The sequence below is a fragment of the Falsiroseomonas frigidaquae genome, from assembly GCF_012163145.1.
In the GTDB taxonomy this organism is placed as follows: Bacteria; Pseudomonadota; Alphaproteobacteria; order Acetobacterales; family Acetobacteraceae; genus Falsiroseomonas; species Falsiroseomonas frigidaquae.
In genome coordinates this window covers 112,506-169,224 of the sequence record NZ_JAAVTX010000006.1, presented here as the reverse complement: position 1 = coordinate 169,224, position 56,719 = coordinate 112,506, and the positions used below count along the sequence as shown (strand labels likewise).

At 70.4% G+C, this 56,719-nt stretch carries 51 protein-coding genes (2 of these 51 only partly in view); 18 read left to right on the top strand and 33 right to left on the bottom strand.

All coding sequences use genetic code 11. The features are described from left to right. A protein-coding gene (gene msrP / locus HB662_RS20375) for a protein-methionine-sulfoxide reductase catalytic subunit MsrP (protein WP_168052184.1) crosses the window boundary here: on the top strand, positions 1-655 show its 3' portion. It extends 335 nt beyond the left edge of the window; only the last 655 of its 990 coding nucleotides appear in the window; its start codon lies off the left edge, out of view; its stop codon occupies positions 653-655. A gap of 77 nt (positions 656-732) precedes the next feature. After that, positions 733-909 carry a hypothetical protein gene (locus HB662_RS20370; protein ID WP_168052182.1) on the top strand — a complete coding sequence of 59 codons (177 nt, stop codon included), beginning with the start codon at positions 733-735 and terminating at the stop codon, positions 907-909. Positions 910-927: 18 nt separating this feature from the next. Here the strand turns inward: HB662_RS20370 and HB662_RS20365 are convergent, their stop codons facing one another. From HB662_RS20365 to recG, 7 genes are all read right to left on the bottom strand, one after another. Next, a complete protein-coding gene (locus tag HB662_RS20365) occupies positions 928-2,673 on the bottom strand; it encodes a hybrid sensor histidine kinase/response regulator (protein ID WP_168052180.1) in 1,746 nt (581 codons plus the stop codon). Between the two features lie 78 nt (positions 2,674-2,751). Continuing rightward, positions 2,752-3,213 carry an NUDIX hydrolase gene (locus tag HB662_RS20360; protein WP_408871656.1) on the bottom strand — a complete coding sequence of 154 codons (462 nt, stop codon included), beginning with the start codon at positions 3,211-3,213 and terminating at the stop codon, positions 2,752-2,754. Further along, on the bottom strand, positions 3,210-4,358 hold the full coding sequence (locus HB662_RS20355) for a DUF4340 domain-containing protein (protein ID WP_168052178.1): 1,149 nt from the start codon (positions 4,356-4,358) through the stop codon (positions 3,210-3,212). Before HB662_RS20355 ends, HB662_RS20360 begins: the two co-directional genes overlap by 4 nt. Beyond that, a complete protein-coding gene (locus HB662_RS20350; RefSeq protein ID WP_168052176.1) occupies positions 4,355-6,289 on the bottom strand; it encodes a GldG family protein in 1,935 nt (644 codons plus the stop codon). The genes HB662_RS20355 and HB662_RS20350 overlap by 4 nt, the downstream gene beginning before the upstream one ends. A gap of 5 nt (positions 6,290-6,294) precedes the next feature. Beyond that, on the bottom strand, positions 6,295-7,026 hold the full coding sequence (locus HB662_RS20345) for an ABC transporter permease subunit (protein ID WP_168052174.1): 732 nt from the start codon (positions 7,024-7,026) through the stop codon (positions 6,295-6,297). After that, on the bottom strand, positions 7,026-7,757 hold the full coding sequence (locus HB662_RS20340) for an ABC transporter ATP-binding protein (protein ID WP_168052172.1): 732 nt from the start codon (positions 7,755-7,757) through the stop codon (positions 7,026-7,028). The genes HB662_RS20345 and HB662_RS20340 overlap by 1 nt, the downstream gene beginning before the upstream one ends. Positions 7,758-7,837: 80 nt before the next feature. After that, positions 7,838-9,910 carry an ATP-dependent DNA helicase RecG gene (gene recG / locus HB662_RS20335; RefSeq protein ID WP_342449551.1) on the bottom strand — a complete coding sequence of 691 codons (2,073 nt, stop codon included), beginning with the start codon at positions 9,908-9,910 and terminating at the stop codon, positions 7,838-7,840. A 180-nt stretch (positions 9,911-10,090) separates the two neighbouring features. Here recG and HB662_RS29360 point away from each other — a divergent pair, with 180 nt between their 5' ends. Together HB662_RS29360 and mfd are read left to right on the top strand one after the other, a co-directional pair. After that, positions 10,091-10,348: a succinate dehydrogenase assembly factor 2 gene (locus HB662_RS29360; protein ID WP_280865276.1), complete on the top strand. Its 258-nt coding sequence runs from the start codon at positions 10,091-10,093 to the stop codon at positions 10,346-10,348. After that, positions 10,345-13,959 carry a transcription-repair coupling factor gene (gene mfd, locus HB662_RS20325; protein ID WP_168052168.1) on the top strand — a complete coding sequence of 1,205 codons (3,615 nt, stop codon included), beginning with the start codon at positions 10,345-10,347 and terminating at the stop codon, positions 13,957-13,959. The genes HB662_RS29360 and mfd overlap by 4 nt, the downstream gene beginning before the upstream one ends. A gap of 5 nt (positions 13,960-13,964) precedes the next feature. On the opposite strand, the gene HB662_RS20320 is transcribed toward mfd, so the two are convergent. From HB662_RS20320 to HB662_RS20290, 7 genes are all read right to left on the bottom strand, one after another. Then, entirely contained in the window at positions 13,965-14,624 is a 660-nt protein-coding gene (locus HB662_RS20320; protein WP_171970265.1) for a DsbA family protein, read from the bottom strand. Positions 14,625-14,656: 32 nt separating this feature from the next. After that, positions 14,657-15,046: a DUF4345 domain-containing protein gene (locus HB662_RS20315; RefSeq protein WP_342449550.1), complete on the bottom strand. Its 390-nt coding sequence runs from the start codon at positions 15,044-15,046 to the stop codon at positions 14,657-14,659. A gap of 26 nt (positions 15,047-15,072) precedes the next feature. Then, positions 15,073-15,243, bottom strand: a complete 171-nt coding sequence (locus HB662_RS20310; protein WP_168052166.1) for a hypothetical protein — start codon at positions 15,241-15,243, stop codon at positions 15,073-15,075. Positions 15,244-15,512: 269 nt separating this feature from the next. Further along, entirely contained in the window at positions 15,513-15,881 is a 369-nt protein-coding gene (locus HB662_RS20305; protein ID WP_168052164.1) for a hypothetical protein, read from the bottom strand. A gap of 94 nt (positions 15,882-15,975) precedes the next feature. Then, positions 15,976-17,055, bottom strand: coding sequence for an extracellular catalytic domain type 1 short-chain-length polyhydroxyalkanoate depolymerase (locus HB662_RS20300; RefSeq protein ID WP_245185782.1), 1,080 nt, complete (start codon positions 17,053-17,055; stop codon positions 15,976-15,978). 55 nt (positions 17,056-17,110) lie between these two features. Next, positions 17,111-17,527 (bottom strand): CopG family transcriptional regulator, encoded by a 417-nt coding sequence (locus HB662_RS20295; protein WP_168052162.1) that lies wholly within the window; start codon positions 17,525-17,527, stop codon positions 17,111-17,113. A 112-nt stretch (positions 17,528-17,639) separates the two neighbouring features. After that, on the bottom strand, positions 17,640-17,951 hold the full coding sequence (locus HB662_RS20290; RefSeq protein WP_168052160.1) for a phasin family protein: 312 nt from the start codon (positions 17,949-17,951) through the stop codon (positions 17,640-17,642). A gap of 150 nt (positions 17,952-18,101) precedes the next feature. Between HB662_RS20290 and HB662_RS20285 the strand changes: the two genes are divergently transcribed. Genes HB662_RS20285 through HB662_RS20270 form a run of 4 tightly spaced genes read left to right on the top strand, consistent with a single transcriptional unit; the run spans position 18,102 to position 23,671 of the window. Then, positions 18,102-19,481, top strand: coding sequence for a bifunctional enoyl-CoA hydratase/phosphate acetyltransferase (locus HB662_RS20285; RefSeq protein WP_168052158.1), 1,380 nt, complete (start codon positions 18,102-18,104; stop codon positions 19,479-19,481). Beyond that, a complete protein-coding gene (locus HB662_RS20280; protein ID WP_168052156.1) occupies positions 19,478-20,662 on the top strand; it encodes an acetate/propionate family kinase in 1,185 nt (394 codons plus the stop codon). The genes HB662_RS20285 and HB662_RS20280 overlap by 4 nt, the downstream gene beginning before the upstream one ends. 34 nt (positions 20,663-20,696) lie before the next feature. Then, complete coding sequence (locus HB662_RS20275; protein ID WP_168052154.1) at positions 20,697-22,319, top strand: ABC-F family ATP-binding cassette domain-containing protein; 1,623 nt, start codon at positions 20,697-20,699, stop codon at positions 22,317-22,319. After that, on the top strand, positions 22,316-23,671 hold the full coding sequence (locus HB662_RS20270; protein WP_168052152.1) for a hypothetical protein: 1,356 nt from the start codon (positions 22,316-22,318) through the stop codon (positions 23,669-23,671). Before HB662_RS20275 ends, HB662_RS20270 begins: the two co-directional genes overlap by 4 nt. 123 nt (positions 23,672-23,794) lie before the next feature. On the opposite strand, the gene HB662_RS20265 is transcribed toward HB662_RS20270, so the two are convergent. Beyond that, entirely contained in the window at positions 23,795-25,483 is a 1,689-nt protein-coding gene (locus HB662_RS20265; RefSeq protein ID WP_168052150.1) for a methyl-accepting chemotaxis protein, read from the bottom strand. Between the two features lie 159 nt (positions 25,484-25,642). Continuing rightward, positions 25,643-26,170 carry a hypothetical protein gene (locus HB662_RS20260; RefSeq protein ID WP_209443395.1) on the bottom strand — a complete coding sequence of 176 codons (528 nt, stop codon included), beginning with the start codon at positions 26,168-26,170 and terminating at the stop codon, positions 25,643-25,645. A gap of 328 nt (positions 26,171-26,498) precedes the next feature. Here HB662_RS20260 and HB662_RS20255 point away from each other — a divergent pair, with 328 nt between their 5' ends. Beyond that, complete coding sequence (locus HB662_RS20255) at positions 26,499-27,464, top strand: AraC family transcriptional regulator (protein ID WP_168052148.1); 966 nt, start codon at positions 26,499-26,501, stop codon at positions 27,462-27,464. 329 nt (positions 27,465-27,793) lie between these two features. Continuing rightward, positions 27,794-28,336, top strand: coding sequence for a fasciclin domain-containing protein (locus HB662_RS20250; RefSeq protein WP_168052146.1), 543 nt, complete (start codon positions 27,794-27,796; stop codon positions 28,334-28,336). Between the two features lie 45 nt (positions 28,337-28,381). On the opposite strand, the gene HB662_RS20245 is transcribed toward HB662_RS20250, so the two are convergent. The 11 genes from HB662_RS20245 to HB662_RS20200 form a co-directional block, all read right to left on the bottom strand. After that, the gene (locus HB662_RS20245) at positions 28,382-29,005 is read right to left on the bottom strand and encodes a response regulator (RefSeq protein WP_168052144.1); all 624 of its coding nucleotides are present in this window, start codon (positions 29,003-29,005) and stop codon (positions 28,382-28,384) included. Further along, complete coding sequence (locus HB662_RS20240; RefSeq protein ID WP_168052142.1) at positions 29,002-30,360, bottom strand: sensor histidine kinase; 1,359 nt, start codon at positions 30,358-30,360, stop codon at positions 29,002-29,004. The genes HB662_RS20245 and HB662_RS20240 overlap by 4 nt, the downstream gene beginning before the upstream one ends. Further along, on the bottom strand, positions 30,350-30,718 hold the full coding sequence (locus HB662_RS20235) for a response regulator (protein ID WP_168052140.1): 369 nt from the start codon (positions 30,716-30,718) through the stop codon (positions 30,350-30,352). Before HB662_RS20235 ends, HB662_RS20240 begins: the two co-directional genes overlap by 11 nt. Positions 30,719-30,721: 3 nt before the next feature. After that, on the bottom strand, positions 30,722-32,059 hold the full coding sequence (locus HB662_RS20230; RefSeq protein ID WP_168052138.1) for a sensor histidine kinase: 1,338 nt from the start codon (positions 32,057-32,059) through the stop codon (positions 30,722-30,724). Positions 32,060-32,273: 214 nt separating this feature from the next. After that, entirely contained in the window at positions 32,274-32,699 is a 426-nt protein-coding gene (locus HB662_RS20225) for an OsmC family peroxiredoxin (RefSeq protein ID WP_168052136.1), read from the bottom strand. Between the two features lie 171 nt (positions 32,700-32,870). Continuing rightward, positions 32,871-33,002 carry a hypothetical protein gene (locus HB662_RS29785; RefSeq protein ID WP_280865095.1) on the bottom strand — a complete coding sequence of 44 codons (132 nt, stop codon included), beginning with the start codon at positions 33,000-33,002 and terminating at the stop codon, positions 32,871-32,873. Further along, positions 32,999-35,857, bottom strand: a complete 2,859-nt coding sequence (locus HB662_RS20220; RefSeq protein ID WP_168052134.1) for an ATP-binding protein — start codon at positions 35,855-35,857, stop codon at positions 32,999-33,001. The genes HB662_RS29785 and HB662_RS20220 overlap by 4 nt, the downstream gene beginning before the upstream one ends. 277 nt (positions 35,858-36,134) lie before the next feature. Next, positions 36,135-36,998, bottom strand: coding sequence for an alpha/beta fold hydrolase (locus HB662_RS20215; RefSeq protein ID WP_171970264.1), 864 nt, complete (start codon positions 36,996-36,998; stop codon positions 36,135-36,137). A gap of 27 nt (positions 36,999-37,025) precedes the next feature. Further along, a complete protein-coding gene (locus HB662_RS20210; RefSeq protein WP_168052132.1) occupies positions 37,026-37,664 on the bottom strand; it encodes an isochorismatase family cysteine hydrolase in 639 nt (212 codons plus the stop codon). Positions 37,665-37,804: 140 nt separating this feature from the next. Next, the gene (locus HB662_RS20205; RefSeq protein ID WP_245185814.1) at positions 37,805-38,578 is read right to left on the bottom strand and encodes an alpha/beta fold hydrolase; all 774 of its coding nucleotides are present in this window, start codon (positions 38,576-38,578) and stop codon (positions 37,805-37,807) included. A 37-nt stretch (positions 38,579-38,615) separates the two neighbouring features. Then, a complete protein-coding gene (locus HB662_RS20200; protein WP_168052128.1) occupies positions 38,616-39,608 on the bottom strand; it encodes a Bug family tripartite tricarboxylate transporter substrate binding protein in 993 nt (330 codons plus the stop codon). 178 nt (positions 39,609-39,786) lie between these two features. On the opposite strand from HB662_RS20200, the gene HB662_RS20195 reads away from it, so the two are divergent. From HB662_RS20195 to HB662_RS20185, 3 genes are read left to right on the top strand one after another with little or no spacing between them, the layout of a single operon-like run. Continuing rightward, positions 39,787-40,983, top strand: a complete 1,197-nt coding sequence (locus HB662_RS20195) for an amidohydrolase (RefSeq protein ID WP_168052126.1) — start codon at positions 39,787-39,789, stop codon at positions 40,981-40,983. A gap of 30 nt (positions 40,984-41,013) precedes the next feature. Then, complete coding sequence (locus HB662_RS20190) at positions 41,014-42,006, top strand: D-2-hydroxyacid dehydrogenase (protein ID WP_168052124.1); 993 nt, start codon at positions 41,014-41,016, stop codon at positions 42,004-42,006. 56 nt (positions 42,007-42,062) lie between these two features. After that, complete coding sequence (locus tag HB662_RS20185; RefSeq protein WP_168052122.1) at positions 42,063-43,043, top strand: Bug family tripartite tricarboxylate transporter substrate binding protein; 981 nt, start codon at positions 42,063-42,065, stop codon at positions 43,041-43,043. 103 nt (positions 43,044-43,146) lie between these two features. Here HB662_RS20185 and HB662_RS20180 read toward each other — a convergent pair whose 3' ends face one another. Genes HB662_RS20180 through HB662_RS20170 form a run of 3 tightly spaced genes read right to left on the bottom strand, consistent with a single transcriptional unit; the run spans position 43,147 to position 45,192 of the window. Then, on the bottom strand, positions 43,147-43,719 hold the full coding sequence (locus HB662_RS20180) for a peroxidase-related enzyme (RefSeq protein WP_168052120.1): 573 nt from the start codon (positions 43,717-43,719) through the stop codon (positions 43,147-43,149). Beyond that, the gene (locus HB662_RS20175) at positions 43,716-44,180 is read right to left on the bottom strand and encodes a CMD domain-containing protein (protein WP_168052118.1); all 465 of its coding nucleotides are present in this window, start codon (positions 44,178-44,180) and stop codon (positions 43,716-43,718) included. Before HB662_RS20175 ends, HB662_RS20180 begins: the two co-directional genes overlap by 4 nt. 16 nt (positions 44,181-44,196) lie before the next feature. Beyond that, positions 44,197-45,192, bottom strand: coding sequence for a Bug family tripartite tricarboxylate transporter substrate binding protein (locus HB662_RS20170; protein ID WP_168052116.1), 996 nt, complete (start codon positions 45,190-45,192; stop codon positions 44,197-44,199). Between the two features lie 116 nt (positions 45,193-45,308). Between HB662_RS20170 and HB662_RS20165 the strand changes: the two genes are divergently transcribed. Both HB662_RS20165 and HB662_RS20160 read left to right on the top strand, forming a co-directional pair. Next, the gene (locus HB662_RS20165) at positions 45,309-46,304 is read left to right on the top strand and encodes a nitrile hydratase subunit alpha (RefSeq protein ID WP_168052114.1); all 996 of its coding nucleotides are present in this window, start codon (positions 45,309-45,311) and stop codon (positions 46,302-46,304) included. A gap of 80 nt (positions 46,305-46,384) precedes the next feature. Further along, on the top strand, positions 46,385-46,648 hold the full coding sequence (locus tag HB662_RS20160) for a hypothetical protein (protein WP_168052112.1): 264 nt from the start codon (positions 46,385-46,387) through the stop codon (positions 46,646-46,648). Here HB662_RS20160 and HB662_RS20155 read toward each other — a convergent pair whose 3' ends face one another. Together HB662_RS20155 and HB662_RS20150 are read right to left on the bottom strand one after the other, a co-directional pair. Next, on the bottom strand, positions 46,649-47,350 hold the full coding sequence (locus HB662_RS20155; protein ID WP_168052110.1) for an isochorismatase family protein: 702 nt from the start codon (positions 47,348-47,350) through the stop codon (positions 46,649-46,651). 124 nt (positions 47,351-47,474) lie between these two features. Continuing rightward, entirely contained in the window at positions 47,475-48,458 is a 984-nt protein-coding gene (locus HB662_RS20150; protein ID WP_168052108.1) for a class I SAM-dependent methyltransferase, read from the bottom strand. 284 nt (positions 48,459-48,742) lie between these two features. Here HB662_RS20150 and HB662_RS20145 point away from each other — a divergent pair, with 284 nt between their 5' ends. Beyond that, entirely contained in the window at positions 48,743-50,620 is a 1,878-nt protein-coding gene (locus HB662_RS20145; protein ID WP_168052106.1) for a glycosyltransferase family 2 protein, read from the top strand. Between the two features lie 7 nt (positions 50,621-50,627). Here the strand turns inward: HB662_RS20145 and HB662_RS20140 are convergent, their stop codons facing one another. Continuing rightward, positions 50,628-52,100: a glycosyltransferase family 4 protein gene (locus tag HB662_RS20140; RefSeq protein WP_168052104.1), complete on the bottom strand. Its 1,473-nt coding sequence runs from the start codon at positions 52,098-52,100 to the stop codon at positions 50,628-50,630. Positions 52,101-52,357: 257 nt separating this feature from the next. Here HB662_RS20140 and HB662_RS20135 point away from each other — a divergent pair, with 257 nt between their 5' ends. Further along, positions 52,358-56,521: a methyltransferase domain-containing protein gene (locus HB662_RS20135; RefSeq protein ID WP_168052102.1), complete on the top strand. Its 4,164-nt coding sequence runs from the start codon at positions 52,358-52,360 to the stop codon at positions 56,519-56,521. Continuing rightward, positions 56,518-56,719, top strand: the 5' portion of a protein-coding gene (locus HB662_RS20130) for a glycosyltransferase (protein ID WP_245185781.1). It continues 986 nt past the right edge of the window; 202 of the gene's 1,188 nt are visible here — the first part of the coding sequence; the start codon lies at positions 56,518-56,520; the stop codon falls past the right edge of the window. The genes HB662_RS20135 and HB662_RS20130 overlap by 4 nt, the downstream gene beginning before the upstream one ends.

The window sequence follows — 56,719 nt, the reverse complement described above, 5'->3', positions numbered from 1 at the left end:
CCGGCCCTGGACCATCAAGGTGGATGGCATGGTCGAGAACCCCGGCGAATTCGACGTGGACGACATCATCCGCCGCATCGGCATCGAGGAGCGGGTCTATCGCCTGCGTTGCGTCGAGGCCTGGGGCATGACCGTGCCGTGGTCCGGCTTCCAGCTTTCCAAGCTGCTCGACATCGTGAAGCCGCAGGGCTCGGCGAAGTTCGTGCGCTTCGAGACGGCGAGCAAGCCGGAGGTGATGACCGGCCTGCGGCAATCCTGGTACCCCTGGCCGCATATCGAGGGCTGCACCATCGAGGAAGCGGGCAACGAGCTGACCTTCATGCCGGTCGGCCTGTTCGGCAAACCGCTGCCGCCGCAGAATGGCGGGCCGTTCCGCGTGGTCTTCCCGTGGAAGTATGGCTTCAAATCGGGCAAGTCGATCGCCCGCATCACGCTGACGGACCAGCGGCCGGTCTCCTTCTGGGAAACCCTGCAGGCCAGCGAATACGGCTTCTGGGCCAATGTGAATCCGGAAGTGCCGCATCCGCGCTGGAGCCAGGCGACGGAACGGCTGATCGGCAGCAACGAACGGGTGCCGACCCGGATGTTCAACGGCTATGGCGAGTTTGTCGCCGGCCTCTACACCAACCTGCAGGGCGAGAGGCTCTACGCCTGAAAACGCTCGGCATCCTGCTGCTGGCGGGCGGCGCCGCGCTGGCCGCCTGGTTCGGCCCGTGGACGCCGCTGGGGGCGGTGATATTCGGCATCTGGCCCGAATTCCTCAACACCCTGCAGGCCGGCGTGCAGCGCCGCATCCTGCCGGAGCTGTGGGACTGGGCCTTCCTGCCGGTGCTGGAGGCGCCGGCTTGGCTGGTGCCCGTGGTGCTGGGCGGGCTGCTGCTGCTGGCGGGGCTGGCCCGCCGGCGCTGAGGGCTTGAGGCCGGGCGATCAGTCCAGCACCGGCAGCCACATCTGCGCGGTGGTGCCCTTGCCCGGTTCGCTGTTGATCCGCAGCACGCCACCTGCCCGCTCGCAGAAGCCACGCACGGTGGCCAGGCCCAGCCCGGTGCCCTCGCCGGCCGGCTTGGTGGTGAAGAAGGGCTCGCCTAGCCGCGCCAGCACATCCGGCGGAATGCCGGCCCCGCTGTCGGAGACCGCGACCACCAGGTAGCGGCCAGGGCGCGGCCTGCCAGCCTCCTGTGCCTCCGTCACCGTCTCCGCCCAGGTGGCGATGGACACCACGCCGCCACCGGGCATCGCGTCCCGCGCATTGGCGGCCAGGTTCACCACCGCGGCCTCGAATCCCGGCCGGTCGCCGCGGGTCGCCGGCAGTGCGGCGGGCAGGGCGGCCTTCACGCGCCAGCCGCTGCCCAAGGTGCGGTTCAGCAGCTCCGCCAATTCCCGCAGGGCGCCCAGCGCATCCAGCGGGCCGTCGGGGCTGGCATCGCCGCCACGCGCAAAGGCGAGCATCCCTGCCACCAGCTTGCCGCCACGCGCCGCCGCATCCGCCAGCAGCCGGGCGCAGCGGCGCACCTCCGCCGGGTCGTCGGCGCGCTGGTCCATCAGCCTTGTGCCGCTGTGCACCGCCTGGACCAGGTTCTTCACATCATGCGCCAGCCCGGCGGCGAGCAGGCCGATGGCGGCGGCGCGGCTGGCTCCGGCAAGCTTCGCCTCTGCCTCCATCCGCCGTTCCGCGGCGCGTCGTTCCTGCTTCGCCCCGCGCGCGGCGAAGGCGGTCAGCGCCAGCAGCAGCACCGCCGCGCCGAGGCCGCTGGCCAGTGGTGCCATCATGCGCTGCCGCCATTCCGCCAGCAGCGCCGCCTCGTTCATGCCGTAGAGCACGGCGACCGGCCATTCGCCGACCTGCCGCGCCACGTAATGCCGCCGCATGCCGTCCGCGCCGATGATCGACGGTGCCAATCCGGCGCCGCCGGCGCTGGCCAGGGCGGTTTGCAGCCTGGCCGCGGCCTCGGAATCCGGGCCGCCCTGTCCAGCGGGCAGTGGCGGGTGGCGGGCCAGGAAGGCGCCGTCGAGGCGAGTCAGGGCGACGACATCGGCCGTCGTCTCCACCACCGAGGCATAGAAGGCGACCAGCGGTTCCGGGCTGAAGCTGGCGACCAGCGTGCCAGGTTCACCCTGGGCACCGGGGCGAGGCGGGGCGCGGCGGGCGACGCCGAAGGCCCGCCAGCCCATCGGTCGCGCCTCCAGCACCTCGCCCACCGTCTGCGCCGCGCCGGCGTGCAAATCGCGAATATAGCCGCGGTCGGAAAGGTCGGTGGCGCGGGCCGGATATTCGTAGGAAGCCGCCGCCACCCGTCCCGCCTCATCCGCCACCACCACCGCGCGGACCAGCGGCTGGCCGGCCGCGACCAGTTCCGTCAGCAATCCGTGCAGGGTGGCGTCGCGGCGGATCTCCTCCCAGCTCAACCCGGCAATGGCACGGGACAGTGCGGCGAGGATGGCTTCCTGCGTGGCGAAGGCGCGCAGCGCATGCTGGCGCAACATTTCCGTATTGCGATCCAGGCGCACGCGCGCGTCGTCCCTGACATCACGCCAGGACATGAGTGCGGTGCCGCCGACGCCGAGCGCCGGCAGCAGGACCGCCGCCACCCACAGCAACGCGAAGCCCCGCGCGTGGCGTGGTCGGCGCGCGACGGGCGGCGCGACGTGGTCAGACGGTAGTGTGATCCGCATCCATCACCAAGCTGACATGATCCGCCAACGGCGCCACTGCACGATCGCGACAGTGGCAGCCGCATGGGACCGTGTGCTTCATGCCACCGCTCGCTGCCGGGCCAAGGCGATGACGCGCAGCGCCTCCGGCCACAGGCCGAAGGGCTCCAGCGCATCCAGCCCGGCCCAGGCGACCTCCGTCACGTCACCGCCCGGGCGAGCCGTGCCGGACAGCCAGGCGCCGGCGAAATCGATGATGGTGTAGTGGAAGCGCGGGCCACGCCCTTCCTCCCCGGGCGTGATCGCATCGACCACGGCGAGCAGCTGGAGCGGCCCGGCCTCGACGCCCGCTTCCTCCAGCAATTCGCGGCGGGCGCAGGCCTCCGCCGTCTCGCCCAGGCGCTGGCCGCCACCGGGCAGCGACCATTCGCCAAGCCGCGGCGCGCGGCCGCGGCGGATCAGCAGCACGTCATTCCCCCGCAGCAGCACAACGCCGATGCCGACCCAGGGACGGGTGGGGTATTCGCGCGGATTGAGCCCGGCGGTGGCCAGGCCCGTCACTGGGGTGTGGCGGGCGATTCGGGAGCTGCCCCGGTTGTGCCTGGGGTACCGGTCCCCGGAGTAGCGGTCGCAGGAGCACCGGTCCCCGGAGTAGCGGGCTCGGATGCAGTGGGCTGGGCTGCATCGGTTTGCGCCGGTGCGGTGGCTTCCTGCTTCCGCAGATCCTCCAGCCGCGGCACGAAGGCCTTCTCCTTCCACTGGCCGAGCTGATAGGCCCAGCCCTGCCAGCGCGCATTCAGCCGCGCGGCTTCCTCATCGCCTTCCGCCGCCAGCGTCGCCCACAGCGTCTCGCCATCCTTATGCGCGGTGACCGTGATGCGGAGGTTGTCGGTCAGTTCGAAGCGACCCTCGCCAATCCGCTCGCCGGGAATTTCGGCGGCCTTGCGGACATCGAGAAACGTCAGGAATTCGAAGCCGCGCGCCACCTCGTCCAGGCTGATCTCGTCCAGCTCCGGCGTGGTTGTGGGCTCCAGCACGGCCAGCGGGGCGTCGGTGTCGGCACCGCGGCGCAGGATCAGCGGCGCCTCGCCCTGGCGCATCACCGTGGCGCCACGCACCCGGTCGCGGGGGATATTGGCGAGGTCGCGGTCGATCCACAGATTCGGGTCCGCATCCAGCGGCAGCCGGCCCTCGGCGAGCCAGGCCTGGGTTTCCTCCGGGCGCCGGACATAGACGGATTCCGGCACATTGCCCTGCACCCGCACCCGGCGCCGGCCGACCACCAGCTCCGCGATCACGCCGCCCTGCGCGTCCAGCAGGCGGAGCAGGGAGGATGTGGCGGCGGGGCGGGAGGGATCGTCCAGGCCGAGGCGGTCGAGCATCTCCGGGTTGGCGGTACGCGGCTCCGTCAGGCGCAGCTCCGTCAGGCCCACCAGCAGCTCCCGCACCCGTTCCGGGCGGACCGGATAGTCCGCCTTCGCCGGCAGCACCCAGGTATCGGCGGCATTGCGGCGCACCAGCAGCGTGCCGTCATGGCGCTTCACCTCGATCGTCGCCGCATTCGCCAGCCGTGGCGCCAGGCCCGGGAAGGCGAGGTCGCTGGCGGAGGTGGGGGGCGGGCTGGCGCGATCCGGCGTCAGCAGGATGGCGCCACCGACGGCCGCCGCCGCGGCACCGCCGAGGGCGAGAAGGGTGCGGCGCCTCATGCGCGTGCCCCCGCGCGGCGACGGTTCCGCATGATGCCGAGGCCGATGGCGAACAGCGTCAGCAGCGCCGGCACCAGGGCGATGTTGACGAGGCGCAGCCAGGTCTCCAGCCGCTCGATGTCCCGCCGCAGTTCGAGCTGAACCTGGCGGAGCTGCCCGCGGGTGCGGACGATCTCGGCGCGCGCCGCGTCGATCTCAGCGCGCTGCTCGGGCGTGATGACGGCGTTCGCCGGTGCGCCCTGGCCCCCCCCTTGGCGGAGTTCCCGCAGGCGGCGCTCGGTGGCTTCCAGGCGTTCGGTCAGGCCGCGCTCCGTCTGGCGGAACTGCGCCTCCGCATCACGGCGGATATCCTCCACCAGGGCGAAGGGCCGCAGCGATTCACCGCGGGACCGCAGCGAGACCAGCGCCTCGCCACCCGCCATGCTGTCGGCGAGGTTGATCAGGAAGGCGCCGTTGTCGCTGATCGGCGTCGCCACCTGCTGGCCGAAGAAATCCTGGGTGCGGACCCAGAACCGGTCCTCCAGGATGTCAGCGTCGTTGCCGACGATCAGGTTGGCCGGACCCTCGGTGCTGGCACGGTGCGCGGGGAAGTCGGCCGGGCGCTCGGCGCCCTCGGGCGGCGGGGGCGCCGCCTCGAAGGCGGAGGTCAGCGCGCCGCGCACCCGTGCGACGATCACATGCGTGGCGTCATCCGGCTCGAAGGCGGCCAGCAGGCGGGCCGGGCTGGGGTCGGTGCGAACCGCGGTCGCATCGACCAGCATGGACCGCGCGCTGCTGGTGACCAGCGGGGTGAATTCCACGCTGGAACCCTCGCGCCGGCGCACCTCGCCGGCGGAGGCGACGGTGACCTGCTGCAGTTCGGCGGTGGCGACCTCCGTGCGGTTCAGCCCCTCGGTCGGCACGTTGTACCAGGCGACGTAGTCCACCGCCTGCACCCGGTCCCGTGGATCGGCCCGCACGCGCCAGGCGCCGCGCAGGTCCAGCACCACCTTGTCCGAAGGCGCCTCGACGCCCCAGGCATTCAGCAGCCGCGACAGGGAGGAGGAGGTATCGCTCGGCGGCCGCTGCCCGGGGGCGGGGCGGGAGGCCTGGCTTTCGCTGTGCGGGTCGGTCAGCGCGATCAGCCGGCCGCCGCGCATGACGAACTGGTCGATCGCGTACAGCGTGGCATCCGACAGGTTCTGCGCATGCGCGACCAGCAGCACCTGCACATCCGGCTCGATCACCTGCGCGTCGATGGCGACGTCGCGCACGGTGTAGAAGTTGCGGATCTGGTTCATCACCACATAGGGCTGACCCACCCCCGGCTGGCGCATCATCATCGCCCGCGGGTCGCCGTTCAGCGGCAGGGAGGAGATCACGCCGAGCACCGGGCGGGTCGGGTTCGACAGCTCCCACACCATGCGGGTCAGGTCGTATTCCAGGAAACGCTCGCGGTCCGGCTGGAAGAACGGGATGGTCCGCTCGTCATCCAGCAGGTTCACGCCGGCCAGGCCGAAATAGACCTGCTCGCCGGACTGATCCACCGGCACGCCCTGGATGCCGAGCGCCATGGCGCGGTCCTCGGTCTCGGAGAAGGGCTCCGGGTCGTAGAATTCCAGGCGGACCTTGCCATCGGAAACCGCCGCGTATTCCTCCAGCATGGCGCGCACGCGCTCGGCATAGGCGCCATAGAGCGGGATCGCGGCGCCGAGGCGGCGGGAATAGAACACCCGGAAGGTGATCGGGTCATCCAACCCCTGCAGCACCTGACGGGTACCGTCGGACAGCGTGTAGAGGCGGTTCTGCGTCAGGTCGATGCGGGCGCGGGACAGCAGCCGGTCGGCCAGCATGTTGACGCCGACCAGCAGCACGGCGGCCAGCGCAAGCGCCAGCAGGGCCGAAAGGCCGCGCTTGCCCTGGGGCTTTGCGGGACTGAGGGAAATGCTCATGAGGCTCAATCCGCCTTCCGCTGGTCGATCGCGATGGTGTTCGCGAACAGGAAGAAGGCCATGAAGGAGGCGAAGAACACGACGTCCCGCGCCGAGATCACGCCACGGGTGAAGCCGCCGAGGCGTTCCGTGATGCTGATGCCGCGGGCGATATCCGCCAGCTGCGGCACGCGCTGCGACAGGAACTCCGTCACCACCGGGCTGCCGGCGGCGGTCAGGAAGAAGCAGGCGGCGACCGCGAGCACGAAGGCGATGACCTGGTTCTTCGTCAGCGCGGAAATCGCCGCGCCAACCGCCAGGAAGGCGCCGGCCACCATCAGGCAGCCGAGATAGCCGGTCAGGATCACGCCGTTATCCGGATTGCCGAGCACATTCACCGTGATGACCAGCGGGAATGTCAGCGCCAGCGCGATGGCGCAGAAGGCCCAGGCGGCGAGGAACTTGCCGACCACGGCCTCCCACTGCGCCAGCGGCAGGGTGAGAAGAAGCTCAATGGTGCCCAGCCGGCGTTCCTCGGCCCAGAGCCGCATGGTCAGGGCCGGGACCAGGAACAGGAACAGCCAGGGCACGAAGGTGAAGAAGGGCTGCAAATCCGCCTGACCGCGGGCGAAGAAATTGCCCAGCGTGAAGGTCAGCGCGCCGGCCATCACCAGGAAGATGACGATGAAGACATAGGCCACGGGCGTGGCGAAGTAGCCCGCCAACTCGCGGCGAAAGACGGTGACCAGGCCGCCCATCACGCTGCCTCCACTTCGGGGAGGGTGAGGGCGCGGAAGACGGCGTCCATGGTCGGTCCCTTCGCGGCAAGTTCCGCCGGCGTCGCATCCGCCACCACGCGGCCGCGCGCGATGACCACGGCGCGGGTGCAGACGGCGGCGACTTCCTCGAGGATATGGGTCGAGATGACGATCGCCTTCTCCGGCGCCATGGCGCGGATCAGGTTGCGGACCTCGTGCTTCTGGTTCGGGTCGAGGCCATCGGTCGGTTCGTCCAGCACCAGCACGGCGGGGTCGTGCAGCAGCGCGGCGGCCAGGCCGACGCGGCGCTTGAAGCCCTTCGAAAGCGTCTCCACCGGCTGCAGGCGGACACCCTCGAGCTGGGTGAGGGCCATGGCGTGGGCCACGCGGTCATTCAGCGCCGAGCCATGGAAGCCGCGGGCACGTCCGCAGAATTGCAGGAAGCCGGTGACGGTCATCTCAGGATAGGTCGGCGCGCCCTCGGGCAGGAAGCCCAGATGGCGCTTCGCCGCCACTGGCCGGTCCACCACATCCTCGCCGCAGATGCGGGCGGTGCCGGAGGTGGGCGTCATGAAGCCCGCCAGCATCCGCATGGTGGTGGATTTGCCGGCGCCATTCGGGCCGAGGAAGCCCAGCACCTCGCCCTTGGCGACGGAGAAGGTCACGTCATCGACGGCCGTGAAACCCCCGAAGCGTTTTGTCAGGCGCTCGATCTCGATCAGCGCAGTCAAAGCCGGCACCCCCCGGAATACACAGCGCCGCGATTAAGGAGGCGGGGGGATGGATGCAACCCCCCACCCGCGCAGCCGGGTTACCCGGCGTCCAGCGTCGCCAGCGTCGTGTCATGCCCGAACAGCCCCAGCAGGCCGAGCGCCGCCTGCCCACGCGTCGTTTCCAACGGTGGATCACGATGCATCAGCAGGGCAGCGTCGCGGTGGGCGAGGTGGGTGAGCCGGGCGACCTCCTCCGCCTCCTCGCGCGGGTCCAGCAGCCGGGCGCCGGGCAGGCCCGATTGCCGGGCGCCGAGCGCCTGGCCGCCACCACGGGTGAACAGATCTTCCTCGGCGATCCGGAAGCCATCCTCCGTATCCCGCAGCACCAGCAGGCGGCGCTTCTCGGCTTCCCCAAGCGCCGGGGAATGTACCAGCAGGCAGGAGGACGGCTTGGCGCCGCGGCCGACGCGGCCGCGAAGCTGGTGCAGCGCGGCCAGCCCGAAGCGTTCCGCCTGCTCGATCAGCATGATGGTGGCGTCCGGCACGTCCACGCCGACCTCGATGACGGTGGTCGCCACCAGAAGCTGGGTGGTGCCGGTGGCGAAATCGGCCAGCGCGGCCTCCCGCACCGCCAGATCCTGTATGCCATGCGCCATGCCGACCTTGCCGGGGAAGCGGGCGGCGAGTTCGGCGAAGCGATCCTCGGCAGCCACCGAATCGTCCCGTTCGCCGCCGGAGATGGCGCGCACCACCCAATAGGCGCGCTCCCCGCGGGCGATCGCCTCGCCCAGGCGGTCGATGACCTCCGGCAGCCTCTCCTGGCTGACGATGCGGGTGGCGATGGGCTGGCGGCCGGCGGGTTTGCCCTCGAGCCTGCTGACGGCCATCTCGCCCCATTGCGTCAGCAGCAGGGTGCGCGGGATGGGGGTGGCGGTCATCACGAGCATGTCCGCGTCCCGGCCCTTCTGCGCCAGCATCAGACGCTGGCCGATGCCGAAGCGGTGCTGTTCGTCCACCACGGACAGGCCGAGGTTGCGGAACACCACCGCCTCCTGGAACAGGGCGTGGGTGCCGACCACCACCTGCACCATGCCATCCGCCAGGCCGCGCAGCACCCGCTTGCGGGCGGCGCCCTTCACGCTGCCGGTCAGCAATTCCACCTGCACCCCGGCCGGGATGCAGAGTTTTTCCAATGTCCGCAGATGCTGCCGGGCCAGAAGCTCGGTCGGCGCCATCAGGGCGGCCTGGGCGCCGGACTCCACCGCCTGGAGCATAGCCAGCACTGCCACCAGCGTCTTGCCGGACCCCACATCGCCCTGCACCAGCCGCAGCATGCGGCGGGGGCTGGCCATGTCCTTGGCGATCTCGGCCAGCGCCTGGGCCTGGCCGGCGGTGGGTTCATGGCCGAAGGCGGCCAGCGCCCTGGCCGCCAGTTCCCCGGTGCCGGGCAGGGCGCGCCCCGGCCGGTCCCGCTGCCGCTGCCGCACCAGGGCGACGGCGATCTGGTGCGCCAGCAGCTCGTCATAGGCCAGGCGGCGGCGGGGCAGGGCGGGGATCGGACCTGTGGGGCGTTGCAGGGCGCGGATCGCCGCGGCAAAGCTCGGCCAGCCTTCCTGTGCCACCAGGGACGCATCGGCCCACTCAGGAAGATCCGGCAGAAGGGCGAGCGCCTGGTCCATGGCGTTGGCGATGCGCCGGCCGGTCAGTCCGCGCACCATGGGCCAGACCGGCTCGACCAGCGGCAGCGCCGTTTCCTGCTCCGCCACGGTCGGGTTCATCATGGCGAAGCCGTTGGCGCCTTCCGTCTGCACGCGCCCGGCGAGGAAGCGGGTCTCGCCGGGCGGCAGCAGCTTCAAGATCCAGGGCAGGCGGCCATTCATGAAGCGCAGCACCAGCGGCTGCCCGCCCGACTCGGCCCGCACCTCGACATAGCTGCGCTGGCTGCGGCCGGACCGGGCGGCGCGGTGGGCGGTGGCGACCACTTCCAGCACGCAATCCTGGTCGAGCGGCGCCTCCGCCGGCGTCGCGGCGCGGCGGCGGATCACCACGCGTTCCGGCAGGTGCAGCAGCAGGTCCAGCACGCGCGGCCCGCCCGCGGCCTCGGCCAGCAGGGCGGCCAGCGTGCGGCCGATGCCGGGCAGCCCGTCAAGCGGCGCCAGCAGAGGCGTCACATATGCCGGCGCATTTTGGGGGCCGCTTGCTGACAGGATTCCCATGGGCCTCTATATGACGTGGCGGGTTAGTAGCCCGACATCCCCCAGAACGCCGAGACCCTCAAGCTGACCGACCTCGACCCGACGTCCCATCCCGCTCCGGAACTCGACCAGCCGCTCGATCCCCGGCGGCGCCGGCTGAATTTCCGCGCCTGGCACCGCGGCACCAAGGAGACCGACCTGATGGTCGGCGCCTTCGTCGCCCGCCACATCGCGGCCTTCACCGAGGCGGAGCTGGATGAGCTGGAGCAGATCCTGGAATTGCCGGATGTCGATCTGGCCGATTGGCTGATGCAGCGCCGCCCGATTCCGGCCGATGTCGCCAGCCCCCTGCTGTCCCGCATGCTGGTGGAGTGCAACGAATCCGGCGCCGGGCTGCCGCCGCACCTGCGATGAACATCCTCACGGTCCATGGCGCGCCGGAAGGTTTCGATGCGCTGCTGCTCGCCCGGCGGCGGGCCGAATCGACCGGGCCGGTGCTGCATGTCTGCCGCGACGATGCGCGAATGGCCCGGATGGCGGAGGCGCTGTCCTTCTTCGCCCCGCATGTCGAGGTGCTGCGCTTCCCGGCCTGGGACTGTCTGCCCTATGACCGCGTCTCGCCCAACCCCGAGATCGTTTCCGAACGCGTCGCCACGCTGACCCGCCTGGCGGAGCCCGCCCGGGCGCCGCGCATCCTGCTGACCACCATCAACGCCCTGGTGCAGAAGGTGCCGCCCCGCGCGGCCTTCCAGGGTGCAACCCTGGCGCTGAAGCGCGGCGGGCGGGTGAAGCCGGAGAAGCTGACCGAGTTCCTGGAAGCCAATGGCTACCACCGCACCGGCTCCGTCATGGAACACGGCGAATACGCGGTGCGCGGCGGCATCGTGGACCTGTTCCCTTCTGGCCAGGGCGAACCCGTCCGCCTGGATTTCTTCGGCGACGAGATCGACGACCTGCGCGCCTTCGACACCGCCACCCAGCGCAGCGGTGCCAAGGTCGATGGCCTGGTGCTGCGCCCGGTGGGGGAGGTGTTCCTCGACCCGGCCTCGATCAGCCGCTTCCGGTCCGGCTACCGCGAATTGTTCGGCGCCGCGGCGGGGGAGGACCCGCTCTATGTCAGTGTCTCCGCCGGCCGCCGCCATCCGGGCATGGAGCATTGGGCCGGGCTGTTCCATGAGCACATGGAAACCCTGGTCGATCATCTGGGGGAAGGGGTTTCGGTTTCTCTCGACCACCAGACGGAAGATGCGCTCGGCGCCCGGCTGGAAATGGTGGTGGACCATTATGAGGCGCGGCGCATGCCGACGCGGGAAGGGGAGGTGCCGTATCGCCCCGCCCCGCCGGATCGCCTGTACATCGATCATGATGGCTGGATCGATATGCTGGAAGACGCGCGCGTCTTTCGCTTCTCGCCCTTCGACCAGCCGGAACACGCGGCGGGCATCGATGCGGGCGGCCGGCTCGGCCGGATGTTCAACGATGTGCGCGCAGAGGGCCGCAACGTCTTCCAGGCCTATGGCGAACACGCCGCCGCGCTGGCGAAGCGCAACATGCGCCCGGTGCTGGCGGCCTGGACCCGCGGGTCCCGCGAGCGCCTGGGCAACCTGCTGCGGGAGAACAACGTTCCGGCCGAGCTGGTGGAGAATTTCCTCGACGTCCAGAAGCTGAAGCTCGGCACGGTGGCGCTCGCCATCGTCGGCATCGAGCGTGGCTTCGTCGCACCCTCGGACAAGCATGCGGATGGCCTGGCGCTGGTCTGCGAGCAGGACCTGCTGGGCGAGCGCATCGCCCGCCCGCCGCGCCGCCGCAAGCGCGCCGACCAGTTCATCGCGGATGCGACGGAAATCGCGCAGGGCGACCTGGTGGTGCACCAGGACCACGGCATCGGCCGCTATGACGGGCTGGAGACGATCCGCATCAGCGAGGCGCCGCATGAATGCCTGCGGCTGATCTATGACGGTGGCGACAAGCTGTTCCTGCCGGTCGAGAATATCGAGGTTCTTTCCCGATTTGGCTCGGACGCCGCCGGCGTCGCCCTGGACAAGCTGGGTGGCAGCACCTGGCAGGCACGCAAGGCCAAGGCGAAGAACCGCATCCAGGACATGGCGGCGGCGCTGATCCGTATCGCCGCCGAACGGCAGACCCGCGACGCCCCCGCCGCGATTCCGCCCGAAGGTGCCTGGGACGAGTTTTGTGCGAGATTCCCCTTCGCCGAGACCGAGGACCAGCAGCGCGCCATTGCCGATGTGCTGGAGGATCTGGCCGCCGGCCGGCCGATGGACCGCCTGATCTGCGGCGATGTCGGCTTCGGCAAGACGGAGGTCGCGCTGCGCGCCGCCTTCGCGGTGGCGATGTCCGGCACCCAGGTGGCGGTGGTGGTGCCGACCACGCTGCTGGCCCGCCAGCATTTCCGCGTCTTCTCCACCCGCTTCGAGGGCCTGCCGATCAAGGTCGCGCAACTCTCCCGCATGGTGAATGCGAAGGATGCGCAGGCGGTGCGGGATGGGGTGAAGGACGGCACCATCAACATCGTCGTCGGCACCCACGCGCTGCTGGCGAAGTCGATCGCGTTCGCCGATCTCGGCCTGGTGATCGTCGACGAGGAGCAGCATTTCGGCGTCGCCCACAAGGAACGGCTGAAGCAGTTCAAGGCCGATGTGCATGTGCTGACGCTGACCGCCACCCCGATCCCGCGCACCCTGCAACTGGCGCTGACCGGCGTGCGGGAGATGAGCGTGATCGCGACGCCGCCGGTGGACCGCCTTGCGGTGCGCACCTTCATCACCCCCTGGGACAGCGTGGTGATCCGCGAGGCGATCCTGCGCGAGCGGTTCCGCGGCGGCCAGGTGTTCTGTGTCTGCCCGCGGCTGGAAGACCTGCCCCGGCTGCGCGAGCGCCTGACCGAGATCGTGCCGGAAGCCCGTATCGCGGAGGCGCATGGCCGCCTGGCGCCGACCGAGCTGGAACGGGTGATGACCGAGTTCGGCGACCAGAAATACGACATCCTGCTGTCCACCAACATCGTGGAAAGCGGGTTGGACATGCCGGCGGTGAACACGCTGCTGATCCACCGCGCGGACATGTTCGGCCTGGCCGGGCTGTACCAGCTTCGCGGCCGGGTCGGGCGCGGCAAGCTGCGCGGCTACGCCTACCTCACCTGGCCGCAGACGCACCGGCTTTCCGCGGCGGCCGAGAAGCGGCTGGAGGTGATGCAGACGCTGGACAATCTCGGCGCCGGATTCACCCTGGCGAGCCACGACCTGGATATCCGCGGCGCCGGCAACCTGCTGGGCGACGAGCAATCCGGCCATATCCGGGAAGTCGGCATCGAGCTGTACCAGCAGATGCTGGAGGATGCGGTGCAGAACCTGAAGTCCGGCGCCCGCGAGGATGCGCGGGAGGATCGAGACTGGACGCCGCAGATCAACCTCGGCCTGCCGGTCATGCTGCCCGAGGCTTATGTGCGCGACCTGCCCGTGCGGCTCGGCCTGTATCGCCGCATCGGCAGCCTGCAGACCGAGGCCGAGATCGAGGCCATGGCCGCCGAACTCGCCGACCGTTTCGGCAAGCTGCCGGCGGAGGCGGAGACGCTGCTGCAGGTGGTCTGGCTGAAGGCGCTGTGCCGGCAGGTGGGGGTGGAGAAGCTGGATGTGGGGCCGAAGGGCATCGTGCTCGGCTTCCGCGGCAACCGCTTCCCCAACCCGCCCGGGCTGATCGAATGGGTCACCGGCCAGCACGGCGCGGCCAAGCTGCGGCCGGACCACAAGCTGGCCTGGGCGCAGGAGATGCCCTACGAGGCGCGCATCCGCGCCGCGCGGGAATTGCTGAGCGCATTGGCCGAGGTGGCGCAGGGCAGGGTGCCGAAGGCCAGCGCGCCGCCGCCACCGCCCCCCGCGCCGGCCAAGTCGCCCGCCAAGGCCGCGCCGGCCTTCAAGAAAACGGTGTTCCGCGCCGGCAATGTGCCGCCGACGCCGAAGGGGGCTTCGACGAAGCCGATTCCCTTCCCGGGGCGGTGGAAGCGGTAGGGCGTCTAGCCCTCCACCACCGCCACATCCAGCAGCCGCTCGATCACCTCCGGCTCCTGCGCCCCGGCGATCGCGTGGCGGCCCTGCACCACGAAGCAGGGCACGCCGTTGATGCCCAGGCGATGCGCGCGGAGGTTGTCCGCGTGTACCGCCTCCGCCTCCGCATTGCCGGACAGCAGGCGACGGGTTGCGCCGGGATCCATGCCGAGGCCGGCGGCGATGGCGACCAGCACGGACACGTCGCCGATATCCTGGCCCTCGCAGAAATAAGCCTGGAACAGCGCATCCACGGCATCGGCCGCCACGCCATGCCTTTCCGCCAGCCGCACCAAGCGATGCGCGTCGAGCGAAGGCGGGATGCGGCGGATGCGGTCGAACTGAAAGCCAAGCCCCTCGCCACGGCCAAGTTCCGCGATGGTGGCGTGCAGCCGCCGGGCGCGGTCCTCGCCTCCGAATTTCCGGATCACGTAATCCTGCCGCGGCACGCCGCCGGGCGCGATGTCCGGGTTCAGCAGGAACGGGCGCCAAGCGATGTCGGCCGCGATGTCCGGGCGCGCCCGCAGGGTGCGTCGCAACCGGCGCGTGCCGAGGAAGCACCAGGGGCAGACGAGGTCGAAGACAACCTCGATCTGCAAGCGGGAACGAGGTGGGGCGAGAATGTTCACGGGCGGATGATAGCACCCTCCGGCGCCACGAGTCAGGCGGCGGCTTGCGGTGCCATGTTGCGTTCCGCTTCGCGCGCGACGCGCCCCTGCCACAGGCAGAGCAGCGGCGTAACCACCAGTTCCATCCCCAGCGCCGCGGCCATCGGTCCGCCGGGCCAGCCCTGGCCGAACAGCGCCGCCAGCCTGGCCAGGCCGCCGAGCACGACGATGGCGGTGAGCAGCCGGAAGCGTGCAGTGCGCGCCGGCAGTGCCGGAATGGTGCTCCAGAAGCCCAGGCCAATGCCGAGCAGCAGGCCGGAGAGGTAGCGGAAATGGCTGTCCTGTGCCGCATCCCAGCCGCCTGTTGCGCCGGCCACCATGCCGGGCCCCAGCACGACGCCGGCCAGACCGGCGAAGACCGGCACGCAGCCGCCAAGCGCCACGGCAATCCGCAGCAGGGGAAGCGAGCCTACCAGCGCGGCAGGGGGTCGTAGGGCTGCACCTGGGACGCGGGCTCGAACGCCGCGCGCACGACGTCGCCGGCGCCCAGGCTGGCGGCCGCGATCAGCATGACCGCGCCGACCAGAAGGACGGATCGCAGCAGGCGCTTTCGTCGGTTCGCGGAGGGGGCTGGTTGCATGGCGCGGACCCTAAGCCCAGCCGTGCTGGCGCGTCTACTCGTGGTTACAACCTCGGATCGTTGTCAGTATCCGGACGTCTTGCGCTTTCGTTGAGCCGCGATCTCCGACGCCAGGCCGGTGCCGCGGGCCCGTTTGGCTGAAGATCTACACTTTGCCTCGCCTTTGGTGCGATCTCGGCATGAGTGGCCCTGAACGGGCATCCAGGGAGACGAGATTCAGCCGGGACTTGGCGCGCTTTTCAAGGCAAGTGACGCATCTTCCCACGGCATCACGCGGCGTTCACATATTCCGGAGCGGAGGCCTGGAAGGCGGTTATGGCGCGCGTCGCGGCATCCCGCGTCGCCACCAGCGCGGCCAGCATGGCGCCGGCCTGCTTCACCGCGGCAGGCTCGCTCGAATCGAGGTCGGACACCTGTTCCTCCGCATGCCCGACGCCCTCGCTGAGCTGCTCGCGCAGCTCATCCAGCCTCTCCCGGATTTCCATCCGGTCGGCTTCCGGTGCGGCGATCCATTCGGCCGCGATGGTCTCCACTTCCCGCGCCATGCGACCGGGCGCAGCACCCTTGCCGGCCAGGGCCAGCAGCCGGGTCAGCGCCGCGTCGACAGGGCGCACCTGCCTCGGCTTGCGAGCAGCCATGATCATCCACCTACCTGGGGACTCGCATCGTATCATATTCTGGTTTTGTTCCAAGAGCCGATGCGGGTCGCCGATGCGTTTGGTGGCCGGGCCCTTAGCCCTCCAGGCTGTGCTGCGCGAAGAAGCGCAGCATGGCGGCGGAGGCGTCGGGCCCGCGCGGATCCGTGTAGCTGCCGGCGGCATCGCCGCCCGACCAGGCATGGCCGCCGCCATGCACCAGCCATTGCTCGAGCAGCACCCGCCCGGCCGGATCTGCGTGGCAGATGCGGGTGAAGCCGTGGCCGCCCGGCACCGTGCCCTGCGTGGTGCTGGCGCGCAGGCCCTCGGTGCCCGCGCGGGCGATTACCCGGTCGCCATTCACCGGATGCACCGTGGTGTCCCGGTCCGCATGGAAGACGATGGTCGGCACCGCCTTGCCGCCCGGCGCCAGCACCGGCGAGCCGCCCCGCATGGCAGCGAAGGCGGAAGGCACGTCCCGCGCCGCGCCGCAGGCCAGGCCGGAATGCACGCCGACCGCGGCGAACAGGTCCGGATAGGCCTCGCCCATGATGGCCGCGGCTGCACCGCCGGCGGATAGCCCCGCCGCATGCACGCGCTGCGCATCCACGGCATGGTCGCCCATCACCTGGCGCACCATGCCGGCGATCAGCGCCGGCTCGCCCCGATCGCGCGCCTGGTCGCCGGGCTTGAACCAGTTCCAGCAGCGCTGGGCGTTCGCCGCCTGGGTCTGGCCCGGATAGAGCACCAGCCGCGGCGTTTCCTCGGCCAGCGCGTTCATGCGGGTACCGGCGGCGAAATCCTCCGGCGACTGGGTGCAGCCATGCAGCATGACCAGCAGCGGCACCGGGCCGGCGGGCAGGTTGGCCGGGATGTACAGGCGGAAATCACGTTCCCCGGCCGCGCCGCTGAAGCCGCCGGACAGGAATCGAGCGCCGGCGGGCAGGGGGGGCGTCGCAGGGCGAGGTCCGCGGGCGTGCATCCCGGGGAAGCGTGTGGCGCCATCCGGGTCCACATCGAAGATCCGGCCGCGCGGGGCGGGTCGGGGCTTCGGCATGGGGCCCGATTTGGGCATGGGGCCGGGTTGCGGCGGGGCCGCCGGGCGGAAGCTGCCCTGCAGCAGCGCGGCGGCTTCCTTCAGCCGCCCTTGGCGGGTCAGCTTCAGGGCCTCGGCCATGCCGGCAGGCATCATGCGGTGCATTGGTTGGGGATCTTCCAGGAATATTCGGGTGTCAGGCGGTGCGGTCGGCCAGCGCCGCGCGCACCGCGGGGCTCGCCTGCAACGCGCCAAGTACGGAGACGGAGCCAATCGTGGCGCGCGCCAGTTCGGGCGTGACATCGGCAGCGATGCTGGCGAGGCCGAGCACGCGGATATCCAGCATCCGGCCCTCCGCCTGCGCGGCTTCCAGATCCTGCCGGGAGATGTGGCGAAGGCCGAGGTCCAGGCTGCGCCGGCGCACGGATTGCCGTGCCGCCTCCGCGTGCCGTTCGACCTGGTTGCGGATGGCGGTGCGGATGAAGTCCGTGCGGTTCGAGTAGAAGCCGTCCTGCACCAGCAGGTCTATATGGCCCAGATCGACATAGCCGAGGTTGATGGTGATCTTCTCGCTGTCACCAGCGGGCCGCAGGGGCCGGGGGGAATCGCTCATGCCATCCGTTCACCATCCAGGTGGATGGTAGATGGCTGGCATCCACTCCCTCTTCAAGCGTAGCCCGGTCACGGGCGCGGCATCGCCGCCGCGCCCGGGGCGCCGTGTTAGGTCAGGCTGCCGGCGGCTGCGGCGTGGCGGGCTCCTGCAGGATCTTCCAGGACCGGCCGGCCTCGCTGGAATAGGCCTCCATGGCATTCTGCAGGAACGAGGCCTGCCGGCTCATCAGGTCGGTCGGGTTCTGGCAATCGGCGAGGCCCTGCAGGAAGCTCGCCTGGGCCTGCAGGCGCTGCGCCATGAAGCGCATCATCTCCCCATACAGCTTGACGGGCGTGTCCAGCTTCGCCTGATTCCAGTCGAGCGGGTTGAGAAGCGGGCTGGCCGAGTTGGGCTTCTCTGCGGTGGCGGCGTGGCGGTTCGACATGGTCGGTCCCCTTTGCTGCGGAAATCGCACCGGAGGGTTACCGCCCTGCTTTCGTCGCAAGCTTGATCTGCCGCAACGCGCCGCGCCGGATGGGCTGCTAGGCGAGCACAGGCGCGTGATCGCGCGGCCGGCGTCACCGCAGTGAGGACCATGGACCAGGACCTGCTTCGCAACCGCACCTTCGAGGAGATGCGGGCCGGCGACACCGCCAGCCTGGTCCGCATCGTCGGCCGGGACGATATCGAGCTGTTCGCCAGCGTCTCCGGCGATGTGAACCCGGCGCATCTCGATGCCGCCTTCGCCGCCACCGGGCGCTTCGGGCATGTGGTCGCGCATGGCATGTGGACGGCGGCGCTGATCTCGGCCGTGCTCGGCACCCGACTGCCGGGGCCCGGTACCATCTACCTCGACCAGTCGCTGCGCTTCCTCAAGCCGGTGGCACCGGGGGACACCATCACCGCAACGGTCACGGTGCGGGAGAAGCAGGCCGACCGCCGCACGGTGCGCCTGGCCACCGCATGCACCAACCAGAGGGGCGAGGAGGTCCTGGCAGGGGAGGCGCTGGTGCTGGCGCCGGATCGCAGCATCGCCTGGCCGCGCACCCGGCTGCCGGATATCGCGCTGCGCCGGCACGACCGCACCGACGCCTTCCTCCAGCGCGCCCGCAGCGGCCCGCCTTTGCGCGCCGCCATCGTGCATCCCTGTTCCACCGCCGCCATCCTTGCCGCCATCGAGGTGCGCGAGGAGGGGCTGCTCGACCCCATCCTGGTCGGGCCGGAAGCCAAGATCCGCGCGGCGGCGGCGGAGGCGCAGGTCTCCCTGCAGGGCTTCACCATCGAGCCGGTCCCGCACAGCCACGCCGCGGCGGCGCGTGCGGTGGAACTGGCGGCCAGCGGGCGCGTCGCGGTGCTCGCCAAGGGCAGCCTGCACAGCGACGAGCTGATCGGCGCCGTGGTGGCGCGGGATTCGGGCCTGCGGACGGAGCGGCGCATCAGCCATGTCTACGCGATGGACGTGCCGGCCTATGCCAAGCCGCTGCTCATCACCGATGCCGCCATCAACATCCTGCCGACGCTGACGCACAAGCGGGACATCTGCCAGAACGCCATCGACATGTTACGCAAGCTGGGCATGGCGGAGCCACTGGTTGCCGTGCTGGCGGCGGTGGAGACGGTGAACCCGGCGATGCCGTCTACCCTCGATGCCGCGGCACTGACGGTGATGGCGGCGCGTGGGCAGATCACCGGCGCCCGGGTGGATGGGCCGCTGGCCTTCGACAATGCAATCAGCCCGGATGCGGCGCGCAGCAAGGGCATTGTCTCCCCGGTCGCGGGCCAGGCGGATATACTGCTGGTGCCGGATCTGGAAGCGGGGAACATGCTGGCGAAGCAGCTCATCTACCTCGCGGGTGCCACGGCGGCGGGGCTGGTGCTGGGCGCGCGGGTGCCGATCATCCTCACCAGCCGGGCGGATTCACTGGCCTCCCGCATCGCCTCCGCCGCACTGGCGAAGCTGGTCGCCACGGCATGACCCAGCCGCTGCTGCTGACGCTGAATGCGGGGTCCTCCTCGGTCAAGATCGGCATCTTCACGGCGGGGGCGGCGCGGCTGGCCAGCGGCGTGATCGATTTCCGCAAGCCGCCGCTGCGGCTGCACCTGCATGAAGGCCCGGCGGAGTTGGATGTCGCCCTGCACGCGGCGCCGGAGGATGCGGCGGCGGTATTGGCGGAGACCTTTGACTGGCTGGCGCGGCATTTCCAGATCGATCGCCTAGTCGCCATCGGCCATCGCGTGGTGCATGGCGGCGCCGGTTTCGCCGGGCCGGTGCGGCTGGATGACGCGGCGATCGCGACGATCGCGGCCTTGACGCCGAATGCGCCGCTGCACCAGCCGCAGAGCCTGCGGCTGATCCGTGCCGTGGCCGCGCTGCGGCCCGATGTGGTGCAGATCGCATCCTTCGACACCGCCTTCCATCGTACGCAGTCCGACCTCGTCAGCCGCTTCGCCATTCCGCGCGCGCTGCATGATACGGGCATCCGGCGCTACGGCTTCCATGGCCTGTCCTACGCCTCCATCGCCGCCAGCATGGCGCGGGATGTGCCGGCGCTGGCGGCGGGGCGCGTGGTGGTGGCGCATCTGGGCAGCGGGGCCAGCCTGTGCGCGCTGGAGGGCGGGCATAGCCGGGACAGCAGCATGGGCTTCTCCACCCTGGACGGCATTCCCATGGCGACCCGCTGCGGCGCGCTGGACCCGGGCGTGCTGCTGCACCTGCTGGGGCCGGGCGAGCAGAGCCTCGGGCAGGTGGAGGATCTGCTGTACCACCGCAGCGGTCTGCTCGGTGTCTCGGGCATCAGCGCCGACAGCCGCGTGCTGCTGGACAGCGATGCGCCGGAGGCGCGCGAGGCGATCGCGCTGTTCACCTTCCGCATCGCCGGCGAGGTGGCGCGGCTGGCGGCGACGCTGGGCGGGCTGGATGCGCTGGTCTTCACCGCCGGCATCGGGGAGAACCAGCCGCGCATCCGCGCCGCCGTCTGCGAGCGCCTGGCCTGGCTGGGCCTGGCGCTGGACCCGGCCGCGAACGAGGCCAATGCGCCGCGGATCAGCACGTCGGCCAGCCGCATCGCCGCGCTGGTGATCCGCACGGATGAGGAAAGGGTGGTGGCGGAGGAGGCGCTGGCAGTGCTCGCCGCAGGGGGTGTGGGCGTGTCATAAGCCCCGCGAAACCGCACCAAGCCCACAGCATCCCATGATTCGTCTAGACAGCATCAGCAAGCAGAACGGCCTCCAGCTTCTGTTCATCGAGGCCTCGGCCGCGCTCCAGCGCGGCGAGAAGATCGGCCTGGTCGGCCCGAACGGGGCCGGCAAGACTACCCTGTTCCGCATGATCACCGGCCAGGAACCGCCCGATGAGGGGCTGGTGCTGGTCGATCGCGGCGTCTCCATCGGCTTCTTCAGCCAGGATGTCGGCGAGATGGCCGGCCGCAGCGCGGTGGCGGAGGTGATGGACGGCGCCGGCGATGTCAGCACCGTCGCCGCCGAGCTCCGCGAGCTGGAGGCCGCCATGGCGGACCCCGACAAGGCCGATGAGCTGGATGCCATCATCGAGCGCTTCGGCGAGGTGCAGGCCCGCTTCGACGACCTCGGCGGCTACGCCCTGGATGGCAAGGCGCGGGAGGTGCTCGCCGGCCTGTCCTTCACGCCGGAGATGATGGATGGCGATGTCGGCGCGCTGTCCGGCGGCTGGAAGATGCGCGTGGCACTTGCCCGCATCCTGCTGATGCGGCCGGACGTGATGCTGCTGGACGAGCCGAGCAACCACCTGGACCTCGAAAGCCTGATCTGGCTGGAGACCTTCCTGCGCGGCTATGACGGCGCGCTGCTGATGACCTCGCACGACCGCGAATTCATGAACCGCATCATCAACAAGGTGATCGAGATCGATGGCGGGTCGCTGACCAGCTATTCCGGCAATTACGAATTCTACGAACAGCAGCGCGCGATGGCGGAGAAGCAGCAGCAGGCGCAGTTCGAGCGCCAGCAGGCGATGCTGGCCAAGGAGATCAAGTTCATCGAGCGCTTCAAGGCCCGCGCCAGCCACGCGGCGCAGGTGCAGAGCCGGGTGAAGAAGCTCGACAAGATCGAGCGCGTGGAACCGCCGAAGCGCCGCCAGACCGTGTCCTTCGAATTCCTGCCGGCGCCGCGATCGGGCGATGACGTCGTGCAGATGCGCGGCGTGCACAAGCGCTATGGCAACCGCGTGATCTATGAAGGCCTGGATTTCCTGCTGCGGCGGCGGGAACGCTGCTGCGTGCTCGGCGTGAACGGCGCCGGCAAATCCACCCTGCTGAAGCTGGCCACCGGCACCACAGCGCCGGACACCGGAACGGTGAATGTCGGCGGCAGCGTGAAGATGGGTTACTTCGCCCAGCACGCCATGGAACTGCTCGACGGCGACCGCACCGTGTTCGAGGCGCTGGAGGATGAATTCCCCCGCGCCAGCCAGGGCCAGCTCCGCTCGCTGGCCGGCTGCTTCGGCTTCTCCGGCGACGAGGTGGACAAGAAGTGCCGCGTGCTGTCGGGTGGCGAGAAGGCGCGGCTGGTGATGGCGCGCATGCTGTTTGACCCGCCCAACCTGCTGGTGCTGGACGAGCCGACCAACCACCTGGACATCGCGACCAAGGAAATGCTCATCACCGCGCTGTCGCAGTATGAGGGCACCATGCTGTTCGTCTCGCATGACCGGCACTTCCTCGCCGCGCTGTCGAACCGGGTGCTGGAGCTGACGCCGGAGGGCGTGCATCTGTATGGCGGCGGCTACACTGAATACGTTGCGCGCACCGGACAGGAAGCGCCGGGGTTGCACGCATGACGGGACCTGATTCGGGCCTGGTGGAGGATGCCACCTGGCTGGCGCGGGACGTGGCCGATGGGCTGCACGCGGTGCTCCTCACCCATTATCCCGATGCCGAGACGCTGGACACGCTGCGCCCCGGCGAGACGGACCTGGCCACTGCCAACGCCATCATCCGCGCCGTGGCCGAGGTGATGGCGCGGGAAGGGGTCGAGATCCTGCTCCAGCGCGCCGATCGCGGCGCCTTCCGCCGCTGGCTCGCCACGCGGGAGGATACGCCGGCGCAGCGCCGCGCCTGGGTGGACCGGGAACGCGTACTGCGCGGCGCCGATGCCTGGCGCGCGCTCGGCCTGCCGGTGCCGCCGGCCGAGCCGCCACCGGAGTTTCCGGCGCCGCCCGGACCGGTCGCGGAGGATCTGCTGGTCGCCTATGCGGATCGCGAGGACGGCGAGTTCGAGACGCTGGTGAACGACCTGCTGGCCTGCGGACGCAGCGATGTCCTGGAGCTCGCGCTGCGCAAGATGGGCGACCGGCACAGCGAGGAAAACCTTGCGGAACTGCATGCCGACCTGCTCGCCATCGCCGCGGCGGCCGAGACGAGGCCTTCCGGCTGGGCGGAACTGGTCGCGCTGCCGGTGGCACTGACCACCGGCGCCGCCCCCGATGCCGTGGCCATCGCCGAAAGCCTGCTCGCCTCCGGCGGGCTGGACCCGCAGGAGCAACTGCGCTTCCTGCCGGGCTGGCGCTCGCCCGAGGATATCGATGCGCTTTCGCCGCCGGCGATGCGCCGCATCCTGCTCGACCTGGTGGCGGGGCGGGAGCCGCAGGACCTGCCGCCGGGCGATACGGATGATCTGGTGCAGCGCGGCTTCGGCGTGCTGGTCGGGCTGCGGACCGACTGGAACCTGACCATCTGGGACGAGATCGTGGCCGCAGGCGGGCTGCCGGAGGACGAGGACGAGGACGAGGCGGATGAGACGCCCGAGGCGCGCGCCCGGGCCCGGGCGATCGAAGCCTGGCGCGGCCGCGTCGTTGCCGAGACCGGCGGCAGCGTGCCGCTCGACTTGGTGCCCCTGGGTGAGGCCGGCGACGTGATCGCCGCCTTCCTGGACGAGGCGACCGGCCAGGTGGAAGGCCTCGACCAGATCCGCGGCTTCCTGGCCGAAGCGGCTCGGGCCGCGGAAGGCGAGGAAGTGGTCTGCCGGCCGGAAATCATCGGCGACGAGCTGGAACTGGCCGCCTACACGGCAGCGGGACGCTTCCTCGGCGCCCTGACCCTGCAGCCGGCGCAACTGCCGGCACCGGCGGAGTCCATGCTCGGCCTGATCGGCGGCTGGGTCCGCCTGGTGAAGGACGCGCCGGGCCGCTGACGGGTGAGGTGACGGGCCGGAATTTCCGGTAGCGCGGCCAACGGCCACATGCGCCGGACGCCGCACCTCCCACTCCTGCGTCCCGTGCATGTGATCCGGCACGGGGCGCCCGCGCCGGCCTGATCACGCCGACTGCACATCCCGAAGGAAACTGCCGACCTCGCGCCGCATGTTCTCGGATTGATGTGCGACCTCACTGGCCGCCGTGCGGACGTCGTTCGCCGCCAGTCCCGTCTCCCGCGTCGCGCGCCCGACCTGACCGATCGTATCCGTAACCTGGCTGGTGCCGCTCGCCGCTTCCTGGACGTTGCGGGCGATTTCGCGCGTCGCCGCACCTTGCTGCTCCACTGCGGCGGCGATGGCGGCGGAGATATGATTCACGTTGTTGATGATGTCGCTGATGCTGCTGATGGCGAGCACGGCCTGCTCCGTGGCGGACTGGATGCTGCCGATCTGCGATGCCACCTCTTCCGTGGCCCGTGCCGTCTGGCTCGCCAAAGTCTTCACCTCCGAGGCAACCACCGCAAAGCCCTTGCCGGCTTCTCCGGCACGCGCGGCCTCGATCGTCGCGTTCAGGGCAAGCAGATTGGTCTGCTTGGCAATATCGCCGATCAGCTGCACCACCTCGCCGATGCGACGGGCTCCCTCGGCCAGTTCGCGGACCGTATTGTCGGTGCTCCGAGCGGCAGAAACCGCCTGGTTCGTGACCTCCGTCGACTGCGCCACCTGGCGGGTGATCTCCTGGACGGAGACCGAAAGCTCCTCGGCCGCCGCGGCGACCGTCTGCACGTTGCTGTTCGCCTGTTCGGCTGCGTCGGCCACTTCCTCGGCCTGGGTCGATGTACGGGCCGCAATGGCGGTCATGGACCCTGCCGTCGCATCCAGTTCCGTCGCAGCGGAGGACAGGGCGCCGATCATCTCGCCTGCACGGCCGTCGAAATTCTGCGTCAGCAGCGCCAGACGCTCGGCCCGCCGCGCCTTTTCCACTTGCTCGGCCGCCTGTGCCGCGGCCGACGCATCCCCCTGCTGAAGTCCCGTCCGGCACTCGTCGATGGCGCGTGCCAGATCACCGATCTCATCCTGGCGCGCCAGGCAAGGCAGATCGAATGCATAGTCGCGCGCGGCGAGCTGCCGTGTCACGCCGGCAAGACGAACAATGCGCTTGCCAACCACGGCGTTGAGCCACTGCGCGGCCATGGCGCAGATCAGGATGGCAGCCAAGGTCGCCCCGCCGAGGAGCCACAGAGAGGTGTTGTAGGTCGCCTCCGCCTCGTCTGCCGCGGCACTTGCCATCTGGCTTGCCAGCTCCAGAAGTGAGGAGATGGTGGCGCGGAGCCGCAGGGAGGTCTGCATCATCTCGCCGTTGAAGAAGCGGGCCGCCGCATTCACGTCGCCGGAGGCAACGATGGCGGCAAGCCTTCCTTCGAGCGCGAGATTGGCCTGCCATTCCCTTTCGATGAGGTCGAGCAGGCGAAAGCCCTCCGCGGAAGTCACATAGGTCCGGACCTTGGCCTGCTGCTCCGTGAACATGGTGCGCGCCGAGGCCAGACGCTGCGCGGCGCTGGCACGCACGCCTTCGTCGTCGCTCATCAGCGAATTGGCCTGGCTCAACCGGAAGCGCACCGCGGCCTCATTCAGCCGGCCCAGAGCCTCGGTCTCTGGCACCCATCGCCGGCCGAGTTGGCGGGCGTCGTCGCGAATGCCTCCCAGCTCGATGACGGCCGCGATCCCCATCGCAATCATGACGAGCAGAAGGGCGCCGAAGGCGACGGCGAACTTGGATCTCATCCGGAGATCGGACAGCTGGCGCATGGGGGGCTCGGGACCTTTTGGGGGCGCGCCGATAAGCCGGCCCGCACACTTCCAATTTCGCTCTGAGGTTGTTGAAATTGCGTTACCGTCCGTTTCTGGGCACGACGGTTCGACGGTGGCCTTGTCTGTGTAACCGGGAGTGTTCCAGGTTCAGCGCGCCTAGGACGCAGGACCGCGCCTCGGCAGCGGTCCGACGATGCGGGGGCTTCGAGCCGGCCCAGCGGTGCTCAGGATCCTGAAGCCAAGCCCGATGAACCCAGCCAGCAGCGCGAGCTGAGCCAGGACGAATGGCCCCTCGGACTGGGTGGGAGCAAGATCCCGAAGCGCCGGCACCTTGCTGAAGGCCTGCGCGAGCGCAACGAAAAGCAGCCAGTACTGGCTTACCACCAGGCCAATCAGCTCGGCCCTGCGCCAGCGTGCGGAGGTCGCGGACCATTGCTGGGCGGCCACCACCATCACCAGCGTCAGCAGCGCCAGCGCGCCCACGACGTGGGAGGGCAGCAGCACGTTGAATGGAAACAGGAACCCCGTGGCGCTGGTCAGGAAGGCCGTCACCAGGAAGGCAATCCGCCACACCGGCGCTGGCCGCCGCCGCAGCAACCCGGCGAGGACGATGAAGCCAATGGCCGGTGCCACCAGGCTGATCGCGGTGTGCAGGGGGATGAGGATGTCGAGATCGAGCAGCATTTGAACCTCCCGGATCTGCGCTCCTGCCTGCCCGCCATCCGGGCTGCTCGGCTGCGAGATGTCGCGGAAGTCTGCGCTTCGGCTACGCGGTGCGATTGTCCCGGATGATCGCCGTTTGCCCAATCCTGCCGGCCCTGTCTCGCATGGGGCTGGGCTGCCGGAACCCTGCGCCCTGCATGGAAGCGGGCTCGGCGCCATGGGCGGGTATCGGCCCTGTGTAAAGGCGGCGCCGCACCGGCGCGCCCGGCCTTTACATCGATTAACTCGCGCGGGGCGGAGCCGATGGGGAGGATCGGCGCAACAGACACCCCCTGCTGCGGAGCGCCCCATGATCCAGTCCTCGACCCTTCGCCCGACCTCCGCCTCACGTCATGCGATGCAGCAGGAGCCGGCGTTGCTCGCCTGGCGGCGCCCGATACGGCCCGAGTACATCGGCGGGACCGTGCTGCGTCAGACCCAGCGCAGCTGGAGCAGCCTCAGCGCGGCCGTGACGGAAGTGCGCGGCGACCAGCAGATGAAGATCGGGCTGCAGGCCGACTGCACCCAGCTCTCCATCATGCTGGAGGAAGTCGGCGGGCGGACGGCGATGCGGATCGGCTCCGTCCAACCCTCCGCTCCGGACGGCAGGAGGTTGCCGATGTCCCTGATTCCGCCGCGGCTCGGCGCAAGCGGCGAGGCTCATGGCCTGCGCTACATGCGTCACCTGGTCGTGCAGTTCGACGGCGAGACCCTGGCCGGCATGCAGGACGAGGCGATCGACCTGCAGGCTGCCCTGGCACCCCGGGCCATGTTCTCCTGTCCCCGGCTGCTCGGCCTGGCGCGGCTTTTCGCCGGCGAGTGTGACAGCGGCGAGCCGTCCAACCTGCTGTATGGCGATGGCCTGTCAGTCGCATTGCTGCAGGGGCTGACCCAGCTGGATCGCGCAAGGCCGGCGCAGGATGAGCAGGGGCGCCTTGCGCCGTGGCAGTTGCGCCGGGCCATCGAATGCCTGGAGGACAAGCTGGCGCAGAATGTGCCGTTGCAGGAACTCGCGACCCTGACCCGGCTATCGGTTTCCTACTTCTGCAGGGCCTTCAAGACTTCCACCGGCCTGCCGCCGCACCAGTGGCAGCTGCGCGCCCGCATCGAGAAGGCCAAGGAGATGCTGCTCGATGACCGCGACCCGATCGCCCAGATCGCACTTGCGGTGGGCTTCGCCGACCAGGCGCACATGACCAGGACCTTCAGCCGCGTCGTCGGGACCAGCCCGGCCGCCTGGCAGCGCCCGCGCCGGGTGGCACGCAGCTTCGCCTGAAATCTCGCAACAGCGGAGATCATCGCGGCCGCGGGACCGGAAGGTCCCGCGGCCGCACTGCATTCCGGCCGAGCCTGTCGCCTGGCGCGCCGCATGGATCACGCTCCGTCGTGCCGGGACCGCCTGCGGCGACGGCGGATTTCGACAAACACGGTGGCCGGCTTCAATCGAATGCCTCCGCCAGGCCTCAGTATATGCGGGCGATGTGCTTCCCTTGGCGCAGGTTACGGCAACAGCCAGAACCCAGTCATCCGGTGGAACATGGCGACCCGATACGATCGCGCTGGCGCTCCGCCATCGCCCCCAACCCGAGACGGAAGGTGTTCCCCATGAAGTTTCCGCAGCTGATCCAGCGCGCCGCCCTCATTGCCGGCGTTGCCATCGTCACCGGCCTCGGCGGCAATGCGGCGCAGGCGCAAAGCCGCAACTGCATCGACACCCTGGCCGGCATGCCCGACGCCTCTCGCTTCGTCGACGTGGTCAGCCGCAGCCACCTGGTCGAGGATCTGCGCCAGGTTGGCCCCTTCACCCTTTTCGTGCCGACCAATGCGGCGGTGTCGGAGGTCACGCCGGCGCTGATCAACGTCCTGTTCCCGATGGGCGCGTCGGGCGAAGGCGGCACCGCCGACCCGATCCTGGCCCCGGCCGCGATCAACGCGCATATCCTGGAGGGGCGCTACACCTCCGCGGCGCTGGAGCCGGGGCTGACCATGCCGGCGCGTACCCGTGCGGGCAACACGATCGAGGTGGCCAACCTGGGCGGCAAGGTGACGCTGCGCGCCACCAACGGGGCGGTCGCCAATGTGGTGCGCGGCGACATCCCGTGCTCGAACGGCGTCATCCACATGATCGACCGCTCGCTGGTCCGCTGAGACCTCGCATCTCCGCCACGTGGCCCGTTGGCCGCGTGGCGGGGCTCAATCCGCAACTGGCGGCCCGGCATCGAGCAGCGCCGCCAGGCGCACCAGGTCAGCTAGCGACTTCGCCTCCATCTTCCGCATGGCGGAGGCGCGGTGGATCTTCACGGTGATCTCGCTGAGCCCGAGCTTGTGGGCGACCTGCTTGTTCATGCAGCCGGCCGCCACCAGGGCCATCACCTCCCGCTCCCGCACCGAGAGGCTGGCATGGCGCAGGCGCAGCGCGAGGAGGTCCTGTTGCGCGGCCCGGCGGATCCGGTCCCGGGCCACCGCCAGTTCCACCGCGTCCAGCATCTCATGGTCGCGGAACGGCTTGGCGAGAAAATCCACGGCGCCCGCCCTCATCGCACGCACCGACATCGGGATGTCGCCGTGCCCGGTCATCAGGATCGCGGGCAGGCCGATCCCCAGGCCAAGCAGCCGCTCCTGCAGGTCGAGCCCGCTCATGTCCGGCAGCTTGACATCAAGCACGATGCAGCCCGGGCGGTCCGGCCTCGGCGCGGCCAGGAACTCGCGGCCGGACGCATAGGCCTGCACATCCATCCCGGCCGAGCGGAACAGCCCGAGCAGTGCCGTGCGAAGCGCCGCATCATCCTCGACCAGATGGATCAGCGCCTCGGTCACGGCGCCGCATGCCCCGCTGCCGGCAGCGTGAATTGCAGCACCGCGCCGCCACCTGGCGCATTGCTCGCCCAGATGCGCCCGCCATGCGCCTCCACACAGGCACGGCAGATCGCGAGCCCGACGCCAATGCCGCCCTCCCTGCTCGTGAAGAAGGGATCGAAGACCCGCTCCAGCTGATCCGGCCCGATGCCGGTCCCGCTATCCGCAACGGTGATGCAGACGAGATCCGCCTTCCGCGCCGCCTGCACCCGGACCTGCCGTGGGCACGGCACGCCCTCCATCGCCTGCACCGCGTTTGCCAGAAGGTTGGTCAGGATCTGGCGAAGCCGCGACGGGTCGGCCAGCACCGCCGGGGTGCCCGGATTGACGTTGATCACCAGCTCCGTGCCGGTGGCGACCAGCTCGCGCTCCAGCAGCTGTGCCGCATCGCGAACCGCGGCTGCAAGGTCCAGGGCCTCCGGCTCGTGCGAAGCATGGCTCAGCAGAAGCCGCGTCCGGTCGACGACATCGCGGGCCCGCAGCGCATTCTCGACCACGGCGCCGATCGCCGCCTCCGCTTCGGCCAGTTCGGGCCGCGTCCGGCGCAGCCAGCGCAGCGCGGCATCGGCGTTGGTGACGACGGCGGCCAGCGGGTTCTTCACTTCATGCGCGATCGACGCGGTAACGACGCCGACGGTGGCCGCATGCGCGGCCCGCGTCAGCTCGCGCTCGACCTGGGCGAGCCGCGCCTGATCGGCCTTGTAGTCCGTAATATCGACGACGCCGACCACGATGGTGGAGTAGCCGGCAGGATCGCGCGGCAGCAATGCGGTCACGAGGCAGTCGCGCTGGCTGCCATCGGCCCGGCGGATCCGGCTCTCGGCGCGATACAGCCGGTCGCCGCGCGCCATGGCGAGAATCCAGCTCCTGACCGTCTGCTCCGAGGCCGGTACCACATCCACCAGGCGTCCCAGCAGCAGTCGCTTCTCCGTCACCCCCATCAGGTCGAGCGTCGCATCGTTGACGTCGGTGATCCGGATCGAGTGATGCAGGCGGTGCAGCAATCCGGGCTCCGTGGCCAGCTGGTCCTCGACATCCAGCCCGGCCCTGCGCAGCGCCGCCAATGCGCCGCCGACCTCGGCCCAGTCCTCGATCCAGATGGATATGCCGGCGCTGTTCGGATCCGGCGCGACGGCAGCGCTGGGCTGCACCGGAAGGAAATGCGTCGCGGCGAGGAGACCTAGCCCGGCCGCAAGGACCCAGCCGCCCGCGGTGGCGGACCCGCCGAGCAGCAGTCCGACCGGCGCGGTCACCCCGGCCAGGAGTGGGATGGCCCGGCGCAGGCGCATGGCGGCGCCCGCGGGGTCAGCCGGCATGTCCTGTCGCCTCCCGCAGGCATTGCGCGATCGTCTCGGCAGCGAATGGCTTGCTGAGAAAATGGCGTGCCCCCGCGGCCACCGCCTGTTCCCGGATTGCCGCCTCCGGAAAGGCGGTGATGATGATCACCGGCAGTTCGGGTCGGCTGCGGCGCACCGCGCGCTGCAGTTCCAGGCCGTTCATCCCGGGCATCTGCACGTCGGTGACGAGGCAATCCACCTCGTCGCCATCGGCCAGGAAGGCCTCGGCGCTGGCGAACAGGCGTACCCGGTAGTCGAGCGACCGCAGCAGCCGGGACAGCGCCGTGCGGATGGCAGCATCGTCGTCCACCACGGCGATGATCGGACCTCCTGCCACGCCCTATGCCCCCTGTGCCGGCAGGCTGAATTGGAAGGTCGTGCCCGCGCCGGGCGTACTGGCAACGCCCATCCTGCCGCCATGCGCCTCGACGCAGTTGCGGCAGATCGCGAGGCCCATGCCCATGCCGCCCGGCTTCGTGGAGTAGAACGGGTCGAAGACCCGCGGCAGGATCTCCGGCGCGATTCCCACGCCGCGATCATGCACCGCCAGCCGCATGCTTTCGTCGTCCTTGCGCAGCGTGACGGTCAGGTCGCGCGGGCCCGGCATGTCCTGCATCGCCTGTGCACCGTTGAGCAGCAGGTTGACCACCACCTGCTGGATCTGGATCGGATCGGCCACGATGTGGGGAAGGTCCTCATCTGCATCGAAGTGAACGGAGGCGCCGAGGTCGCGCAGTTCCCGCTCGACCAGCAGCATGGCGTTCCTGACCGTCTCGGCGAGATCGATCGGGCCGCCGCGGCGCGGGGAATTGCTGAGGAAGGCACGGGTGCGGGCGACCACGTCGCGCGCGCGCGTGGCATCGGCGATGACGTCGGCGGCGGCCGCCTCGGCCTCCGCCAGGTCGGGCTGCGGACGGCGCAGCCAGCGCAGGCAGGCTTCCGCATTGGTGACGATGGCGGAAAGCGGCGAGTTCACCTCATGCGCGATGCCGGCCGTCAACGCGCCGATCGTGCTGATGCGCGCGGCCCGCGCCACTTCCGTCTCCGCCGCCACCAGCCTGGCCTGCGCCGCCTTGAAGGAGGTGATGTCGATGGAGGTGACGATGATGTCGCGGAATCCGTCGATGCTGTCGGGCAATGCCGCGACGAACAGCGTATCCAGCACGCTGCCGTCCGGGCGCGTGATGTGTGCCTCGGACCGGTAGAAGGGCGCGTCATTGGCGAAGGCGATGATCCACTGGATGAACGTGTTGTCCGTATCGGGCAGGATCCGGTCGAGCGTGCCGAGGAACGCCTGCTTTCCCGGCGCGCCCATCATCTGCACCGTGAAGGCGTTCACATCCCGGATGACGACCTGCTGGCGCAGCCGGCGCGCCTCGTCCGGATGCGCGGTGAAATGCGCCTGCATGTCGTGGATGCCGGCCTGCTTCAGCGCGATGATCGCGTGCCCGACTGCGGTCCAATCCTCCCGCCACATCGAAATGCCGGCCCGCTCGAAAACCGCATGGCTGCGCGCCTCGCTCTCGGCCTGCCGGTCGGCAAGGCGCAGCGCCAAGGTCGCACCCCCGGCAAGGCAGCCCAGCCCGATGATCGCAAGCAGGGCCGCCATCCAGGACGGCGGGAGCGTCGCCGCAGCGGTCAGCGCCACGCCGCCCGCCAAGGATGGCGCAACCAGCATCGCCACGCTGCCAGCGCGGCGGAGCAGGGACGGAGCATCTGCACCCGGACTGCCCACTGCCCAGCGCGGCAATCCATCGGCAGGGCGCTGAGGCGGCGGCGCTTCGAGGGCCTGGTCGACCGGCCAACGGGAGAAGACCTGTTTCACGAGCCGGCCTGCATGACGGCGAACCCCCCATTGCGTCCGGCGTAGCACCCAGCATTGTGCGGGCCGTTCAGCCGAGCAACGTCGCCTCCAGGCTGGTTTCCACCCGGCACAGCCGCGCGACCGGGCAGGCGGCCTGGGCGCGCGATGCGAGGGCCTGGAACGCCGCATCCTGCAGATGCGGGACGCGTGCCTCCAGAGTCAGGCGCAGGGCGGTGATGGTGAAGCTGCCGGAGGCGGGCGCCAGCGTCACCTCGACGCTGGTATCCATCCGCGCGGCGACAAAGCCCGCATCGTCCAGCAGGGCGGCCAGCGTCAGGGAGAAGCTGCTGGCATGGGCGGCCGCGAGCAATTCTTCCGGATTGGTGCGCAACCCGCGCCGGTCGCGGCTGGCCGCGCTGAAGGGGTGGTTGACCATGGCGCCGCTTCGCATCGAAAGGCTGCCCATGCCGTTCTCGATCCCGCCCCGCCATACCGCGGTTGCGAAAGTCCTCATCAGGCGCCCCCATGAAACTCCGCCTCGTATCCGGCTTGATGCCGGCACCAGGATAGCGTCCCGGTCCACCCGCCCATCGCACGGCGGCGGCAGGGACCAGATGCACAGGCTGGGCGATGCGGGGCCCGCCCGATTGACGCTTCGTGCCGCCGCGGCGGGGCGCGCGATTATTCAAGGCTTCTCGACATTCCAAAAGATGGGTGGGGCGGATGGGATCAGCCCGGCATCGGGCACCTCCTCCGGCGGCGCGGCGCGCCCCGGTGCGACGCCGGTCAGCAACAGCAGCAGCGCCAGGACTTTCATGACGGGCCGGCCAGAAGCGCCGAGGCCGCCTGCCAGTCGGCGGTGCCGTGCCCCTCGGTGAAGCGGGCCAGGACGGGCGCCAGGATCGGCTGCCGCGTCTCGGGCCGCAGCCGCGCCAGGCTGTTCGCGGCGCGCAGTTCCCAGGCCAGCGCGCCGTCGGCACGGGCCAGTTCCAGCGCACGCCGGAACAGTGTCTCGGCCGCGGCCGCAGGGCCTGCACCTGCGCCCTGGCGCAGCATCAGCTCGCCCCGTCCCCGCAGGATTTCGGGCGCGCACCAGGGGGCCTGGCCCGCCTCGGCCCGGGCCAGCGTCGCGTCGTCCCCCAGCTGGACATGCAGCGTCGACAGGATGTCGCGGTGGAACGGCCCGAGCGGCGTCGCGCCAAGCTCGATCCCGACCTCCCCCTCATGCAGCGCAAGCGCCGCCTCGTAGCAGGTGACCCAGGACCGCCAGTATTCGAAGGACAGGTTGGAGGACAGCCGCCGCAGCCTGGCCACCAGCGCCCTGGCCGTGGCGATGTCGCCGCTCCAGATGGCCAGCGGGCAGGCGGCGGCGACCAGCAGGTGGCACATCGGCGGCGGGTATTCCAGCTGCCCCGCCAGGGCCAGGGCATCCTGCACCACCTGGCCCGCCTGGTCGGCGCGCCCCTGGATCCAGAGGATGCGCGCGAGATGCGAGCGAGCCGCGACCTGATGGTCGTATTGCAGGAAGTTGCCGTGCGCGCTGCGCAGCGCCGGGGCGCGCCAGGCCAGCGCCTGCTCGGCATGCCGGCGTGCGGCGTCATGCCGCCCGGTCAGGTGCAGGCCCCAGGCCATGACCCGGTCGTGCAGCGCGCGTGCCTCATCCCCGCCATCCGCCTCGGCCAGCGTGCCGATGCTGCGGCAATAGGCCAGCGAGCGCGCGTAGTCGCCCATGACGCAGTGATAGCCGCCCATGCCCCAGGCGGCCTGGACCCGCAGCGAGGCCTCGGGCAGGTCCGCGACGAGCTCCGCCGCCCGCGCATAGGCCGCCAGCATGGCGGGCCCGGGACCGGCCGTGTTGTAGCATGCGGTGCCCAGCGCGAGATGGATCCGCGCGGCCAGCGCCGGGTCCTCCGCCAGCGTCGCGGCGCCAAGGTCCAGCGCGCGTTCCAGCCGCCCCCGGTACTCATCGACCAGTGCCAGCTGGAACCAGACCGGCGCGGACATGGCGGTGAGCCGGCAGCCGAGCCGCACATCACCCTCCGGCCCGAAAGCCCAGTCCAGGGCGAGCCGCAGGTCGTCGATGCCGCGGCAATAGGTCTCCCGCCACTGCGCGGCCGGCTGGTCCTTCCAGGCGGGGGCCGCGCCGCGCATCAGGGTTTCGCAATAGGCGGCGTGGCGGCGGGCGAGGGCGGCAACGCCAGCATTCTCCCGCAGGCGCTCCAATGCGTAGGCCCGGGTCGTGTGCAGCAGGCGGTAGCGGACCGTGTCGCTGCCGAGGTCGACCGACAGCAGCGACTTCGAGGCCAGCCGCGCGATCTGGTCGATGATGTCGTCCCGGTCCGTCTCCTCCGGCACCACGGCGATGGCGGCGTCCAGCGTGAAGCCGCCGGCGAAGATGGCCAGGCGGTGCAGCACCTGGCGCTCCGCATCCGAAAGGATGCCGTGGCTCCAGTCCAGCGTCGCCCGGAGTGTCTGCTGGCGCGGCAGCGCCGTGCGGCGTCCGCGGGCCAGCAGGCACAGGCGATCCTTCAGCCGCTCCGACAATTCCTGCACGCTCAGCATGCCGAGTTGCGCGGCGGCAAGCTCGATCGCCAGCGGGATGCCGTCCAGCTGCCGGCAGATACTCGCGATCAGCTGCGCGGCTGGTTCGCTTGGCCGGAAGCTGTCGCGATGCGCCGTCGCGCGTTCCACGAAAAGCTGCACGGAGGGGTAGAGAAGGATGTCCTCCGCCACCTGCGCAGCTTCCTCGGGCGGCAGGCCGAGCGGCTCGACCCGATGCACCCATTCGCCCTCGGCCAACAGCGGCTCCCGGCTCGTCGCCAGGATCCGGAGCCCCGGCACGCCCCGCAGCAACGCCTCCGCCAGGCGCGCCGCGGCATCGATCAGGTGCTCGCAATTGTCCAGCAGCACCAGCACCTTGCGGCGGCCCAGCGCCGCGACAAGGCCAGGGGTGGGCGACTGCGACGGCACCGAGAGCCCCAGGGCGGAGGCGACGGCGGAGGGCACCAGCGCTGGATCGGCCAGCGGTGCCAGGTCGACGAAGCACAGGTCGCGCATTCCGCCATCGAACAGCACCCAGCCAGCCGCCAGGGCCAAGGTGGTCTTGCCGATGCCCCCCGGCCCGACCAGCGTCACCAGCCGCCGTTGCCCCACCAGATCGACGATCGAAGCCAGTTCGGCATCGCGCCCCACCAGCCGCGTCAGCAGCAGTGGCAGCCGCGCTGGAGCTTCGGCCTGGGCCTGCGGATTGCCCGCGGATATCTCCCCGGCCGCGATGCTGACAACCGGGGCCACGAAGCTGTAGCCCTGGCCCGGCACATTGAGGATGAAGCGCCGGTCGCCCTGGCCATCGCCGAGCACCTTGCGGAGCCCGGCAATATGGACCCGCAGATTGGCATCCTCGACATAGATGCCCTGCCAGACCTGGCTGCGGATCTCCTGGTGGCTCACGACCTCGCCCGCGCGTTCGGCCAGCAGCAGCAGGATATCGAAGGCGCGGTTGCCGAGGCGCAGCGGCCGGCCGTGCTCGGTCAGCACCTTCCGGGCCACTACCAGCTCGAAGGCGCCGAAACGCAGGCGGCGCAGCGTCTCCTGCCCGTCGCGCGGCTCCTGCCCGTCGAATCCCGCCTGCAGGCCGATCCCTGGATCGGCAGCCCGCGATTGCAGCAACATGGCCCACCGCCTTTGCCCTTCGGCATCTGAGGCCGGCGGGCCCTGCGGGCGCAATCATACGAACGTATAGGTGCGGTCGGCGTTAAGCATCCCACGGCCGCCGGGCGAGGCGTGCCGGTTCAGCCGCGGGCGAAGGCGAGCAGGGCGGCGTTCAGGGTTTCCCGGTCCCCAGGGCGGCCGGCAGCGGCGCTTGCCGGAAGGCGCCGCCATCGGACGCGCTTGTGCTGGAGCGACCGGCAGGATTGCGCACCATGACGCGCCCCCGGCCGATCCGGCGTCAGCCCGTGCTGCGCACGAAGCTGGCGATGCAGTCGGCCGCGGCCTCGGGGTACTGGTGGTGCGGCCCATGGCCGCTGCGCGGGAAGGTGAGAAGCTGCAGCGTCGGCAGTTGGTGGTTCAGCGCGTACCAGTTCTCGACCGGGAAGACGATGTCGTGGTCGCCGCCGATATGCAGCACGGGAACGGTCGTCGTCTTCAGCAGCGCCAGCAGGCTGTCGACAGGGAAGATCGGGTTGGCCGGGGCGCTGCTGATGGCGGCCTTGGCCCAGGGCTGCGGCACCGGGATGCTGCGTCCGGCAATGCGCCCCGCGATCCGCTGCACCGAACGCCGCGCCGCCTCCCTGCTATCTGCCGAGGCGGGCTCGAAGAACAGGATGGTCTCGTCCTCCAGCGTGTAGTCCGGCTTCGTCGCCGTGTCGTAGAACAGCTGCTCCCCCGCCTTCACCAGCGGCCCCGGCGGCGTCGTGCCGATCAATACCGCGTGGCTGATGCGGTCCGGGAACATCGCCATCGCGAGTTGCGCCGCCATGCCGCCGAGCGACCAGCCGCTGATCACCACCTTGCCGAGGCCCAGCGCTTCGATGAGGTCGCCGGCATCCTGCGCGAGCGCCGGCGGATCATAGGTGGGCGTGCCGCTGGACAGGCCGAGGCCGGTATAGTCGAAGGTGATGACGCGCAGCCCCTTCGTCGCGAGGGCGTCGAGGAAGGCGGGATCCCAGATATCCATGTTGCCGCGATAGCGGGCGCAGAGCACGATCGGCGTGCCATGCCCGATCGAGCGATAGGCCAGCCGGCGGCCCTTCACCTCGACGAACTGGTTGGCCGCATTCGTGGCGGTGGCGCCGGACATGATCGAATCCATCTCGTCTCTCCTGGTGCTGCGCGTGGGTCAGTCCGCCAGGCTGCGCGACGGCAATTGCGCCAGCAGCTCCATGGTGGTGAGAATCGCATGGGCGTAGGTCGGGCCGTTCAGCTCATGCGCCGCATGCATGCGGTCCTGGCTGAAGGCAGCCGTCGCATCGCGTACCAGCGTGACGTGGTAGCCGAGCTCGACGCCGAACTTCGCCGTCGTCTCGATGCAGGTGTTGGCAAGCAGGCCGATCAAGACCAGCCTTCGGATGCCATGCTGCTTCAGCTGCATGTCGAGGTCGGTGTTGGCGAAGCCGCTGCTGCCCCAATGCTCCTTGACGACGACATCACCCGCCTGCGGCGCGAATTCGGGACGCCACTCGCCGCCCCACTCGCCGCGCGCGAAGACCTGCACCGCGGCGGACTGCTTCTGGTAAGGCGTCGCATGATGCCAGCAGGCGAAGTCGCCAGGCTCCGAGCGATGATGGGGGACGATGAAGACCTGGATCCCGGACCGACGCACTGCCGCCATGATGGTGCGGAGGTTGGCCAGCAGGCCGACCTCCTCCGCCACGGTCTTCACCAGGGGCCACATCTTGCCGCCCTCTGAGAGAAAGTCGTTGTAGGGGTCGATGAACAGCAGCGCGGTTTCGTCTGCGGCGTAGGGTGCTTCGGGCATGACGCGGCCTCTCGACGATGTCGTGCGGGAGGAATGACCCTCAGGCGCCCCGCTGCATTGTCGGAAGTTGCGTTCTCCTGCGTCAGCGAGATGCGGCGGCGAGGGGGGGCGATGATACCGGCCCGCCCCCTGATCCTGCGTCAGTGGCCCTTCAGGAAGTCCAGCAGCGCCGCGTTGAACGCCTCCGGCTGCTCCCAATAGGCGGAATGGCCGCTTTCGCGGATCACGACGCCCTGCACCCGTGGCAGGCAGCGGAGGAACAGGCGCTGGATCGCGGGCGGGGCCCACAGGTCCGCATCGCCATTCACCATCAGGGTCGGCAGCGCCAATTGGCGCAGCGCCTGCCAGGTGATCCGGTTCACCGCCGCCTGGCGGAAGCGCCCGCCGGGATGCGCGCGGCGTTCCAGGGCGAGCCAGCGCGCGACACCCTCCGGGTTCTCGGCGCGGTAGCTCGGGCCGAGTTCCTGGAACTCGATGGGAAGCTCGGTGAAGCCGGCCGGGCGCAACCGCGCACCGAGCTCCAGGTAATCCTCGTCCACGACGCCCACGATGGTGCAGGCCAGCGTCAGGCTGCGAAGCCGGGCAGGGTGCGACAGGGCGAAATCGGTGGCGACCAGCCCGCCGGCGGCGGTGCCGACCAGGTGGCAGGTCGCCACCCCCAGATGATCGAGCAGGCCGAGCAGGTCGCCGCTGCCGGTGCCCGGTGCATCGCGCGGCCCGGCTTCGGAGCCGCTATAGCCGCGCCGGGAATGGGCTATCACCCGGTAGCCGGCGCCGCGAAGGGCGGGAAGCTGATGTTCCCACACATCCTTGCTGCCACTGGCCGCATGCAGCAGCACCACGGGCGTTCCCGGCCCGCCGGTGTCCCAATAGGCCAGCCGGACATCCGGCAGCGCCAGGATGCCCTCGATCATCGCCACCTCGGCATGCAGGCCACTGCCTGGCGGCGGCTCATTCGCCGCGGATCCCGGCGGAGCGGATGATGGCGCCGAATTGCAGGTTGTCCTCCCGCAGATCCTCCGCGAGGCGTGCCGGCGACCGGTAGCTCGGCTCCACGCCGCCGCGCGCCAGGCGCTCGATGAAGGCGGGCTCGCGCGTCGCCGATTCGACGTGGGCGGCGAGGATATCGACGATCTCCGGCGGCATGCCGGCCGGCCCCATCAGCGCCTGCCAGCCGGAGGTGCGGACATTGGGGTAGCCCTGCTCGGCCAGGGTGGGCAGGTCGGGAAACTGCGGCAGGCGGCGTTCACCGACCGCGGCCAGGCCTCGCATGCGGCCCTGCTGCACGTGCTGGATCACCACGGTGTCGATCATGAAGTCGACGTCGCCCGTCATCATCGCCTGCACGCTGGGGGCCGATCCGCGGAACGGGATGTGCAGCGCTTCGAACCCGGCTTCGCGGCGGAACATCTCCGTCATGATGTGCAGGGTCGAGCCGATGCCGGAGCTGCCGTAGTTCAGCTTGCCCGGATTGCGCTTCCCGTATTCCACCAGCTCGGCCAGCGTGGTGACCGGCAGCGAATTCCGCACGGCCAGCAGACGCTGGGATTCGCTGATATTGGCGACCGGCGTGAAATTGGTGGAGTCGAAGCCGACATTGCTGAGATGCGGCAGGATCGAGAAGATCGCATTGCCTGCCAGCAGCAGCGTGTAGCCATCCGGCGCCGCGGCCGCGACCGCCCTGGCGCCGATCGCGCCATTCGCACCGCCCTGGTTGATGGTCACGACCTGCACGCCGAGCCGTGGAGCCAGCGCATCCGCGATCAGGCGGCCAACCAGATCGCCGGTGCCGCCGGGCGTATAGGCGATGATCAGCCGCACCGGACGATCCGGGTAGAGCGCTTGGGCCGGCGCCGCGATGGCCGCCGACAGCACACCTCCGAGCAGCCAGCACCACGACAACCGCGCCGCCGCCATCGCGACGCGTCGCATCAAGGCTTTCATCGCCGTCTCCTTCCCTCGCGCGCCCGGTCGGCGCCCGTTTCAGTGATGCTAGCGCGCCGCGGGAAGGAGGCGGCAGGCAAGTCGTCGCGTTTCATCTGTCGGAATGTCGCGCCCGCGCGCGTGCTTCCGCATCAGGCCGATCCGGTCTTTCATGGCCCTTGCCCCGGGAGAAAGCGCCATGACCGACCTGCTGCTCACCAACCTTCGCCTGGCCGATGGCAGCACGCCGCGCATCGCCATTGCCGGGGGGCGCATCGCCGGCATCCTGCCGCAGGGCGCGCCGGAGCCCGAGGCGGCGGAGGTGCTGGACCTCGGCGGAGCGCTGCTGCTGCCCGCCCTGGTGGATGGCCACATGCACCTGGACAAGACCCTGTTCGGCCTGCCCTGGCAGCCGCATGCCGCGGAGCCCTTCCGGCAGAGCCGCATCGACACCGACCAGCGCCTGCTGCCCAGCCTGCCGCTGGCCACCGCCGACCGGGCAGGCGAGCTGATCCGCCGCTGCGTCGTGCATGGCACCGCGCATATCCGCACCCACGCCGACATCACCCCCGCCTTCGGCCTGGCCGCGCTGCAGGGCGTGCTGGCGGCGAAAGCGGCGCATGCCCATGCGGTGACGGTGCAGGTGGTGGCCTTCCCGCAGGCCGGCGTGATGCGCCAGGGCGGCAAGCCGATGCTGGACCTGCTGGATGCGGCGGTGCGGGAGGGGGCGGACCTCGTCGGCGGAATCGACCCCTGCGAGGTGGACCGCAACCCTTCCGGCCAGCTCGACGGCATCTTCGCGGTGGCCGAGGCGCGCGGCGTCGGCATCGACATCCACCTGCATGAGCCGGCGGAGCTGGGGCTCTACAGCCTGCAGGAGATCTGCGCGCGGACGAAGGCGGCGGGGATGCAGGGGCGGGTCACCATCAGCCATGGCTTCTGCCTCGGCGGCATCGCCGAATCGAAGCAGAAGGCGGCGGCGGCGCTGATGGCGGAAGCGGGCGTCGCGCTCGTCACCCATGGCGCCGGCGGCGCCACCCTGCCGCCGCTGATGCTGCTGCGGCGCGCCGGCGTGCGGGTGTTCTGCGGCAATGACGATGTACGCGACACCTGGAGCCCCTACGGCAATGGCGACATGCTGGAGCGCGCCGCGGTGATCGGCTGGCGCGAGGATCTGCGCACCGATCCGCTGCTGGAGGAGTTGTTCGCCATGGTCTCGGCCGATGGCGCCGCCGCACTCGGCATCGCGCAGCACGGCATCGCGGAGGGCCATGCGGCAAATCTGTTCAGCATCCCGGCCGAGAACGTGCCGGAGGCGATCGGCCAGCACCCGCCGCGCGGCCTGGTCTTCCATGCCGGGCGGCTGGTCGCGCGCGATGGCGCCTGGGTGGGTTGACGCGCGCCGCCGGCCTGCGAGGTTTCGCCCATGCATATCCATATCCAGAATCCGCACGACGAGAAGCTGTTTCCCGTCACCCCCGCCCAGGTCGAAGCCGCCCTGTCCCGCCACCCCGGGATCGGCCGGCCCGAGATCACCCTCGCCGATGACGATGCCGGCTTCGCGAGCGCGATGCAGCAGGCCGAGGTGCTGCTGACCTGGACCCGGGTGGTCAAGGCCCGCTTTCCCGTCGGCGCTCTGCCGGGCATCGCGCCGAAGCTGAAGGTCATCGCCTGCACCTCCGCCGGCCTCGATGGCCTGTCGCCCTTCACCTGGCTGCCGCCGGAGGTGGTGCTGCTGAACAACCGCGGCGCCCATGCGGCCAAGGGCGGCGAATTCGCGCTGATGTCGCTGCTGATGCTGGCCAGCCATGTCCCATTCTTCGGCACGCAGCAGCGGGCCGAGAGCTGGACCAAGCGCTTCGGATCCGTCCTGGCCAGCCGCACCGTCTGCATCGTCGGCCTGGGCAGCATTGGCGGCTCCGCCGCGCAGCATGCGAAGGCCTTCGGCATGAAGGTGATCGGCGTGCGCCACAGCGCCACCCCGCATCCGCATTGCGACGAGGTGGTGACCACGGCGGCGCTGGACCAGGTGCTGCCGCGCGCCGAGTTCCTGCTGCTGGCCTGCCCGCTGACGCCGGAGACGCGCGGCCTGATCGACCGCCGCCGCATCGGCCTGCTGCCCGCCGGCGCCAAGCTGGTGAACATCGCGCGCGGCGCGGTGTGGGACCAGGACGCGGTCTGCGATGCGCTGGAGACCGGCGCGCTGGCCGGCGCCGTGACGGATGTGGCGATCCCCGAACCGCTGCCGCCGGGCCACCGCATGTGGCGCACGCCGGGGCTGCTGGTGATTCCGCACGTCTCCTCCGACGACCCCGCCACCTACAATGACGACACGCTGGACATTCTGTTCCGCAACCTGCTGGCGATGCAGGCCGGGCAGCCGGCGCCGAACCGTGTGGAGCCCGGCCGAGGCTATTGATGGCGGTGGGCGGCAGGCCGTAGCGTCAGCGCCTTCCGAATGATGGAGCCGCCGCCATGAGCCTGACCCGCCGCACGCTTCTCGCCGCCGCGGCGCTGGGGGCCGCTGCCCCCGCCCTGGCCCAGGCGCCCGCCTGGCCGTCACGCCCGGTGCGCATCATCCTGCCGGCGCCGGGCGGCGGCGGCACGGCGGATACGCTGGCCCGCATCTTCGCGCAGGAGATGGAAAAGCGCATCCCGCAGCCCGTCATCATCGAGAATCGCGGCGGCGCCGCCGGCAATATCGGCGCGACCGCGGCGGCGCGGGCGGAGCCGGATGGGCACACCATCCTGTGGAGCTGGGCCGGCACGCTGGCGACCAACCCCGCCATGTACCGCGACATGCCCTTCGACCCGGTGCGCGACTTCACGCCGGTGATCCTGCTGGGCAGCGTGCCGAACATCCTGACGGTCAACAACGACCTGCCGATCCGCGACCTGGCGGCCTTCACCGCCTATGCCAAGGCCAATCCGGGCGCGATCAACCACGGCACCACCGGCAACGGGTCCTCGATGCATCTGGCGGCGGAGCTATTCGCCTCCCGCACCGGGACGCAGCTGACCCATGTGCCCTATGCCGCGCCGGCGGCGGCGACCACGGACCTGATCGCGGGGCGCATCCAGGCCATGTTCAACCTGGTGACCGGCGCCAAGCCGCTGGTGGAGGGCGGACGCGTCCGCGCCATCGCGGTGCTGTCGGAAACCCGCGTGCCGCAATTGCCGGATGTGCCGACCACGACGGAGCTCGGCATGCCCGGCCTCGCCTTCGGTACCTGGTTCTGCCTGATGCTGCCGAAGGGCGCCGACCCGGCGCTGGTGGCACGGCTCAACACCCTGGCGAACGAGGTCCTGTCCGACCCCGTAGCCGCGCAGCGGCTGCAGGCCGCCGGCATGGCCCTCGATGGCGGCGGCCCACCGGAACGGCTGGCGACCCTGCTGCGGGAGGAGCTGGTCCGCCACGCCGAGCTGGTCCGCATCTCCGGCGCGCGGGTGAACTAGCCATCCACCCGGAAGCCCTCTCCACCCAAAGGGGGGAGAGGGTAGGGTGAGGGGGGCTCGTCCAGGCGCGAGCGCGTTCCAGGCCCCTTGTAGACTCGGCCGGTCACATGCTCCGCGGCAGCAGCGGGTCGCCCAGCGTCAGCATCAGCCGGTTGGCATTGGCGAACATGGCGATGGAGTGGATGAGGTCGAGGATCTCGAGGTCATCCAGCCCCGCCGCGCGCAGCGGTGCCAGGTGCCGAGCGGTGGTCGCGCCGGGGTCGCGGGTCAGCGCCTCGGTGAAGTCGGCGATCGCCTTGCGGCGCGGATCCGGCTCCGCCTCCCAACCTTCGTCCAGCAGCCGCTGCATCGCCGGCTCGTCGTTCGTCAATTCGGAAAAACGCTTGGCGTGGACGGAGGTGCAATAGACGCAGCCATTCACCATGGAGACGACGGCGGTGGACAATTCCCGGTCCGCCCGGTCCAGCCCGCCCTCGGCATACATGACGATGTTGAACAGCGCGCCGCGCTCACCCAGCGAGCCCGGGTCATGCGCCAGCGTCAGGAAATAGGTGGAGCGCCGCACCGCCGGCGGGCAGGCATCCAGCGCGGCCAGCTGTTCCGGCGTCGCCGTCTCCGCCTTCACGGGGGCGAGGCGCGGGCGCCAGCCGACCGGCTTCAGGGTGAACCGGCTCATGCGGCCTTCTCCTGCATCAGGGCGCGCAGCCCGGCCAGCAGCCGGACCTGGTAGGGCACGAAGGCGATGAGTTGGGTTGCCGCCACGATATCGCGCGCGGTCAGGCCGAGCGCCGCCAGCCCGTCGATATCCGCCTTGGCCGTGCCCTCCGGCTGCATCGCCACCTTCTCCGCATAGGCCAGCAGCGCCACCAGACGGGGGGAGGCTTCCGGCGCCGGGGCTAGGCCGGCGAAATGCGCGGCGAGCGCCGCATCACCCTCCCGCTCCGCCACATGGCGGGCGAGTGCCGCGCGTTCGGCCAGGGTCAGCCCGCCGGGGTCGGCGGGCAGCAGCAATTCGCGATAGGCGCCCTCGGCATGGCGCAGGGCTTCCGGGCGCTGCCGGCGCAGCGCGCCGATCGCGCTGTCCGGCGCCAGGCCGAGAAGGTCTTCGATGAGGTCCGGTAAGGGGAGGTCAGGCAAGGGGTTGTCCCGCTGGCTATTGCACCAGGATGTTGCCCTGCCGCACCACCTCGCGCCAGCGGGCCAGTTCCGCCGTCACCAGCGCGGCATATTCCGCCGACGGCACGGGCCGGGGCTGGGTGCCACGCTCGGCCAGCTGCGCCTGGATCGAGGGGTCGGACAGCGCGGCGCGGGCGGCATCGCCCATGCGCGCCACCACCGCATCCGACGCGCTGCGATGCGTGTGCAGGCCGAACCAGGCCTCCGAGGCGAAGCCCTCCAGGTTGAACTCGGCACCCAGCTCCGCCAGGGCGGGTACATCGGGCAGCCCCGGCAGCCGCGCGGGGGCTGTGACGGCCAGCGGAATGACGGTGCCGGCGCGGATCTGCGGCAAGGCGGTCGGCAGGTTGTCGATGAAGGTATCGACCTCGCCACCCATCACCGCGACCATGCCGGGGCCGGCGCCGCGATAGGGCACGTGCTGGAAGCGCGCGCCGGTCTGCTGGTTGATCAATTCGCCGGTCAGATGGGTGGAGGTGCCGTTGCCGGCGGAGGCGAAGGTGCGGATGCCGGGCCGCGCCTTGGCGTCGCGCAGCAGCGCCCGCACATCGCCGCCGGGCACCTTGCCGGGATTGGCGACCCAGACATTCGGCACCGTCACCATCAGTGTCAGCGCCTTGAAATCATCCTGCGGATTGTAGGTGAGGTTGCGGTACAGCGCCGGCGCGATGCCGTGGGACGCGATCTGCGAGACGAACATCGCATGGTCGTCGCCTTCGCGCGCGAAGCGGCCGGCGGCGGTGGTGCTGCCGGCGCCGGGCTGGTTCTCCACCACCACGGCGCGTCCGAGCTTGTCCCGCATCGCCATCGCGATCAGGCGCGCCACAACATCCGTGGTGCCGCCGGGCGGGAAGGGTACGATCATCCGCAGGTCGCGGCTCGGCCAGGATTGCGCGAGCGCGGGTGCCGCCAGGGCGGCGCTGGCGGCGGCCAGCAGGATGCGGCGCCCGAACAGCGCGGAATGGCTCGTCATGCAACGTGTCTCCCTTGTTGATTGTCCTGACCTTCGCCCGGACGCGCCGCGCTGTCGAGGCTTTCAGCCGCGCCACTGCATGGTTAGCCTGCACGCCGCATGCCGGGAGAAAAGCCATGGACGACCTGCCCCACGACCATCCGCCGCACGATGCCGGCGGCCGCTTCGATGGCCCCGTGCAGCGGGCGGAACATGAGGCGGCGCATTGGGAGAAGGAGGCGGATGCGATCCGCATGCTGCTGTCCGATGCCAAGCGGCGGATCTTCACCACGGATGAAAGCCGCCGCGTACAGGAACAGCTGGATTCCGCGACCTACTGGGCGATGCCGTACTACGAACGCTGGATTCTCGCCTTCTCAAGCCTGCTGATCGAGAAGGGCATCGTGACCGAAGCCGAGGTGCTGGCGGAGGAACAGCGGCTGCGCGCCGCCGGCCTCGATGTGGTGGAAGACCACCACAACCATCACGACGACCACGGCCACGATCACGACCATCACGACCATGACCACGAGCACCACCCCTACCAGGAAGACCATGACGCGGCGGAGGAGCGGCTTTCCCCGCTGCGCCTGCGCGGCGTGGCGATGCGGAACCTGCTGCTGGCAAAGGGCGTGCTGACGGCGGCCGAGATCCGGGAGGAGATCGCGCGGATGGATGCGCGCGGCCCGCACAACGGCGCTGCCATCGTCGTTCGTGCCTGGACCGATGCGGATTTCGCGCAACGGCTGGCGGATGACGCGGTGGCGGCTGCGGCGGAACTCGGGCTGGATGCGGCGGGCACCAAGCTCGCCGCGCTGTTCAACACGGAGACGCGGCATCACCTCGTGGTCTGCACGCTGTGTTCCTGCTACCCGCGCAGCATCCTCGGCCGCCCGCCCGCCTGGTACAAGAGCCGCGCCTATCGAGCCCGCGCGGTGCGCGACCCGCGCGGCATCCTCGCCGAATTCGGCACGATGCTGCCGCCGGGCGTGGAACTGCGCGTGCACGACAGCAATGCGGAGCTGCGCTACCTGGTGGTGCCGAAGCGACCCGCCGGCACGGAAGGCTGGGACGCGGACAGGCTGACGTCGCTGGTGACGCGGGATGGCATGATCGGGGTCACGCGCATCTGAGCGCGGCACCCTGGCTTCACGCCGCCGTTGACAGCCGCGCGAGGGCACGGAGGTTTCACGGATCCGTGATGGGGTTTCCGATGATGCGCCTCTGCTGCCTGCTCGCCCTCGTTGGCCTGGCCTTTCCCGCCCAGGCGCAACGACGGGACGAGCTGGTCGGTCGCATCGGCAATGTCAAAATTGACCGCGTCTTCGAGAATGGCCGCTACGACCGCTGCCATGGCGAGATCCCGCTGGAGGTGACTGTGGACGGCACCACCTTTCCCTATCGCCTGCAGGGCGTGACGATGGAGCAGGTCTTCCTTGCAGTGGAGAACTGCGGCACGCGCAACGCGCCGCGCTGATCACTCCGCCGCGCGCGCCACGCCGAAGCGCGCGTTCAATTCCCGCTCGATATAGTCCAGGCTTTCGACATCGGCGAACTTCATGTCCAGGTCGAACAGGTTGGCGCGATGGGCGGAGGGGCTGCGGTCGCCGCAGGCCTGCTCCACCAGCACGGTGCGGAAATTGTGGGAGAAGGCGTCCATCGCGCCGGCCCGCACGCAGCCGCTGGTGGAGACGCCGCAGATGATCACGGTATCCACCTCGTCATAGCGCAGGAAGGCCTCCAGCGGCGTCGCGAAGAAGCAGGAGGGCTTGTTCTTCATCACCACACGGTCCTGCTCACGCGGGGCATAGGCTTCCGGCCATTCATCGGCCCGCGGATCGCGGCTGTACTGGTAGTCGTTCGCCGTGCCGAGCTTCAGGTTCCAGATGCCGCGATAGCTGGGATGCGTGCGGTCGTCGCGGCGGCTGTAGTAGATCGGCAGGTCGAGGCGCCGGAACAGCGCGGTCAGCCGCGTCAGCGCCGCGATCAGCGCCGGATCTTCCCGCCCGCATTGGGAATAGGCGGGATCGACGAACATGTAGGTGGTGTCGATGTTCAGCAGCGCCGGGCGGCGGCCGATGCCGATGCGGCGCGCGAAGCCGCCCTTGCGGTAGGTCTCCAGCTCCTCATCCGGCACGAAGCCGCGCCATTTCGCCAGCTTCTCCAGTTCCTCGGTCATCGTCGCCTCCTTCATTGCCGGCGAACGGTCGCGAAGCAGGCGGCCTGCGTCAAGCCACAGCCGGCAGGCCGGCCAATCACCCAGCCGGCAGGCCGGCCAATCACCCAGCCGGCGGGCCGACCAGTCACACAGCCGGCGGGCCGGCGGAATCGCACAGCCAGCCGCGGATCGCCACCTCCCGCCGCCGCTGCGCCTCCAGCGCCGCCAGTTGCACGCCAACCTCCGCGGCGTGGCGCGTGGCGATGCGGCTGCGCTGCGGCGCCAGCAGCATGTTCAGCTCCATGCCGAAGCCGGACTGGCTCATCATCAGCGCCAGGCGTTCCGGCGCACCATGGGCGAGGCCTTCGGGGCTGAGCATCCGCGCCAGGCTGTCATCGGTCTCGAACACCAGGCCGGTGCTCCAGGCCAGCGGCACGAAGCCCGTCGCCTCGCACAGCGCCGGAATCACGCCGGGGGACAGCATGTGCAGGTGCTGCGGGTAGTTGACCCAGGGGTTCGCCTTGAAGCCGCGCAGCACGGAACCGGCATACATCGCATTCGGCACCGCGACGAAGAGAAGCCCATCGGCGGACAGCGCCTGCCGTGCCAGGCGCAGCACCTGCACCAGCTTCGGGTCGTGTTCCAGCACATGCAGCGAGTAGATCAGATCCACCGGCGCCGTCAGCCGGCCGAGCGCCGTGACGTTGTCCGCCGCCTCCAGCGCCATGTTGCCCTTCACGCTGCGGCCCTCGGCCACGGCGCCGGCGTTGATGTCGAAGCCGCGCGCGGCGATGCCACGGCCGGCCATGTCATGCACCAGCCCGCCATAGGCGCAGCCGAGTTCCACGCTGTTCTGCGGCATGCGGCCGGCGAAGTGGCGCACGCCTTCCAGGATGCGGTCGGCGTGGTAGCGGTTCTTGTCCGCCTCGTAGTCGGTTTCCACCGTGTAGTAGACGGTGGAGGCCTTCTGGTAGGTGTGCAGGTAGTAGGCTTCCAACTCCTCCGGCGGCGGCGGGTCGAAGAACACGTAGCCGCTGGCCCGGTCCGCCCGCGCCGCCACCTCCCGCCCATTGAAGGGCAGGGTGACCCTGCGGCCGAACTCGACCAGATCCTCGGCTTCGACGTTCAATGGCTTTACCTCGGCTGACTTGATGCGGCGCGAGCCAGGGCGTCCCACAGGCTGGTCCCGCGAATGCCGCGTATCACGTCTGTCGCAACGCGGCGTGTCCTTGCCGAGGCAGCGCAAGTCGATCGCGACGAAGTGAGGGACCGGCCGAGGGCGGAATTGCACGTTCCGCAAAACAAACCGCCCGTGGCAAGCACAGCGTGATTGAAGGCACGCCGGCCGATGCTTGCCGCGGGGCCGCGCGCGCCGCTACCTCAGGCCGCGTGACTGCAAGGCGCCTGCTTCCCATGTCCTCCACCACATCCGGCCCGGGTCCCTTCGCATCGATCGAGGAAGCCCGCCGCCTGGCGCCACGCATCTTCGCGCTCTACCGGCTCGGGCTGGGTCGCGCGCCGGATGCGGCGGGCCTGGCAGGGCTGGTGGCGGCGCTGCGGCGGGGCATGGCGTGGGAACAGGCGGCACAAGGCATCCTGGCCTCCGAGGAGTATCGCCGCCGTGCGCCCGACGCGGCGGAGCTTGGCAGCACGGCCGCATCGCTGGCCGAGCAGGCGGCGCGGGAGGCGGATGCGGACGCCGCGCCCCTCTTTGCCCGCATCTTCCCGGAGGGCGCCAGCCTGGCCGATGCCACCGCCTACCGCCTCTGGATCGAGGCCTACGGCACCCTTTCGCCCGATGATGAGGCGGCCATCCGGGCCAGGCTGGACGGGCAGGGGCCGCTGGTCTCCGTCTGCCTGCCGCTGGATGAAGGCCCGGTGCTGCCGGTGCTGCACAGCATCCGCGCGCTGCGCGCCCAAATTCACGACAAGTGGCAGCTCTGCCTCGCCGCGCCGCCGGGCCGCGTGGCGCCGCTGCGGGATGCGCTGCGGCGCGCCGGCATGGCGCCGGTCGAGCCGGTGGGGGAGACCCTGGCACAGGCCGTCGCCGCCGCGGAGGGCGAGTTCCTGACCGTGCTGGAGCCGGGCGACGCGCTGGCGCCGGAGGCGCTGGCCGAGCTCGTGCTGGCGCTGCGGGCGGCGCCGGATCTGGACATGGTCTTCGCCGATGAGGATGCCATCGCCCCCGGCGGCCAGCGCATGGCGCCACGCTTCAAGCCGGGCTGGAGCCCGGAGCCGCTGCGGGCTTCCGATTCAGTGGGCCGCCCCGCCTTCCTCCGCCGCAGCGCCATCGCGCAGGCGGGCGCGATGCTGGAAATGCTGCGCCAGGTCGCACTGGTGCGGCCGCAGGCGGTGCGCCACATCCCTGCCGTGCTGCTGCACCGCGCCGCGCCGCCGCCGATCGAGCCGCGTAGCGCGCCAGCGGTGTGGGACCGGCAGCCGATGGTCTCCATCATCATCCCGACGCGCGACCGCGCCGACCTGCTCGGCCCCTGCATCGAGGGCATCCTGCACCGCACGGAGCACCAGGCGCTGGAGATCCTGCTGGTTGATACCGGCAGCACGGAGCCTGAAGCACTGGCGCTGCTGGAGAAGCTGGGCACCGAGCCGCGCATCCGCATCCTGCACCGGCCCGGCCCGTTCAACTGGTCCGCCGCCAACAACCAGGCGGCGGCGGAGGCGCAGGGCGAGGTGCTGCTGTTCCTCAACAACGACACGCTGGTGACGCAGCCCGGCTGGCTCGGCGAGTTGGTTGGGCAGGCGATGCGGCCAGGCATCGGCGTGGTCGGCGCCAAGCTGCTCTACCCGGACGGGCGCGTGCAGCATGCCGGCGTGGCGCTGGGGCCGGAGGGGCGGGCGACGCATATCCAGCGCTTGGCCCCCGGCTCGGCACCGGGCTACCTGGCGCAGCTTGCGGTGGTGCGGGATGTCGGCGCCGTCACCGGCGCCTGCATGGCCATGCCGCGCGCCGCCTTCAACACGCTGGGCGGCTTCGAGGCGGAGCATCTGGCGCTCGAATGGTCCGACATCGAGATCTGCATCCGCGCCCGCGCGGAGGGATTTCGGGTGCTCTACACGCCGCATGCGGAAATGCTGCACCTCGAATCCGCGACGCGGGCCGATGCGGGTTCGCCCGAGCGCATTGCGCGCTTCCGGCGCGAGCAGGGTTGGGTGATGCAGCGCTGGCCTGAGGCGATGCAGCACGACCCCTTCCTCAATCCGAACCTGCTGGCGACGGATGACGACATCGTCCTCGCCTCGGCGCCGCGGGTGGCGCGAAGCTGGCGGTAGCCGCCAGTCAGCGCTTCGCGCGCCCCAGCTTCATCAGCAGCTCCTCCCAGCGCGGCATCAGCGTCGCCGGGCTGTAGAGCTGCGCCTGGCGCAGACCGGTTGCGGCGAGCTGCGCCAGGTAGCCTTCCTGCGCCGGCAGTTCTGCGAATTGCGCGATCAGCTCCGCCATCGCCTCCGCGCTGTAGGGGTCGAAATACTCGGCCGCCTCGCCATAGACCCAGCGATGCACCGGGATGTCGGAGGCGATGACCGGCGTGCCGCAGGCCATGGATTCGACGCCCGAATAGTCGAAGCCCTCGGCCCGGCTCGGGCTCACCACGCAATGCGCGGCGGAATACAGCCGCCGCAGTTCCGGAAGCGGCACGGCCGAGAGGTGATGCGCCGCGCCGCGCTTTACCAGCTGCTTCAGGGCCGCCATCTCGGCGTCGGAGCGCCAGCCGGGATTCGCCACGATGACCAGGCGCATCGGCACCTGGCTCATCTGCTGCGCCATCTCGAAGGCCTCGAACAGCTTCATGTAGTTCTTGCGCGGCTCCAGCGTGGAGACCGCCATCACCAGCCGGGTGCCCTCGGCGGGTGCGCTGACGCCACCGCCGGTCTTCGGGCTGGCGCGGCGGGACAGGATCTCCTGCACCATCGGCCAGGAGATCGGCTCCGGCCGGTAGTCGGAGGACAGCAGCGCGGGGATGGTGAGCACGCGGTGCTCCGCCTCGGGGAACAGCTTCAGCACATCCTGCCGCACCGGCTCCGAATCGCAGACGAAGGTGGCGCCGGCGGCCATGTTGCGCGCCATCATGCGGCCATGGCTGGTGGCGTGCGGCCAGGGGTCGCCGATGGTGTGCGGGCTGGTCAGCGGCAGCGCGTCGTAATAGCGCACCACCATGTGGGTGCTGGCCGGAAGGGCATAGGGCGAGACGCTGGCGGCGAAGAACAGGTCGTAGCCGGTGCTGTCCAGCTTCTTGGCGAAGGGCTTCGGCAGCATCGCCAGATGGCGCGCATTCTCATGCCCCAGCTCGGTGGCGAAGAACTGCGCCTTGCCGATGATGTTGCGACGGTCGGGCGGCAGGGTTTTGTCGAACAGCTTGGTCCAGAGGTAGTCCTCGAAGATCTCGCGGTCGATCGGCCGGTCCAGCGTTTCCGCACGGTGCGCCGTGACCAGAGCGGAAAAAGGATAGAGCACGCGATTCCGGATTCGCCCCGGCAGCAGCCGCAAGGGCAGGGGCAGCGGGTGCCGGCGGCTGTCCTGCGCGATCACCATGCGGGTCTGCTGCATCACGTTCTCGTAGGCCGAACGCGCCGCCTTTTCGCGTGGAGCGCGATGATGGATGCCGGAGGCGAGGCCCGCCAGGGACCTGAAGGGCATCTCCGTGAAATGGGCGAAAAGCAGCCGCAATTCCTGTGGGATACCAGCAAATCCCTCGTAGCAATTCCGCAGATCCACCAGCAGCGAAGGGGCGGTATCCGGGCCTCGGCTATCCATCTCACCATCCACACGTAGGCCGCTCCGGACCGTCCGGAAGCGCCGTGCAGGGCTTAGGCCAAGCGCGCCCGGCGGCAAAGACCTCTGGCGGCGCACGGGCGGGGAACCTATCAACCCAGCCAGTCTTCCTATGGGATGATGAAGAAGGTAACGGGATTGTGTCGGACAGGATGCCGGTGATTCAAGTACACACGCGGAGCGACGGAAATTTCCGCTTTCTGCAACCTGCCGACGCGCTGCCCTTCACTGGGGAGCGAATGACCAGTTCGGTCCAGGGTCAGATCGAATTCGAGCACCTTCACCGCTACTGCATCGCGCGCGACTTGTGCGATGGCCTTGATGTCTTGGACGTGGCCTCCGGCGAGGGCTATGGCGCGGCGATTCTGGCCGGGCTGGCGCGCAGCGTGGTCGGGGTGGAGATCGACGCCGCCTCCGTCGCGCATGCCCAGGCGCAATATGCGCATGACAGGCTGCGCTTCCTTTGCGGCGATGCGCAGGCGCTGCCGCTGGAAGATGCCAGCATCGACCTGGTGGTGTCCTTCGAGACGCTGGAACACCTGCCCGACCAGGTTCGCTTCCTGTCCGAGGTGCGCCGCGTGCTGCGCCCCGGCGGCATGTTCCTGGTGAGCACGCCGGAACGCATGGTCTATTCCGCCGCCGGCAGCGACCCCAACCCGTATCATGTGCTGGAGCTGACGGAAGGCGAGTTCGGCACGCTGCTGCAGCGCCACTTCGCCAGCAGCCAGGTGCTGCGCCAGCGACCGGTGCTCGGTTCGGTCGTCGCCGGTGCGCCGGAAGGCGAGTGGCGCAGCTATGAGCGTCGCTCGAACGACATCATCGAGGCGACTAGTGGCTTGGCGCGACCGCACTACCTGCTCGGCCTGGCCGGGGACGGGCTGCTGCCGGTGCTGGCTTCCTCCGCCTATCTCGACCGGCGGCGGGTGCATGACGTCATGGAGGCGGCGGCACGGCTGCCCGAGGCGCATGCCCAGCTTGCAGCCGTGGTGGCGGAGCGTGATGCGGCACGGGCGGAGACGCAGGCGCTGCGTCAGGAACGCGACGTGACATTGCCCGAGGCCCGGCTGGCGCAGCAGGAAGCGACACGCCTGGCCGCGGAAGCGCGTGACCTGGCCGAAGCCCTGGCCGCCGAGCGCAGCGCCCGGGAAGCTGCGGAAGTCGCGAGCCGCCGCGCAGTGATGGAACGCGACGAGGCACGGCGTGGCGGCGCCGCGGCCGTGGAAGCCGCGCTGCGCCAGCAGCGTGATTCCGCCCGTGCGGAACTGGCGCGCGTGCAGGCTGAAGCGCATGCGCGGCTGCATGCCGTGCAGCAGGCACGCGAACGTGCGGAGTCGCATGAGGCGCATCTGCTGACCCTCCTGCACAACATCCACACCAGCACCGGCTGGCGCGCCCTGGGTCCGATGCGCTGGTTCGGCCGGCGCCACCCCGGCGCGGCGCGCTGGTTGAGCCGCGGCGTGAAGGTGGCCTGGTGGACGGCGACTCTGCAGATCGGCCACCGCTACCAGCAATGGCGGCAGAACCAGGCAAGGCTGCGCCTGGCCGCGCCCGAGGCGCCCACCCCCCTCGCGCCGCCGGCCGAGCCGGCCCCGCAGACCACGCAGCAACCCGCGACGGCGCCACCCTCGGCCCCCGCGGCGGCGCCCGCGTCGCGGTTCATCACCCCATCCGTGGCGATGACCCCGCCGCCGCCAGCCCGACGCGACCTGCGCCAGGCCTTCCTCGGCCAGCATGGCGACCTGCCCATCGCCTTCCCGGCGGTGGAGGCGCCCGATGTCTCCGTCATCATCCCGGCCTATCGGGGTCTGGAGGATCTGGAGGCCTGCCTGCGATCCCTGATCGCGACGCGGGATGGCGGGCCGTCCTTCGAGGTGGTGCTGGTCGATGACGACCCGGCCAATCCGGTGCTGCCTGCCATCCCCGAAAGCCCCGGGCTGGTGCGGCTGCCGAATGCGGAGAATCTCGGCTTCCTGCACAGCTGCAACCGGGGCGCCGCGAAGGCGCGCGGGCGGCACCTGTGCTTCCTGAACAGCGACACCATCGTGCAGCCCGGCTGGCTGGCGGCGCTGGTCGAGGTGGCGGAGACGCTGCCGGGCGCGGGGCTGGTCGGCGGCATGCTGCTGAACCGCGATGGCACGGTGCAGGATGCCGGCTGGCGCATCCTCGGCGATGGCTGGGGCTACCCGATCGGCCGCAACGCCTCGGCCGAGGATGGCGCCTATACCTACCGCCGCCCGGTCGATTGCGTGACCGGCGCCTGCCTGCTGGTGCCGCGCGCCGTGTTTGACGCGCTGGAGGGCTTCGATGCGCTCTACGCCCCCGCCTTCTACGAGGAATTCGACCTCGCCTTCCGCGCCCGCGAGCGTGGCCTGTCGGTGATCTACGAGCCGCGCTGCCGGGTCGTGCATCTCGGCAGTGCCTCCTACGGCGCGGAGGCGCGGGACCGGCTTTCCGCCACCAACCATGCCCGCTTCGTCGCCCGCTTCGCCGACGTGCTGCGCAAGCACCCGTGGGATCGGGGCGATGCCTTCGAGCTGCGCCATGCGGCGGGGGAGGGGCCGGTGCTGTTCGTGGCGGACAACGCCGTGCCGCGGCCGGACCGCCACGCCGGCGACGTCACCATGTTCCGCTACCTGGACCTGATGGCCACCGCCGGCTGGCGTGTGGTCTTCGCCCCGATGGATGGCGTGGCCGAGGGCGCGGCGGCGGAGGCACTGGAAACCCGCGGCATCGAGCTGGTGCGCGCGCCGCGCTCGCCGGAGGATTGGCTGGCCGCCCATGGCCGCCACCTGCACGCCGCTTGGCTGGCACGGCCCGAGGTGGCGCAGCGCCTGATCGGTCCGGTGCGCGCCCATAGCGGCGCCATGCTCGCCTACTACACGCACGACCTGCACCATCAGCGCATGCGGCGGGAGGCGGAAATGCGCGACGATGCGGCGCTGCACGCCGAGGCCGACCGCATGGAAGCCACGGAAACCGCGATCTTCCGTGCCGTGGACCGCGTGACGACGCCGAGCGAGGCCGAGGCCGCCATCATCCGCGCCCTGGTCCCGGGGCGGGAGGTGGTGGCGATCCCGCCCTATTTCTTCGAGGATGCCGAGATCCATTCGCATGACGCGGCACATTTCGCGACGCGCCGCGACGTGGTCTTCGTCGGCGGCTTCCCGCATACGCCGAATGTCGATGCCGCGCTGCTGCTGGCGAACGAGATCATGCCCGCGGTCTGGCAGGAGGAGCCGGAAGCGCGGCTGGTGCTTGTCGGCTACGCCCCGCCGCCGGAGGTGCAGTCCCTCGCCGGGCCGCGCATCGTGGTGACTGGCCATGTGCCGCAGGTCGAGCCGTATCTGGAGGCCGCGCGGCTGAACCTGGCGCCGCTGCGCTATGGTGCCGGGGTCAAGGGCAAGGTCGTGCAGGCGCTGCAGAACGGCGTGCCCGTCGTCACCACCGCCGTGGGGGCGGAGGGGATCGACCTGGTGGCCGGGCAGGATGCGCTGGTGGAGGACAGCCCGGCCGGGCTGGCCGCCGCCGCGCTGGCGCTGTTCCGCGACGCCGATCGCTGCGCCGCGCTGTCCGAGGCAGGCGCGGCACTGGTTCGCCGCCGATTTTCCCGCAGCGCCGGGCGGCGCGCCGCCGCCACGGTGTTCGACACGCGCCGCTGCCCGATCTGCGGCTCCGCGCGGCTGGCACCCATCGAGGGTGCGGAACTGCGCGAATCCATCCGCTGCCTTGGCTGCTACGCGCTCGGCCGCAGCCAGGCGGTAGCGCAGGTGCTGCTGCAGCGCTTCGGGCAGGGTGCGGAGGAATCGCTGACGGAGCTGCTGCGCGCCGCGCCGGCGCTGCGGGTGCACGAGTTGGGCTTCGTTGGCGGAATTGAAGGCACGCTGCGCGGCTGGCCCGGCTATTCCACCTCCGAGTATTTCGACGGGATTCCGCCAGGCCAGCCCGGCCCACATGGGGTGCGCTGCGAGGATGTGACGCGGCTGACCTTCGCGGATGCCAGCTTCGACGTCCTGCTCAGCCAGGATGTGATGGAGCATGTACCGGATCCGCGCCGCGGCTTCGCGGAAACCTTCCGCGTGCTGCGCCCTGGCGGCGCCCATATCTTCACCGTGCCGCAGGACCGCGACCTGCGGCACAGCGTGACGCGCGCCCGGATCGGCGCAGGTGGCGTCGAGCATCTGCTGCCGGCTACCTATCATGGCGACCCGGTGCGTCAGGAAGGCGCGCTGGTCTTCACCGACTTCGGCCTCGACCTGCCGGAGTTCGTCGAATCCGCAGGCTTCGCGTTGCGCGAGCATGAGGTGTGGATCCCCGGCGCCGACCTGCCGCTGCGGGTGTTCGAGGCGGTGAAGCCGGGCGGGTCCGCCCGTGAGGCTGTGAAGCCGTGCGGGTCCGCCCGTTGAGCCTGATCCACCGCACCTGGAGCCTGCTGCCGCGCCGCATGCGGCGGGAGGCGCTGTTCAGCCTGATGGCGCTGCGCGCGCCGCGCCTTGCGCGCCCGGCGCCGGATGGCGCGGGGTCGCTCACCCATGCCGGCTATTTCGGCGCGCTGAGCGGCCTGGGCACCGCTGCGCGCCGCCTGCAGGCGGGCCTTGTCGCGC

Excerpts from the sequence above, each read along its gene's own strand:
- HB662_RS20365 (WP_168052180.1), bottom strand. The coding sequence starts at position 2,673 with ATGCGGATCACACTACCGTCTGACCACGTCGCGCCGCCCGTCGCGCGC.
- HB662_RS20355 (WP_168052178.1), bottom strand. The coding sequence starts at position 4,358 with ATGAGGCGCCGCACCCTTCTCGCCCTCGGCGGTGCCGCGGCGGCGGCC.
- HB662_RS20350 (WP_168052176.1), bottom strand. The coding sequence starts at position 6,289 with ATGAGCATTTCCCTCAGTCCCGCAAAGCCCCAGGGCAAGCGCGGCCTT.
- HB662_RS20345 (WP_168052174.1), bottom strand. The coding sequence starts at position 7,026 with ATGGGCGGCCTGGTCACCGTCTTTCGCCGCGAGTTGGCGGGCTACTTC.
- mfd (WP_168052168.1), top strand. The coding sequence starts at position 10,345 with ATGAACATCCTCACGGTCCATGGCGCGCCGGAAGGTTTCGATGCGCTG.
- HB662_RS20310 (WP_168052166.1), bottom strand. The coding sequence starts at position 15,243 with ATGCAACCAGCCCCCTCCGCGAACCGACGAAAGCGCCTGCTGCGATCC.
- HB662_RS20305 (WP_168052164.1), bottom strand. The coding sequence starts at position 15,881 with ATGGCTGCTCGCAAGCCGAGGCAGGTGCGCCCTGTCGACGCGGCGCTG.
- HB662_RS20300 (WP_245185782.1), bottom strand. The coding sequence starts at position 17,055 with ATGGCCGAGGCCCTGAAGCTGACCCGCCAAGGGCGGCTGAAGGAAGCC.
- HB662_RS20295 (WP_168052162.1), bottom strand. The coding sequence starts at position 17,527 with ATGAGCGATTCCCCCCGGCCCCTGCGGCCCGCTGGTGACAGCGAGAAG.
- HB662_RS20290 (WP_168052160.1), bottom strand. The coding sequence starts at position 17,951 with ATGTCGAACCGCCACGCCGCCACCGCAGAGAAGCCCAACTCGGCCAGC.
- HB662_RS20285 (WP_168052158.1), top strand. The coding sequence starts at position 18,102 with ATGGACCAGGACCTGCTTCGCAACCGCACCTTCGAGGAGATGCGGGCC.
- HB662_RS20280 (WP_168052156.1), top strand. The coding sequence starts at position 19,478 with ATGACCCAGCCGCTGCTGCTGACGCTGAATGCGGGGTCCTCCTCGGTC.
- HB662_RS20275 (WP_168052154.1), top strand. The coding sequence starts at position 20,697 with ATGATTCGTCTAGACAGCATCAGCAAGCAGAACGGCCTCCAGCTTCTG.
- HB662_RS20270 (WP_168052152.1), top strand. The coding sequence starts at position 22,316 with ATGACGGGACCTGATTCGGGCCTGGTGGAGGATGCCACCTGGCTGGCG.
- HB662_RS20265 (WP_168052150.1), bottom strand. The coding sequence starts at position 25,483 with ATGCGCCAGCTGTCCGATCTCCGGATGAGATCCAAGTTCGCCGTCGCC.
- HB662_RS20260 (WP_209443395.1), bottom strand. The coding sequence starts at position 26,170 with ATGCTGCTCGATCTCGACATCCTCATCCCCCTGCACACCGCGATCAGC.
- HB662_RS20255 (WP_168052148.1), top strand. The coding sequence starts at position 26,499 with ATGATCCAGTCCTCGACCCTTCGCCCGACCTCCGCCTCACGTCATGCG.
- HB662_RS20250 (WP_168052146.1), top strand. The coding sequence starts at position 27,794 with ATGAAGTTTCCGCAGCTGATCCAGCGCGCCGCCCTCATTGCCGGCGTT.
- HB662_RS20240 (WP_168052142.1), bottom strand. The coding sequence starts at position 30,360 with ATGCCGGCTGACCCCGCGGGCGCCGCCATGCGCCTGCGCCGGGCCATC.
- HB662_RS20230 (WP_168052138.1), bottom strand. The coding sequence starts at position 32,059 with ATGCTGGTTGCGCCATCCTTGGCGGGCGGCGTGGCGCTGACCGCTGCG.
- HB662_RS20225 (WP_168052136.1), bottom strand. The coding sequence starts at position 32,699 with ATGAGGACTTTCGCAACCGCGGTATGGCGGGGCGGGATCGAGAACGGC.
- HB662_RS29785 (WP_280865095.1), bottom strand. The coding sequence starts at position 33,002 with ATGAAAGTCCTGGCGCTGCTGCTGTTGCTGACCGGCGTCGCACCGGGG.
- HB662_RS20220 (WP_168052134.1), bottom strand. The coding sequence starts at position 35,857 with ATGTTGCTGCAATCGCGGGCTGCCGATCCAGGGATCGGCCTGCAGGCG.
- HB662_RS20215 (WP_171970264.1), bottom strand. The coding sequence starts at position 36,998 with ATGGATTCGATCATGTCCGGCGCCACCGCCACGAATGCGGCCAACCAG.
- HB662_RS20210 (WP_168052132.1), bottom strand. The coding sequence starts at position 37,664 with ATGCCCGAAGCACCCTACGCCGCAGACGAAACCGCGCTGCTGTTCATC.
- HB662_RS20205 (WP_245185814.1), bottom strand. The coding sequence starts at position 38,578 with ATGATCGAGGGCATCCTGGCGCTGCCGGATGTCCGGCTGGCCTATTGG.
- HB662_RS20200 (WP_168052128.1), bottom strand. The coding sequence starts at position 39,608 with ATGAAAGCCTTGATGCGACGCGTCGCGATGGCGGCGGCGCGGTTGTCG.
- HB662_RS20195 (WP_168052126.1), top strand. The coding sequence starts at position 39,787 with ATGACCGACCTGCTGCTCACCAACCTTCGCCTGGCCGATGGCAGCACG.
- HB662_RS20190 (WP_168052124.1), top strand. The coding sequence starts at position 41,014 with ATGCATATCCATATCCAGAATCCGCACGACGAGAAGCTGTTTCCCGTC.
- HB662_RS20185 (WP_168052122.1), top strand. The coding sequence starts at position 42,063 with ATGAGCCTGACCCGCCGCACGCTTCTCGCCGCCGCGGCGCTGGGGGCC.
- HB662_RS20180 (WP_168052120.1), bottom strand. The coding sequence starts at position 43,719 with ATGAGCCGGTTCACCCTGAAGCCGGTCGGCTGGCGCCCGCGCCTCGCC.
- HB662_RS20170 (WP_168052116.1), bottom strand. The coding sequence starts at position 45,192 with ATGACGAGCCATTCCGCGCTGTTCGGGCGCCGCATCCTGCTGGCCGCC.
- HB662_RS20165 (WP_168052114.1), top strand. The coding sequence starts at position 45,309 with ATGGACGACCTGCCCCACGACCATCCGCCGCACGATGCCGGCGGCCGC.
- HB662_RS20160 (WP_168052112.1), top strand. The coding sequence starts at position 46,385 with ATGATGCGCCTCTGCTGCCTGCTCGCCCTCGTTGGCCTGGCCTTTCCC.
- HB662_RS20155 (WP_168052110.1), bottom strand. The coding sequence starts at position 47,350 with ATGACCGAGGAACTGGAGAAGCTGGCGAAATGGCGCGGCTTCGTGCCG.
- HB662_RS20145 (WP_168052106.1), top strand. The coding sequence starts at position 48,743 with ATGTCCTCCACCACATCCGGCCCGGGTCCCTTCGCATCGATCGAGGAA.
- HB662_RS20140 (WP_168052104.1), bottom strand. The coding sequence starts at position 52,100 with ATGGATAGCCGAGGCCCGGATACCGCCCCTTCGCTGCTGGTGGATCTG.
- HB662_RS20135 (WP_168052102.1), top strand. The coding sequence starts at position 52,358 with ATGACCAGTTCGGTCCAGGGTCAGATCGAATTCGAGCACCTTCACCGC.